51 protein-coding genes, 3 tRNA genes and 3 pseudogenes (2 of these 57 running past the window's edge) are annotated in these 57,405 nt (G+C 69.2%); 26 read left to right on the forward strand and 31 right to left on the reverse strand.

The genetic code is table 11. The features are described 5' to 3' along the window. On the reverse strand, positions 1-99 hold the 5' portion of the coding sequence (locus G6N26_RS13820; RefSeq protein WP_067166209.1) for an ABC transporter ATP-binding protein. 912 nt of this gene lie to the left of the window's left edge; the window shows 99 of its 1,011 coding nt (coding positions 1-99); its start codon is at positions 97-99; the stop codon falls past the left edge of the window. 171 nt (positions 100-270) lie between these two features. Further along, positions 271-1,773 (reverse strand): carotenoid oxygenase family protein, encoded by a 1,503-nt coding sequence (locus G6N26_RS13825; protein ID WP_083018529.1) that lies wholly within the window; start codon positions 1,771-1,773, stop codon positions 271-273. 62 nt (positions 1,774-1,835) lie between these two features. Here G6N26_RS13825 and G6N26_RS13830 point away from each other — a divergent pair, with 62 nt between their 5' ends. Further along, on the forward strand, positions 1,836-2,522 hold the full coding sequence (locus G6N26_RS13830; RefSeq protein ID WP_139799156.1) for a TetR/AcrR family transcriptional regulator: 687 nt from the start codon (positions 1,836-1,838) through the stop codon (positions 2,520-2,522). Between the two features lie 48 nt (positions 2,523-2,570). Here the strand turns inward: G6N26_RS13830 and rplL are convergent, their stop codons facing one another. The 3 genes from rplL to G6N26_RS13845 all read right to left on the reverse strand — a co-directional run bounded on the left by rplL (position 2,571) and on the right by G6N26_RS13845 (position 4,334). After that, positions 2,571-2,963, reverse strand: a complete 393-nt coding sequence (rplL, locus tag G6N26_RS13835) for a 50S ribosomal protein L7/L12 (protein WP_008260886.1) — start codon at positions 2,961-2,963, stop codon at positions 2,571-2,573. Positions 2,964-3,007: 44 nt separating this feature from the next. Continuing rightward, on the reverse strand, positions 3,008-3,634 hold the full coding sequence (gene rplJ / locus G6N26_RS13840; RefSeq protein WP_083018533.1) for a 50S ribosomal protein L10: 627 nt from the start codon (positions 3,632-3,634) through the stop codon (positions 3,008-3,010). 259 nt (positions 3,635-3,893) lie between these two features. Beyond that, a complete protein-coding gene (locus G6N26_RS13845; RefSeq protein WP_083018535.1) occupies positions 3,894-4,334 on the reverse strand; it encodes an anthrone oxygenase family protein in 441 nt (146 codons plus the stop codon). Between the two features lie 71 nt (positions 4,335-4,405). Here G6N26_RS13845 and G6N26_RS13850 point away from each other — a divergent pair, with 71 nt between their 5' ends. Next, a complete protein-coding gene (locus tag G6N26_RS13850; RefSeq protein WP_067171701.1) occupies positions 4,406-4,735 on the forward strand; it encodes a winged helix-turn-helix transcriptional regulator in 330 nt (109 codons plus the stop codon). On the opposite strand, the gene G6N26_RS13855 is transcribed toward G6N26_RS13850, so the two are convergent. The 3 genes from G6N26_RS13855 to G6N26_RS13865 are packed head-to-tail and all read right to left on the reverse strand — an operon-like array spanning position 4,728 to position 10,476. Continuing rightward, complete coding sequence (locus tag G6N26_RS13855; RefSeq protein ID WP_083018537.1) at positions 4,728-5,648, reverse strand: ROK family protein; 921 nt, start codon at positions 5,646-5,648, stop codon at positions 4,728-4,730. The genes G6N26_RS13850 and G6N26_RS13855 overlap by 8 nt on opposite strands. 5 nt (positions 5,649-5,653) lie before the next feature. Next, entirely contained in the window at positions 5,654-6,271 is a 618-nt protein-coding gene (locus G6N26_RS13860) for a DUF7158 domain-containing protein (protein WP_083018539.1), read from the reverse strand. Continuing rightward, entirely contained in the window at positions 6,268-10,476 is a 4,209-nt protein-coding gene (locus G6N26_RS13865; RefSeq protein ID WP_083018541.1) for a glycoside hydrolase family 38 N-terminal domain-containing protein, read from the reverse strand. The genes G6N26_RS13860 and G6N26_RS13865 overlap by 4 nt, the downstream gene beginning before the upstream one ends. 61 nt (positions 10,477-10,537) lie before the next feature. Between G6N26_RS13865 and G6N26_RS13870 the strand changes: the two genes are divergently transcribed. The 7 genes from G6N26_RS13870 (at position 10,538) to G6N26_RS13900 (ending at position 17,447) form a co-directional block, all read left to right on the forward strand. Then, positions 10,538-11,122: a DinB family protein gene (locus G6N26_RS13870; RefSeq protein WP_067174821.1), complete on the forward strand. Its 585-nt coding sequence runs from the start codon at positions 10,538-10,540 to the stop codon at positions 11,120-11,122. A 40-nt stretch (positions 11,123-11,162) separates the two neighbouring features. After that, complete coding sequence (locus G6N26_RS13875; RefSeq protein WP_067174809.1) at positions 11,163-12,509, forward strand: ABC1 kinase family protein; 1,347 nt, start codon at positions 11,163-11,165, stop codon at positions 12,507-12,509. A 61-nt stretch (positions 12,510-12,570) separates the two neighbouring features. Next, on the forward strand, positions 12,571-13,419 hold the full coding sequence (locus G6N26_RS13880; protein ID WP_263644567.1) for an alpha/beta fold hydrolase: 849 nt from the start codon (positions 12,571-12,573) through the stop codon (positions 13,417-13,419). A gap of 88 nt (positions 13,420-13,507) precedes the next feature. Next, positions 13,508-14,368, forward strand: a complete 861-nt coding sequence (locus G6N26_RS13885; protein WP_067174792.1) for a cyclopropane mycolic acid synthase family methyltransferase — start codon at positions 13,508-13,510, stop codon at positions 14,366-14,368. A gap of 165 nt (positions 14,369-14,533) precedes the next feature. Continuing rightward, a complete protein-coding gene (gene mmaA4, locus G6N26_RS13890) occupies positions 14,534-15,430 on the forward strand; it encodes a hydroxymycolate synthase MmaA4 (RefSeq protein ID WP_067174787.1) in 897 nt (298 codons plus the stop codon). A 95-nt stretch (positions 15,431-15,525) separates the two neighbouring features. Continuing rightward, complete coding sequence (locus G6N26_RS13895) at positions 15,526-16,224, forward strand: YciI family protein (protein WP_083018572.1); 699 nt, start codon at positions 15,526-15,528, stop codon at positions 16,222-16,224. Positions 16,225-16,229: 5 nt separating this feature from the next. Beyond that, positions 16,230-17,447, forward strand: a complete 1,218-nt coding sequence (locus G6N26_RS13900) for an RNA polymerase sigma factor (RefSeq protein WP_083018543.1) — start codon at positions 16,230-16,232, stop codon at positions 17,445-17,447. Positions 17,448-17,522: 75 nt separating this feature from the next. Here the strand turns inward: G6N26_RS13900 and rplA are convergent, their stop codons facing one another. The 12 genes from rplA to G6N26_RS13960 form a co-directional block, all read right to left on the reverse strand. Further along, on the reverse strand, positions 17,523-18,230 hold the full coding sequence (rplA, locus tag G6N26_RS13905) for a 50S ribosomal protein L1 (protein ID WP_067170016.1): 708 nt from the start codon (positions 18,228-18,230) through the stop codon (positions 17,523-17,525). Positions 18,231-18,301: 71 nt separating this feature from the next. Continuing rightward, positions 18,302-18,730 (reverse strand): 50S ribosomal protein L11, encoded by a 429-nt coding sequence (gene rplK, locus G6N26_RS13910; RefSeq protein WP_007767860.1) that lies wholly within the window; start codon positions 18,728-18,730, stop codon positions 18,302-18,304. A gap of 48 nt (positions 18,731-18,778) precedes the next feature. Further along, positions 18,779-19,582: a transcription termination/antitermination protein NusG gene (nusG, locus tag G6N26_RS13915; RefSeq protein WP_083018545.1), complete on the reverse strand. Its 804-nt coding sequence runs from the start codon at positions 19,580-19,582 to the stop codon at positions 18,779-18,781. Positions 19,583-19,640: 58 nt separating this feature from the next. Continuing rightward, positions 19,641-20,096, reverse strand: coding sequence for a preprotein translocase subunit SecE (gene secE, locus G6N26_RS13920; protein WP_067170023.1), 456 nt, complete (start codon positions 20,094-20,096; stop codon positions 19,641-19,643). Positions 20,097-20,260: 164 nt separating this feature from the next. Beyond that, positions 20,261-20,333: transfer RNA gene (locus G6N26_RS13925), tRNA-Trp, on the reverse strand. 144 nt (positions 20,334-20,477) lie between these two features. After that, positions 20,478-20,978, reverse strand: coding sequence for a (3R)-hydroxyacyl-ACP dehydratase subunit HadC (hadC, locus tag G6N26_RS13930; protein ID WP_067170028.1), 501 nt, complete (start codon positions 20,976-20,978; stop codon positions 20,478-20,480). 3 nt (positions 20,979-20,981) lie between these two features. Further along, on the reverse strand, positions 20,982-21,410 hold the full coding sequence (gene hadB, locus G6N26_RS13935) for a (3R)-hydroxyacyl-ACP dehydratase subunit HadB (protein WP_067170032.1): 429 nt from the start codon (positions 21,408-21,410) through the stop codon (positions 20,982-20,984). Next, positions 21,397-21,849: a (3R)-hydroxyacyl-ACP dehydratase subunit HadA gene (hadA, locus tag G6N26_RS13940; RefSeq protein ID WP_263644565.1), complete on the reverse strand. Its 453-nt coding sequence runs from the start codon at positions 21,847-21,849 to the stop codon at positions 21,397-21,399. The genes hadB and hadA overlap by 14 nt, the downstream gene beginning before the upstream one ends. Before the next feature lie 76 nt (positions 21,850-21,925). After that, positions 21,926-22,093 (reverse strand): 50S ribosomal protein L33, encoded by a 168-nt coding sequence (rpmG, locus tag G6N26_RS13945; RefSeq protein ID WP_003898538.1) that lies wholly within the window; start codon positions 22,091-22,093, stop codon positions 21,926-21,928. A 45-nt stretch (positions 22,094-22,138) separates the two neighbouring features. Then, positions 22,139-22,212 (reverse strand) — tRNA-Met (locus G6N26_RS13950). Positions 22,213-22,264: 52 nt separating this feature from the next. After that, positions 22,265-22,337 (reverse strand) — tRNA-Thr (locus G6N26_RS13955). Positions 22,338-22,488: 151 nt separating this feature from the next. Next, positions 22,489-22,695 carry a type II toxin-antitoxin system VapB family antitoxin gene (locus G6N26_RS13960; protein ID WP_067170038.1) on the reverse strand — a complete coding sequence of 69 codons (207 nt, stop codon included), beginning with the start codon at positions 22,693-22,695 and terminating at the stop codon, positions 22,489-22,491. 133 nt (positions 22,696-22,828) lie between these two features. Between G6N26_RS13960 and G6N26_RS13965 the strand changes: the two genes are divergently transcribed. From G6N26_RS13965 to G6N26_RS13985, 5 genes and pseudogenes are all read left to right on the forward strand, one after another. Next, the gene (locus tag G6N26_RS13965; RefSeq protein ID WP_083018548.1) at positions 22,829-23,542 is read left to right on the forward strand and encodes an MBL fold metallo-hydrolase; all 714 of its coding nucleotides are present in this window, start codon (positions 22,829-22,831) and stop codon (positions 23,540-23,542) included. A gap of 69 nt (positions 23,543-23,611) precedes the next feature. Continuing rightward, a pseudogene (locus G6N26_RS13970) lies at positions 23,612-24,450 on the forward strand (hypothetical protein); the annotation flags it as partial. Positions 24,451-24,466: 16 nt separating this feature from the next. Further along, positions 24,467-25,162, forward strand: coding sequence for a crotonase/enoyl-CoA hydratase family protein (locus tag G6N26_RS13975; protein WP_083018550.1), 696 nt, complete (start codon positions 24,467-24,469; stop codon positions 25,160-25,162). Between the two features lie 60 nt (positions 25,163-25,222). Then, the gene (locus G6N26_RS13980; protein WP_083018552.1) at positions 25,223-27,643 is read left to right on the forward strand and encodes a molybdopterin oxidoreductase family protein; all 2,421 of its coding nucleotides are present in this window, start codon (positions 25,223-25,225) and stop codon (positions 27,641-27,643) included. Continuing rightward, a complete protein-coding gene (locus G6N26_RS13985) occupies positions 27,640-28,119 on the forward strand; it encodes a hypothetical protein (RefSeq protein WP_083018553.1) in 480 nt (159 codons plus the stop codon). The genes G6N26_RS13980 and G6N26_RS13985 overlap by 4 nt, the downstream gene beginning before the upstream one ends. 109 nt (positions 28,120-28,228) lie before the next feature. Here the strand turns inward: G6N26_RS13985 and G6N26_RS13990 are convergent, their stop codons facing one another. From G6N26_RS13990 to G6N26_RS14005, 4 genes are read right to left on the reverse strand one after another with little or no spacing between them, the layout of a single operon-like run. Next, the gene (locus tag G6N26_RS13990; protein ID WP_083018555.1) at positions 28,229-29,233 is read right to left on the reverse strand and encodes a patatin-like phospholipase family protein; all 1,005 of its coding nucleotides are present in this window, start codon (positions 29,231-29,233) and stop codon (positions 28,229-28,231) included. Continuing rightward, the gene (gene cynS / locus G6N26_RS13995) at positions 29,234-29,689 is read right to left on the reverse strand and encodes a cyanase (protein ID WP_443677761.1); all 456 of its coding nucleotides are present in this window, start codon (positions 29,687-29,689) and stop codon (positions 29,234-29,236) included. Positions 29,690-29,726: 37 nt separating this feature from the next. Further along, complete coding sequence (locus G6N26_RS14000) at positions 29,727-30,476, reverse strand: class I SAM-dependent methyltransferase (RefSeq protein ID WP_083018559.1); 750 nt, start codon at positions 30,474-30,476, stop codon at positions 29,727-29,729. A gap of 49 nt (positions 30,477-30,525) precedes the next feature. Next, positions 30,526-31,041, reverse strand: coding sequence for a nitroreductase family protein (locus G6N26_RS14005; RefSeq protein ID WP_067170071.1), 516 nt, complete (start codon positions 31,039-31,041; stop codon positions 30,526-30,528). Between the two features lie 162 nt (positions 31,042-31,203). Here G6N26_RS14005 and G6N26_RS14010 point away from each other — a divergent pair, with 162 nt between their 5' ends. The 6 genes and pseudogenes from G6N26_RS14010 to G6N26_RS14035 form a co-directional block, all read left to right on the forward strand. Beyond that, positions 31,204-32,070: a cyclopropane mycolic acid synthase family methyltransferase gene (locus G6N26_RS14010; RefSeq protein ID WP_067170074.1), complete on the forward strand. Its 867-nt coding sequence runs from the start codon at positions 31,204-31,206 to the stop codon at positions 32,068-32,070. A 40-nt stretch (positions 32,071-32,110) separates the two neighbouring features. Next, a complete protein-coding gene (recC, locus tag G6N26_RS14015) occupies positions 32,111-35,407 on the forward strand; it encodes an exodeoxyribonuclease V subunit gamma (protein WP_083018562.1) in 3,297 nt (1,098 codons plus the stop codon). Continuing rightward, the gene (recB, locus tag G6N26_RS14020) at positions 35,407-38,709 is read left to right on the forward strand and encodes an exodeoxyribonuclease V subunit beta (RefSeq protein ID WP_083018564.1); all 3,303 of its coding nucleotides are present in this window, start codon (positions 35,407-35,409) and stop codon (positions 38,707-38,709) included. The genes recC and recB overlap by 1 nt, the downstream gene beginning before the upstream one ends. A gap of 8 nt (positions 38,710-38,717) precedes the next feature. Then, the gene (recD, locus tag G6N26_RS14025) at positions 38,718-40,439 is read left to right on the forward strand and encodes an exodeoxyribonuclease V subunit alpha (protein ID WP_083018566.1); all 1,722 of its coding nucleotides are present in this window, start codon (positions 38,718-38,720) and stop codon (positions 40,437-40,439) included. Further along, positions 40,436-41,191, forward strand: a complete 756-nt coding sequence (locus G6N26_RS14030) for a TVP38/TMEM64 family protein (RefSeq protein ID WP_067169090.1) — start codon at positions 40,436-40,438, stop codon at positions 41,189-41,191. Before recD ends, G6N26_RS14030 begins: the two co-directional genes overlap by 4 nt. A gap of 86 nt (positions 41,192-41,277) precedes the next feature. After that, a pseudogene (locus tag G6N26_RS14035) lies at positions 41,278-42,525 on the forward strand (HNH endonuclease signature motif containing protein); the annotation flags it as partial. 264 nt (positions 42,526-42,789) lie between these two features. On the opposite strand, the gene G6N26_RS14040 reads toward G6N26_RS14035, so the two are convergent. Then, the gene (locus G6N26_RS14040; RefSeq protein ID WP_083018309.1) at positions 42,790-43,737 is read right to left on the reverse strand and encodes a class I SAM-dependent methyltransferase; all 948 of its coding nucleotides are present in this window, start codon (positions 43,735-43,737) and stop codon (positions 42,790-42,792) included. Between the two features lie 145 nt (positions 43,738-43,882). Between G6N26_RS14040 and G6N26_RS14045 the strand changes: the two genes are divergently transcribed. Next, positions 43,883-46,258 (forward strand): lysylphosphatidylglycerol synthase transmembrane domain-containing protein, encoded by a 2,376-nt coding sequence (locus tag G6N26_RS14045; RefSeq protein ID WP_083018311.1) that lies wholly within the window; start codon positions 43,883-43,885, stop codon positions 46,256-46,258. A gap of 10 nt (positions 46,259-46,268) precedes the next feature. Here G6N26_RS14045 and G6N26_RS14050 read toward each other — a convergent pair whose 3' ends face one another. Continuing rightward, positions 46,269-48,908, reverse strand: a complete 2,640-nt coding sequence (locus G6N26_RS14050) for a GH92 family glycosyl hydrolase (protein ID WP_083018313.1) — start codon at positions 48,906-48,908, stop codon at positions 46,269-46,271. Here G6N26_RS14050 and G6N26_RS26345 point away from each other — a divergent pair. Continuing rightward, entirely contained in the window at positions 48,856-49,146 is a 291-nt protein-coding gene (locus G6N26_RS26345) for a hypothetical protein (RefSeq protein ID WP_163648685.1), read from the forward strand. The two genes, G6N26_RS14050 and G6N26_RS26345, sit on opposite strands and share 53 nt — an antisense overlap. A 32-nt stretch (positions 49,147-49,178) precedes the next feature. Further along, entirely contained in the window at positions 49,179-49,664 is a 486-nt protein-coding gene (locus G6N26_RS14060; protein ID WP_067166996.1) for a hypothetical protein, read from the forward strand. 4 nt (positions 49,665-49,668) lie between these two features. On the opposite strand, the gene G6N26_RS14065 is transcribed toward G6N26_RS14060, so the two are convergent. The 4 genes and pseudogenes from G6N26_RS14065 to G6N26_RS26150 form a co-directional block, all read right to left on the reverse strand. Beyond that, positions 49,669-50,370 carry a PAS and ANTAR domain-containing protein gene (locus G6N26_RS14065; RefSeq protein WP_083018315.1) on the reverse strand — a complete coding sequence of 234 codons (702 nt, stop codon included), beginning with the start codon at positions 50,368-50,370 and terminating at the stop codon, positions 49,669-49,671. A gap of 196 nt (positions 50,371-50,566) precedes the next feature. After that, positions 50,567-51,658, reverse strand: coding sequence for a galactokinase (locus tag G6N26_RS14070; protein ID WP_083018317.1), 1,092 nt, complete (start codon positions 51,656-51,658; stop codon positions 50,567-50,569). Beyond that, on the reverse strand, positions 51,655-52,695 hold the full coding sequence (galT, locus tag G6N26_RS14075) for a galactose-1-phosphate uridylyltransferase (RefSeq protein ID WP_372509314.1): 1,041 nt from the start codon (positions 52,693-52,695) through the stop codon (positions 51,655-51,657). The genes G6N26_RS14070 and galT overlap by 4 nt, the downstream gene beginning before the upstream one ends. Then, a pseudogene (locus G6N26_RS26150) lies at positions 52,669-52,740 on the reverse strand (galactose-1-phosphate uridylyltransferase); the annotation flags it as partial. The gene galT and the pseudogene G6N26_RS26150, both read right to left, overlap by 27 nt. A 112-nt stretch (positions 52,741-52,852) precedes the next feature. Here G6N26_RS26150 and G6N26_RS14080 point away from each other — a divergent pair. Continuing rightward, positions 52,853-55,090: an FUSC family protein gene (locus G6N26_RS14080; RefSeq protein WP_083018320.1), complete on the forward strand. Its 2,238-nt coding sequence runs from the start codon at positions 52,853-52,855 to the stop codon at positions 55,088-55,090. 87 nt (positions 55,091-55,177) lie between these two features. Further along, positions 55,178-56,431, forward strand: coding sequence for a cytochrome P450 (locus tag G6N26_RS14085; RefSeq protein WP_083018322.1), 1,254 nt, complete (start codon positions 55,178-55,180; stop codon positions 56,429-56,431). Positions 56,432-56,658: 227 nt separating this feature from the next. On the opposite strand, the gene G6N26_RS14090 is transcribed toward G6N26_RS14085, so the two are convergent. Beyond that, the gene (locus tag G6N26_RS14090) at positions 56,659-57,081 is read right to left on the reverse strand and encodes a MerR family transcriptional regulator (protein WP_083018324.1); all 423 of its coding nucleotides are present in this window, start codon (positions 57,079-57,081) and stop codon (positions 56,659-56,661) included. A 58-nt stretch (positions 57,082-57,139) separates the two neighbouring features. Between G6N26_RS14090 and G6N26_RS14095 the strand changes: the two genes are divergently transcribed. Continuing rightward, on the forward strand, positions 57,140-57,405 hold the 5' portion of the coding sequence (locus G6N26_RS14095) for a hypothetical protein (RefSeq protein WP_083018326.1). Its footprint extends 55 nt past the window's final position; 266 of the gene's 321 nt are visible here — the first part of the coding sequence; the start codon lies at positions 57,140-57,142; its stop codon lies beyond the right edge, outside the window.

Here is a 57,405-nt window from a genome sequence, read left to right on the forward strand (position 1 = left end):
GCTGACCTCCCCGGCGGGGATTTCCAACGTCACGTCTTCCCAGATTCTCGAGGAGCCGAAGGACTTGGTAAGTCCATTCACCTCGATTGCGACGCCCATGGGAAATCCTTCCGTCGAGACTTGTGCCCGCCACCTGCCCTTTTGTGTGGCATGAGTCACTGTAGCGCACGCCTGCCACACGGCATCAGGGTTGCGGAACACAGCGGGGAAAAATTGGCCGTCCTGAGATCAGCCGGAAGCCCCGATGGCACAACTTATTTGACGCACGTGTTAGCCAGCGGGCGCCCAGTTGCCGTGGAATCCCATCGGCACCCGCTGGGGCAGATGCACGGTGGCGACGCGCTCGAGCGTCTGCGCGTCCAGTAACACCAGTTGCCCTTCGGCGGACTCGCGGTGATAGCCGAATCCCATGAGGACGCCGTCATCTTCGGCGCGCGCCGTGGGGTTGGGCACAAAGGACATCTCGCCGAGCAAAAGGCCCGCATCGAGATCGGCGGCGACGCTGGATCCGCTCGCGTAGTCGTGCTTGTACACGGCGGTGGACATCTCGGATTGGCCGCCGGACAGGTAGCCGCCCTCGGTGCCGATGGTGTAGCCGAACCGGTGCCGTCCGCCGAGCAGACTCTCGTTGATGCGCGGGAATTCCTGTGGGCGATCGTCGCGGCGTTCGCTGCTCACCGCTCCCGTGGTCAGGTTGACGGTCCAGCGGTCCAGCGTCGGCCGGCTGTCGCCGGGGCCGCGCAGGTCACGGTCGAACATCCGCGAGTAGCGCACCACGTCGAGCACCAAAACCTCTGCCCCGTCGCGCATTTCGGAATATGCGTTCAGCGGGTGGTAGACGTAGCAGGGCTCGATGTCGAACCAGCGAATGTCTTCGTTGTTGCCCTCGCGCGGCATGACCCCGATGCGCGCCTGATAGTCAGGGTTCCAGCGATACGGCATCCGATTGATCGGCTCACGATTGCGGTTCAGTGCCGTGGTCATCGGAGAGGGTAGCCGCACCCGCCCGATGAGCGACTGCATCACCAGCCGGGCCGGCAGGCTCAGCCACCGGGGCACGGTCGTCGGCATCACCTGAACGGCGTCGAACGTGACCGGCAGGTCGTAGATGACCACGTACTTGTCGGTCAGCGAGAAGTCGTGCATCATCGGCGACCCGCCGACCTCGATGTCGACCGTGCGCCGGGCGCGGCCGGCGGTGTCGATGACCGAGTACTGGACGGTCCGGCCGCGGGTGAACGAGTAGGACACCGCGTGCAATTCGCCGGTCCTCGGGTCGGCGTGCGGATGGGCGGTGTACCCCCCGAACAGGGTTCCATCGAAGTCGCAGGACCCCTCGGTGTCGAGCTCGTCGGTCAGGCGGTAGTTCGCCCCGCCCCCCTCGACGAGCGCCAGCGTCTGGCCGGCGTGGCTGAGCACGTTGGTGTTGGGGCCGACCGAGAGCATGCCGGCCCGCGGGTCCAGCCCGCCGGGTTCGGACTCGCCGAGTTCGGCGCAGACGTGGGCGGTGCGCACCCAGCGGTTGCGATACCAGCGGGCCTGCCCGTCGCGCAGCGCTACCCCGTGCACCATGCCGTCGCCGCTGAACCAGTGGTAGACCGCCGGGTCCACCTCGGCGACGGGATTGGGCCCGTTGCGCAGGTAGCGCCCGTCGAGGTGGTCGGGGATGCGCCCGGTGACCGTGAGGTCGGTGGCGGTGACCTCCGCACTCACCGGCGCCAGGAAGTCCTCGAGGTAGGGGTTGCCGGGTTTGGCGGTTGTCGTGGTCGCCATGGCTGAACTCCTATAACATCGTTATTTCAGCGTTATTGGCACGCTACGCCCCCGATGGGAAGATGGCAACGATGACTTCAGACGTTCGGCACGGTGTTCGCCAGGACATGCTGTCCGCGGCGGTCGACCTGCTGCACGAGCACGGCCCCGACGCGCTGCAGACCCGCAAGGTGGCCGGTGCCGCGGGCACCTCGACGATGGCGCTCTACACCCACTTCGGCGGGATGGGTGGGCTGATCGCAGAGGTGGCCGAGGAGGGCCTGCGGCAGTTCGACGCCGCCCTGGCCGCGCCCGAGACCGGCGATCCGGTCGCCGACCTGTTCGTCATCGGCGCCGCCTACCGGCGCTACGCGATCAAGCGCCCGCACATGTACCGGCTGATGTTCGGCAGCACCAGCGCGCACGGCATCAACGCGCCCGCCCACAACGTCCTGACGCTGACGATCGGCGAGATCGAGCGGGGTTACCCCAGCTTCGCGCACGTCGTGCGCGCGGTGCACCGATGCGTGCAGGCCGGGCGTATCGGCGCCGGCGCGGCCGACGACGACGCGGCGGTGGTGGCGATAGCGGCGCAGTTCTGGGCGTCGATCCACGGCTTCGTCATGCTGGAACTGGCCGGCTATTACGGCCAGGACAGCTCGGCCGTCGTCCCGGTGCTGGGTTCGATGACGTCGAACCTGCTTGTGGCCCTGGGGGATTCACCCGAGCGGGTGGCGCGGTCGCTGCAAGCGGCGATGCACGCCCACTGAGCGCACGTAACCCCCGGGATCTGCCTCCCGGGGGTTACGCGCAGTGACTTACTTGACGGTGACGGTGGCGCCGGCGGCCTCGAGCTTGGTCTTGGCCTCGTCGGCGGCCTCCTTGGCGACCTTCTCCAGCAGCGGCTTGGGCGCGCCGTCGACCAGGTCCTTGGCCTCCTTGAGGCCCAGGCCGGAGACGATCTCGCGGACCACCTTGATGACGCCGATCTTCTTGTCGCCGGCGGACTCGAGGATCACGTCGAATTCCGACTGCTCCTCGGCGGCCTCGGCGGGCGCACCACCGGCGGCCGGACCGGCCGCGGCGACGGCGACCGGGGCGGCCGCGGTGACCTCGAAGGTCTCCTCGAACTTCTTGACGAAGTCGGAGAGCTCCAGCAGCGTCATTTCCTTGAACGCGTCAAGCAGGTCGTCAGTAGACATCTTTGCCATGGGTGTGGGTCCTTCCTTGTTTTTCCAGGTTCCGGGTTGGGTTGTTATTCGGCTTCGGCTGGGGTTTCCGCAGCCTCAGTGGGTGCTTCCGACGCTGGTTCCGGGGCGGGTTCGGCGGCGGCAGGCGCTTCGGAAGCTGCCGGCCCCGCTGGTCCCTCCGCGGCCTTCTTCTCTTGCAACGCGGCCGCGAGCCGGGCCACCTGCGACGCCGGGGCGTTGAACAGCCCGGCGGCCTTGGCGAGGTTGCCCTTCATCGCGCCGGCCAGCTTGGCCAGCAGCACCTCGCGCGACTCGAGGTCGGCGATGCGCTCGACCTCGGCGACCGTCAGCGCGCGGCCGTCCATGTAGCCGCCCTTGATGACCAGCGCCTTATGCTCCTTGGCGAAGGTCTTGATGGCCTTGGCGGCATCGACCGGCTCGCCGGTGACGAACGCGATGGCCGTCGGACCGGCGAAGAGTTCGTCGAGGCCGTCGACCCCGGCTTCCGATGCAGCCCGCTTGACCAGCGTGTTCTTGGCCACCGAGTAGGTGGCCGATGCACCCAGCGAGCGGCGCAGCTCGGCCAGGTTGGCGACCGTCAGACCGCGGTACTCGGTGACCAGGGCCGCGGTCGATTCCTTGAACTGCTCGGCGATGTCCGCAACGGCGGTGGCCTTGTCAGCCCTGGCCATGCCTACCTCCTGAAGTGAAGTCATGCGACGTGTCGTCTCGATTCCCCCGAAAAACGACGGACGCCCCGGCGCAGGATGCGGCCGGGGCGTACAAACTCGCCGGCGCGAGCCGGCGTTGGTGCCTCGTCCTCCTGCGTGGGCCGCCGAGATACTCCCGGACCTTCAACCGATTGCTCGGTGACCGACGGTCTTCGGTGGAACGGCTAACACAATAGCGTGGCCTGCGCGTTCCACCAAAACGGCGACCTCAGCTGATGGCTCAGATGACGGCGAGGGTCAGCAGGACGAACACCGCCAGCAGCATGATCACCCGCACCCGGTGCCGCCGATCCCACCGGGCCGCGAGTTCGCGGGAGAGCTCACCGGTGGCCGGCCATTTGGCGATGCGATTGTTGATCGGCACCAGCGTGGTGACCGTCAGCAGGACGACCACCGCCAGCAGGCCGGCGGCGACGCCGTACAGCCAGTCGTCCGGCGTACCCCGCTCCTTGATGGCGAGCGCCACCAGGAGCAACAGGCTCAACGCGTACCAGAACGGCATTGTCGTGCCCAGCGCTCGGGCGGCGCCGCCGCGGGCCGCACGGAAGGCGTCGTCGGGCAGTCGCGCGATGAGCGGGTGGAAGAACACCGCCACCGCCAGTTCCACGCCCACCATCAGTCCCGTGATCACGACCGCGAGCGCGTCGATGCTGTGGTTCATGTCAATGACTGTGGCGGTTATGCTGACAAATATCAAGGTACTGACAAATTAGTCAGCGTAGGGAGCGTCCGATGGCCGTATCCAAGAAGGAAACCGGCGACTGCCCGATCGACGCGGCGCTGTCGGTGATCGACGGCCGCTGGAAGGGCACGATCCTCTGGCGACTGTGCGACGGGCCGATGCGGACCGCCGAACTGCGGCGCAGCATCCCGGGCATCACCGAGCGCATGCTGATCCGGCACCTGCACGAACTGGTCGACGCCGGGATCATCGAACGCCACGACGCCCGGACCGTGCCACCGTGCGTGCACTATTCGATTTCCGAGTACGGCATGACGCTGGGCCCGGTGCTGGAGAGCCTGTGCGACTGGGGCCGAAAACACCTGCAGCGGGTCAGCTGAGGGCCGCGAGCCGGGCCGCGCCGATCAGGCCGGCGGCACCGCCGAGCTCGCCGGGCACCACCCGCAGCCCGGACAAGAAGTCCAGCCCCGCGTAGGCGGACAGTTTGGCCCGCAGGGGGTCGAAGAGCAGCGGCCCGGATTTGGCCACCCCTCCCCCGATCACGACGAGGTCCAGATCGCAGACCGCGCCGACCGAGGCGATCATCGCGGCGAGCGCGTTCGCCGATCGATGAAACGCCCGCTGGGCCAACGGGTCTCCGGCCACCGCCGCGAGGGCCAGGTCGCTGGCGCCCGCGCCGGGCGGCGCCGACCACCCATTGTTTCGCGCCCAGCGCACCATCCACGGCCCGGACGCCACCGTCTCCACACAGCCGTGGCCGCCGCAGGTGCACGGCGACCCGTCCAGCTCGACCACGACGTGCCCGACGTGTCCGGCGTTGCCGGTGCGCCCGGCGTAGGGGACGCCGTCGAGCACCAAACCGCCGCCCACCCCGGTGGAGACCACCATGCCCAACAGGAACCGGGCGTCGGGTCCCACGCTGCGTCCCGCCCCGATCCAGTGCTCGCCCAACGCCATGCACACACCGTCGCCGCCCAGCACCACCGGCAGCCCCGGCACCGCGGCGGCGACCTTGTCGCGCAACGGGAAACGGTCCCAGCTCGCGATGTTGATCGGGCTGACCGATCCGGTGCGCAGATCGATCGGTCCGGCTGAGGCGATGCCGACCGCGGCGATCGGAACCTCCGCTGCCCGCACCGCGTCGGCGATCATCGCTGCGACGACGGCCCACACGTCGCCGGCGACGCTGGTGGCCGGGGTGGGGCGGATCGCGGTGTACACCAGCGCGCCCGCCGAATCGACCAGCGCGGCGGCGATTTTGGTGCCGCCGATGTCCAGGCAGAGGGTGACCATGGCACTCAATGTCGGTGGGTGTTGTCGGGTTGACGGGGATCGCCGGGATGCTCGTAGCCCGGCGCGAGCCGCACCAGCTCGGCGCGGCGCGCCTGCAGCCACAGTCGGAAGGCGCGGCGGCGCGCCGCGGCGCGCAGATGTTCGGCGATCACCGGCCGCACCTGCGCCAGCGGCGGGCCGGCCAACGCCGTTGTACGCCAGCCGTTTTGATCCTGCCGGGCCGCGGCGAACCGCAGCGGGTTGCGGGCGTGATAGGCGGCCACCTCGTCGTCGGTGACCCGCACGGCGGCGGTGACGTCGGCAAACAGCGCCCGGGCGCGCGGATCGGCCAGCACGGCCGCGGCGACACTGCCGATCTCGAGCCGCGCGGTCACGTCGGGCAACAGCTCCGCCTCGGCCGGCGCCCCGCGCGGGCCCAGCCCGCGCGCGTCCGCCTCGGCCGCGACCACCCGTTGGGTCACGACGAGTTGGGTCAGCCAGCGTCGCAGTTGGCGGCCCTCGCTGGTGCCGGCGGCCGGCAGCGCGCCCGCTCCCCGCGCGGCGCGCAACCGCCTTTCGGCCGCGTCGATCTCGGCGCGCGGCACGGGGATGCCGGCGACGGTCGCGACCGCGTGGCCGCTCATGTCACCGTCACCCGGACCGCGGGCGAGTAGACCAGCCGCCCCGCGCAGCCGATGCGCACCAGCGCCCACCACTGGCCGGGTTCCAGCCAGGCCGGCGGGGTCACGCGGAACCGAACGTCGACGGTGCCGCGGGCGGGCAGGACCGCGCCGAGCGCGGCGGGGCCCATCCACTCCCACGTGCCCCAGGGGCTGATCAGATGCGCCTCGAGCGACAGGTCGGCGCGGCCGTGGGTGCCGACGGTGACGGTCAGGTCGCCCGCTTCGCCGGGCCGCAGCGTGACCTCGCCGGGCCCATCGGCGAGGTAGACCAGCTCGCCCGGGTCGACCGGTCCCCCGCCCACCGCGACGACGCACACGTCCTCGACGCCCTGGCGCCAGGGAGCGGGGATTCCCTCCCCGGTGAGGCGCAGCTCGGCCCGGACGGGGTAGAGACCCGGTTCGGCGCTCGGCGGGATCGACACCACCACGTCGGCCTCCAGGTGGTCGCCGCTGCACAGCGTGACGGGCAGCTCGGCGGGCGCGGCCGACCAGCCTTCGGGGCATGCGAGGGCGACCCGGCCGCGCAGCGTGGCGTCGCTGCAGTCGCTGGCCGCGGTGAGGCGCAGCGTCAACGCGGCGCGGGGCTGCGCGCTGATCAGCTGCGGGTGCAGGTGGGCGACCGCCGGCAGCCCACCGAGCGGCGCCGGGCCGCGGTTGTGCAGCCAATAGCGCGCGTAGAGCGGCTGGGCGGCCTCGGCGTGCGGCGCCAGGGCGACGGCGTCGCACAGCGTCGCGGGCATGTCGAATCGGGCCCGCACGGTCGCCACCTGGTACCCGTGCAGGTCGACCACGTCCAGGCGCCCGGTGGGCGTCTCCAGGAGGTCGGCGCTCCGCAGGTCGCTGATCGCCGCGAAGTCCGAACCGAGGGCCACCCGCGCGCCCGCCCCGGTCGTCTCCACCAACCGCAGGGCGACCGCGTTCGGGTCGAGCGGCGCGGCGCTGCCCGCGGTCAGTGGCTCGCCGGCCGCCTTGAGGGCCGCCAGCTGCACCGAATCGGCCGGCTCCACGCGCAGCAGCGCACCGGCCGTCGGCAGCGCACCGGGCCGCCGGCCGCCGGCGACGGCGAGCAGCGGCTGCGCGAAGTGCGCGCTGCGGGTGGGGATGTCCGCGCGCCGCCAGTCACCGTCGCCACTGACCAACGCGTAGTCGAAATCGTGGGTCCAGTGCTGCAGCGCGAAGTTGGAGCCGTCCGGCGCGGTGCGGCGCGGGTCGTCGATCCAGATGCCCGACGGCCAGCCGGTGCAGGAGCGCATCAGCGCGGTGTGCAGGGTGCCCTCGGCATCGACGGCGAAGCTGGGCACCCCCCGATTGAGCAGGGCGACGGTGCGGTCGTCGAACGCGTCCGTCCCCGACGCGGGCTGCTGCGCGACGGCGATCTCGGCGTCGCCGAGGTCCTCGGCCAGCGCGGCGATCTCCGCCCGCAGGTCGTCGTCGTCGCGGCCGTCGATCACCAGCACCGGCAGCGCCCGCACCGGACGCAGGTCGGCGCCCGGCACCCACACCGCGGCCAGCGGCGTCTCGGCCGGCACCCACACCCGGGCCCGGCCGGTCGCCGCCAGCTGGCGGTCAACTTCCTCGGCGTACACCGGATCGGCGTGTGCCAGCACCGCGTCGGTGAAGGCGTTGCGGGCCGGCCCGCCCAGCGCAATCCGCACGTCGGGCAGGTTGGAATCCACCTCGAGGTGGCCGTAGCGCGGCTTGTCCGCCGCGCTGCAGGTGGCCGTGACTCCGGCGCGGACCAGCGCCACCATCAGCTCGCGTGCCAGCGGCCCGGACACCGTCTCGGCCGGCGACACCACCTCGGCGACCGAGATCGCCCGCACGCCCGCCCCCGAGACCCGGACCCGGGCCGCCGAGGACAGGCCGAACCAGCCGTACGCCGGGTTGTCCAGCGCCCAGAGGTGCCGGGCGGCGTCCACCGAGCGGGCGCCACCGGGGGCGTCGTGCAGCAGCGCGAAACCCCGGCCGACGACGGCGTCGCCCACTTCGCTGACCGGCATGGCGCCCGGCACCGGGCATGGCCAGCGCAGCCGCACCAGCTGATCGGCGCCGGTGAAGTCGTCGAGGGTGGTGCGACAGTCCACCCGCGCGACGCCTCGCCACAGCGTCAGGGTCTGGGTGTAGCGCAGCAGCGTGCCGATCCGGCCGCGGACCACCACCCGCTCGCCGACGGGCCCGCGGAAGGCCTGCACCCGCGCCGGGGACTCCGTCGAGCACACCACCGGCCCCTTGGGCAGCAGATGCCACGGGCCCTCGCCCTGCGTTGGGTGCGACGGGTATTCCTCGTAGACGGCGAGCTCGTTGCCGACGCGGCCGTCGGCGATCAGCTCGCGGCCGCCCTGGCCAGAGAAGTCGACCAGCGACGCGACCGCCCCGCCGCGGGCCGCGTCGACCTCGAGCCGGTAGTGCTCGTTGGCGATCACCGATCCCGGCATCGGCTCCCAGCCGGTCGCGCGGCCCGCTTTGTCCGCGGGAGCCAGCCGGTAGGCCCGCCAGCCCAACGACGGGACGTCGCGGGCCAGCCAGGTGACCGAGCTCCCGTCGTGCTCGACCAGCGCGGGCAGTTCGGCGCCGTCGGCGTCCAGCACCCGCACGCCCGCGCGCAGCCGCGGATCGACCCGGGCGGTGACGAGGTCGGTGCGCGGGTGGGCCAACGGGTTCCACACGATCACGTCACCGTCGATGGCCCCGGACAGCAGGGCCAGCGAGGAGTCGCGGGTCGCGCGGCCCAGCTCCCACGCGTCGCGCCAGCCGGTCAGCAGGTCGAGGTAGACCTGATCGGATTCCGAGCCGGTGATCGCGTCGTGGTGCGCGCCGTAGGCCAGCTGCACCCACGCCTTGGCCAGGGCCGCATGCGGGTAGTCGGCGCCGGTCATCAGCGCGGCGAACACCGCGAACCGCTCGGCCTCCAGGACGGCGTTCTCGGCGGCCCGGTTGGCCTGTTTGGTGTCGATGTAGGAGACGTCCTTGCCCGTGTAGATAGGGTTCATGTCGCGGGTCTGCGGCGAGGGTTCTCGAGGCGCGCCGCGCCCATGCGCCAGCTCGGCGCGCACCGCCGCGAAGAACTCGCGCGGCAGCGCGCACACGAACCGCGGCCAGGTGTAGCGGGCCGCCCAGTCGCGATGGATCGCGGTGACCCAGGCGTTGGGCGGCGTGTAGTCGGTGCCGACGGGCAGCAGCACGTTGCGGGTCAGCGCCACCTTTTTGAGCTGATCGAACAGCTCGTAGGTGGCGTCCTCGGCCTCGCCCAGTGACGCCGCGGAATCCATCCACCAGCCGGCCGAGTAATGCGCGGGCATGTAGTGGGTGAGCAGGCCGCGACCCGACGGCGAGATCCACTCGAACTCGCTGCAGAACTGCATGCCCCCCAGGCCGCCGTCGCTGTGCGTCGGGCCCCACTGGTGGTGCGGTCCCCGGGCCCACGAGCTGGACGTCAGGCCGGCGTCGGCGGCCAACCCCGGGAACTGCGGATCGTGGCCGAAGACGTCGAGCTGCCACGCGGTCGCCGGGTCAGCACCCAGGACGTGGCGCTGAAAGCCCATGCCGTGCACCAGGTTTCGGATGGTGGTTTCCGGGCTGGTGAGGTTGGTGTTGGGTTCGTTGTAGGTGCCGCCCATCACCTCGACGCGGCCCTGCGCGATGAACCGGCGCAGGTCGGCGCGGTCCTCGGGTCGGGTGTCCCAGTACGGCTTGAGGTAATCCACCTCGGCGAGCACGAACTTGTACTCGGGCTCGCGGCGCGCCACCTCCAGGTGTGCGTGCACGAGCTCGAAGGCGTTGGCCTGCCGGGCCCGCCCGGGCGGATCCTCGGTCCATTCGCTGGTGTAGGCGCCTTGGGTGTTCCACCACACCGGGTCGTAGTGGAAGTGGCTGACCATGAACATGGTCCAGCCCGGCTCGGCGACGGTGAACTCGAACGTCTTGCGGGTGCGGCCGACGTGCACCCGCGCGGACCGGCGCTCGCCGACCACCGGGCGCCGGACGTCGACCGGGACCTCGATCACTTCCCGGCCCGCCTCGGCGACGATCTGTCCGCTCAATCCGTCGCCGTCGATGCGGACCGGCGTCGGCTCGGCGCAACCCGAGACCGTGACCCGAACCAGCTGCAGCGGTGCGTCCGGCGGCCCCACGAAAAGCTCGGTCGCCTGCGCCGAAACCAGCTGCATCCCCGCACTTTACGGCGTCGGGGCGAACTACGATCGGACAATGCCCGCCCTCGCCCGGCCGGTGGCCGACGAACGCAGTGCCCTGCGCGAATTCCTCGCGTTCCACCAGAGCGCGTATTTCGCCGCTGCGTACGGCCTCACCGACGAACAAGCCCGGTCCACGCCCTCGGTCAGCGCGCTGTCGATCGGCGGGCTGGTCAAGCACGCCACCGGGATGCAGCGCAGCTGGATGGCGCGCGTCGCCGCCGCGCCGGACGCGCCGCCCAAAGACACCCGCCCGTTCGAGCAGATCAGCAAGGAATTCGCCGACCAGCACGTGATGGGCCCCGACGAGACGCTGGACGGGCTGCTGCGGGCGTTCGAGGCGCAGAACGCGGAGTCGCTGCGGCTCGTCGAGACGGCGGACCTCGACGCGGCGGTGCCCGTGCCCCGCGACATCCCCTGGTTCCCCGAGGACCAGCAGGCGTGGTCGGTGCGCTGGGTGATCCTGCACGTGATCAACGAGCTGGCGCGGCACGCCGGGCATGCCGACATCATCCGCGAGACGATCGACGGCGCCACGATGTTCGAGCTGATCGCCGGGGTCGAAGGCTGGGCGATCCCGGGGTGGGTGCAGCCGTGGCGAGGCGGGGAGCGGCCCCGGTAGAGATTGGGACTTGCCAGTACCGATTTGGCAGACTGCTGGAATGAGTTCTACCAAGCATCGAGAGGTGGCCAAGCTCGACCGGGTGCCGTTGCCGGTCGAAGCGGCCCGGGTAGCGGTGACCGGTTGGCAGGTCACCCGCTCCGCCGCTCGCATCCTCACCAAGCTGCCGGGCCGGGGTCCGTGGCAGCAGAAGGTGATCAAGCAGCTCCCCCAGACCTTCGCCGACCTGGGACCGACGTACGTCAAGTTCGGGCAGATCATCGCGTCGAGCCCGGGAGCGTTCGGCGAATCGCTGTCCCGGGAGTTCCGCGGCCTGCTGGACCGGGTGCCGCCCGCCGACTCCGGCGAGGTGCACAAGCTGTTCATCGAGGAACTCGGCGCCGACCCGTCCGAACTCTTCGCGAGCTGGGACGAGGAGCCGTTCGCCTCGGCGTCCATCGCCCAGGTGCACTACGCGACCCTGCACAGCGGCGAGGAGGTCGTCGTCAAGATCCAGCGGCCGGGCATCCGCCGCCGGGTCGCCGCCGACCTGCAAATCCTCCAGCGCTTCGCCCAGGCCGTCGAGGTGGCCAAGCTGGGCCGCCGGCTGTCCGCACAGGACGTCGTCGCCGACTTCTCCGACAACCTGGCCGAGGAGCTCAACTTCCGACTGGAGGCGCAGTCGATGGAGGCGTGGGTGGCGCACCTGCACGCCTCCCCGCTGGGCCGCAACATCCGGGTGCCGCAGGTGTATTGGGACTTCACCAGCGACCGGGTGCTGACGATGGAGCGGGTGTCCGGCATCCGCATCGACGACGTCGCCGCCATCCGCAAGGCCGGGTTCGACGGCGTCGAGCTGGTGAAGGCGCTGCTGTTCTCGCTTTTCGAGGGCGGGCTGCGGCACGGGTTGTTCCACGGCGACCTGCACGCGGGCAACCTCTATGTCGACGATCAGGGGCGCATCGTCTTCTTCGACTTCGGCATCATGGGCCGCATCGATCCCCGCACCCGGTGGCTGCTGCGCGAATTGGTGTACGCGCTGCTGGTCAAGAAGGACCACGCCGCGGCCGGCAAGATCGTGGTGCTGATGGGCGCCGTCGGCACGATGAAGCCCGAGGCCGAGGCGGCCAAGGACCTGGAGCGCTTCGCCACCCCGCTGACGATGCAGACGCTGGGCGACATGTCGTACGCCGACATCGGCCGGCAGTTGTCGGCGCTGGCCGACGCCTACGACGTCAAACTGCCCCGCGAGCTGGTGCTGATCGGCAAGCAGTTCCTCTACGTCGAGCGCTACATGAAGCTGCTGGCGCCCAAGTGGCAGATGATGTCGGATCCGCAATTGACGGGGTATTTCGCGAACTTCATGGTCGAAGTCAGCCGCGAGCACTCCTCCGACGTCGAGGTATAGGGGCGTGCAGGTCCGCACGGGACACGCCCTATCGGGCGAGCTGAAGCTGTACTACGAGGACATGGGCGACGTCGACGACCCGCCCGTCCTGTTGATCATGGGACTGGGAGCCCAGCTGCTGCTGTGGCGGACCGCGTTCTGCGAGAAGCTGGTCGATCGGGGCCTGCGCGTCATCCGGTACGACAACCGCGACGTCGGCCTGTCCAGCAAGACCGGGCAGGGCAGCTCGGGGCAGCCGCTGGCGACGCGGTTGGTGCGGTCCTGGCTGGGCCTGCCCAGCCAGGCGGTGTACAAGCTCGAGGACATGGCCGACGACGCCGCGGCCGTGCTCGATCATCTGGGCATCGACCGCGCCCACATCGTCGGCGCGTCGATGGGCGGCATGATCGCCCAGATTTTCGCGGGCCGATTCCGCGAGCGGACCCAATCCCTGGCGGTCATCTTCTCCAGCAACAACGCGGCCCTGCTGCCGCCGCCGGCGCCGCGCGCGTTGCTGGCGCTGCTGAAGGGGCCACCGCCGAACTCGCCGCGCGAGGTGATCGTCGACAACGCGGTGCGGGTCGGCAAGATCATCGGCAGCCCGCGCTACCGGGTGCCCGACGAGCAGGCCCGCGCCGAGGCCGCCGAGGGATACGACCGCAACTACTACCCGCAGGGCGTGGCGCGGCACTTCGCGGCGGTGCTGGGCAGCGGCAGCCTGCGGCGCTACAACCGCGGCACCGTCGCTCCCACCGTGGTGATCCACGGCCGGGCGGACAAGCTGATGCGGCCCTTCGGCGGCCGCGCGGTGGCACGGGCCATCGATGACGCCCGATTGGTGTTATTCGACGGGATGGGTCATGATCTGCCACAGCAGTTGTGGGATCAGGTGGTCGGCGTCCTGACAAACAATTTCGGCAAGGCGCGCTGAGCCAAAAAGCATTCTGCAGAAACATTTCCCCGCATTTTCAGTCCAAGGCGGCGGGTTGTACGGTTGTCAAAGGAGGGTGGGTGTAGCGATGGTCAAGCTGGAGCCGTATTACGAAGAGTCGCAGGCGACCTACGACATTTCGGACGACTTCTTCGCGTTGTTCCTCGACCCCAACATGGTGTACACCTGCGCCTATTTCAAAGACGACGACATGACGCTGGAACAGGCACAGCTGGCCAAGCTGGATCTGGGACTGGACAAGCTGAACCTGGAGCCGGGAATGACGGTCCTCGACGTCGGGTGCGGCTGGGGCGGGGCGGTCGTCCGTGCGCTGGAGAAATACGACGTCAACGTCATCGGCATCACGCTGAGCCGCAACCACTACGCGTGCACCAAGGCGAAGCTGGCCGCGATCCCGACGACCCGGCGGGCCGAGGCCCGGCTGCAGGGCTGGGAGGAATTCGACGAGCACGTCGACCGGATCATCAGCTTCGAGGCCTTCGACGCGTTCAAAAAGGAACGCTGGCCCGCATTCTGGGATTGGGCCTACGAAACCCTGCCCAACGACAGCCGGATGCTGATGCACAGCATCTTCACCTACCCGCAATCGCACTGGAAGGAAGTCGGCATCAAAATCACGATGACCGACCTGCGTTTCCTGCACTTCCTGGGCAAGGAAATCTTTCCCGGCGGGCAGATGTGCGGCGAACCCGACATCGTCGACCTTTCGCGAGCCAGCGGTTTCTCGCTCGAGCAGACGCAATACCTGCAGCCGCACTACGCCCGGACGCTGGACACCTGGGCGGCCAACCTGGAGGCCAATCGCGAACGCGCGATCGCCCTGCAGTCCGAAGAGGTCTACGACCGCTTCATGCGCTACCTCACGGGCTGCGCGGGATTGTTCCGCAAAGGCATCTCCAACGTGGCCCAGTACACGCTGACCAAGTAGCGTCTGCGGAAAAGTAGAGTTCGCCTACGCGGTCGGGCCCGCGACGCGCACTCGCACCCTTAGGAAGCGATGCCTCGACGTTGGGTATCGTTGCTGCTCACACCGGACCCCTGCATGCGCGTGTGAGCACAGGCACCCAACGTCATTCAGGAGAACAGGACGAAAATGGCTGAGCAACCGACTGGCCCGACGAAGACGCGGACGCGCTCGGAAGACATCCAGGCGCACTACGACGTCTCCGACGAATTCTTCGGCCTGTTCCAGGACCCGTCACGGATCTACAGCTGCGCCTACTTCGAGCGCGACGACATGTCCCTGGAAGAGGCCCAGTACGCGAAGATCGACCTCAACCTCGACAAGCTCGACCTGAAGCCGGGCATGACCCTGCTGGACATCGGCTGCGGGTGGGGCACCACCATGAAGCGCGCCGTCGAGCGGTTCGACGTCAATGTCATCGGCCTGACGCTGTCCAAGAACCAGCACGCGCGCGCCGAGGCGCTGCTCGGTTCCGTCGACACCGGCCGCTCGCGGGAGGTGCGCCTGCAGAACTGGGAGGACTTCGCCGAGCCGGTCGACCGGATCGTCTCGATCGAGGCCTTCGAGCACTTCGGCCACGAGAACTACGACGACTTCTTCAAGCGGACCTTCGACATCATGCCCGACGACGGCCGGATGACCGTCCAGAGCAGCGTCAGCTACCACCCCTACGACCTGGCCGCGCGCGGCAAGAAGCTGAGCTTCGAGACCGCGCGGTTCATCAAGTTCATCGTCACCGAGATCTTCCCCGGCGGCCGGCTGCCCTCCACCCAGATGATGGTCGATCACGGCGAGAAGGCCGGTTTCGTTGTGCCCGAACCGCTTTCGTTGCGGCCGCACTACATCAAGACCCTGCGCATCTGGGGTGACACACTCGAGTCGAACCGGGACAAGGCCATCGAGGTCACCTCCGAAGAGGTCTACAACCGCTACATCAAGTACCTGCGCGGCTGCGAGCACTACTTCGGCGACGAGATGCTCGACGTCAGCCTGGTGACCTACCTCAAGCCGGGCGCGGCCGCCTGAATTTCGGCGGTGCCCGTCGGATTGGCGCTGCGCGGTTCGTCGAGTAGGTAGAGAGTGGAGCAGACGGCTTCGCTCACTACCTGGAGGTGACGACCATGCAGTACTTCGCCTTGTTGATCAGCAAGGAGCAAGACCGTACGCCCGACGATGCCGCCGGCGCGATGGCGGCATTCGAAAGCTTTCACGCCAAGGCCGGACCGGCGATCAAAGCCGGTGACGCCCTGGCGCCCGCCGCGGTCGCCGTCGCCATCACCGGCGGTCCGGACGCGCCGACGGTCACCGACGGCCCGTTCGCGGAGGCCGCCGAGGTGGCGTGCGGCTATTACCTCTTCGAAGCCGAGAACCTCGACGAGGCGCTGGCACTGGCGCGTGACGTCCCGGTGGCCGCGTTCGGGGCGGTGGAGCTGTGGCCGGTGGTCCACGCCGTCGAACCGTCCCGCGCGCTGACCGGCAACGACTGGCTCGCGCTGCTGGCCGAGCCCGCCGAATCCGCGCACACACCGGGCACGCCGGAGTGGGAGGCGGTGGCGGCCAAGCACGTCGAGCTGCACGCCGCGGCCGGCGATCACGTCATCGGCGGCGCCGCCCTGCACGACCGGTCCACGGCGACGACCGTGCGGGTGCGCGACGGCGAGGTCCTCATCACCGACGGGCCGTACGCGGAGGGCGCCGAAATCGCCACCGGGATCTACCTCTTGAGCGCGACCGACCGCGACGAGGCTGTCAAGATCGCCTCGATGATTCCCGCCTCGTCCGTGCAGCTGCGCCAGTTGGCGGGCGTCTCCGGCCGGTAGGGCAAGTGGCCGACCTGGACGGCGTCTTCCGCCGGGAGTGGGGCCCGGCCGTGGCCGCGCTCGCGCGGTGGTCGGGTGACCTCACCGTCGCCGAGGACGCCGTCCAGGAGGCCTGCGCCGAAGCGCTGCGCACCTGGCCGCGCGACGGGGTGCCCGCCAGCCCGGGCGGATGGCTGGTGACCGTCGGCCGTAACCGCGCCCGTGATCGCCTGCGCCGCGAATCCGTGCGCCCCGGAAAGGAATTGGCGGCCGTGCTGGACGACATCAGGGCACGCACCGAGCACACCGACCCGCAGCCGGTTCGCGACGACGAGTTGCGGATGATGTTCACCTGCGCGCACCCGGCGCTGGACCGCCAATCGCAACTGGCGCTGACGCTGCGGCTGGTCTCCGGCCTGACCGTCGGGGAGATCGCCCGCGCGCTGCTGCAGACCGAGACCGCGATCGGCCAGCGCATCACGCGCGCCAAGAACAAGGTTCGGCACGCCAACATCCCGCTGCGCGTCCCGCCCGCCGAGCTGCTGGCCGAGCGCACACCGCACGTATTGAGTTGCGTCTATTCGGTATTCACCGAGGGCTACTGGTCGACCGCGGGCCCGTCGGCCATCCGCGACGACCTGTGCGACGAGGGGATCCGGCTGGGCGGCGAGCTGTGCGCGTTGCTGCCCGCCGAGCCGGAGGCGCACGCGCTGTCCGCCCTGATGCTGCTGCACGATTCGCGACGCGCGACCCGCGTGGACGAGTTCGGGATGCTGGTGCCGCTCGAGGATCAGGACCGCCGCCGGTGGGACCGCGCGCGCATCGCCCGCGGGCTCGCGCGGTTGCGTCGTGCCCGGGGCTCGACGGGGGCGTACCTGCCCCAGGCGGTGATCGCCGCGCTGCACGCCACCGCCCCGTCCTGGGAGCGGACCGACTGGGTCGCCATCTGCTCGGCCTATGACCGGCTGTGGCAGCTCACCGGGTCCCCGGTGGTGGCCACCAATCGCGCGCTGGCGATCGGCTTTCGCGACGGTCCCGGCGCCGGTTTGGCGGCACTGGACGAGGTGGCGGGCGATCCACGGCTCGCCCGCTCGAACCTGGTCGCGCCCGTGCGCGCCGACCTGCTGCGCCGCGCGGGCCGACCGGGCGACGCGCTCACGTGGTATCGAGCGGCGTTGGAGTCCAACGGATCTGAGCCGGGCCGGGAGTTTCTGCGGCGCCGCATCGCCGAGTGCGGCGGCTGAAGTTCGCCGAGCGTCGACTTGTTGGGCCGATTACCTGCGAGATCGCACCACAAGTCGCCGGTCGGCCAGGAGAGATCAGGCCTCGGAGAAGTTGCGGGTGACCGACGGGTCCACCGGAATGCCCGGGCCCGTCGTCGTCGACACGGTGATCTTCTTCAGGTAGCGCCCCTTCGACGCCGACGGCTTGAGCCGCAGCACCTCGTCGAGCGCGGCGCCGTAGTTCTCGGCCAGGGACTTCTCGTCGAAGGAGGCCTTGCCGATGACGAAGTGCAGGTTGGCCTGCTTGTCGATGCGGAAGTTGATCTTGCCGCCCTTGATGTCGGCCACGGCCTTGGCGACGTCGGGGGTGACGGTGCCGGTCTTGGGGTTCGGCATCAGGCCGCGCGGGCCGAGCACCCGCGCGATGCGACCGACCTTGGCCATCTGGTCCGGGGTCGCGATCGCGGCGTCGAATTCCAGCCAGCCGCCCTGGATCTTCTCGATCAGGTCGTCGCTGCCGACGACGTCGGCACCCGCGGCCTGCGCCTGCTCGGCCTTGTCGCCGACCGCGAACACCGCCACCCGGGCGGTCTTGCCGGTGCCGTGCGGCAGGTTCACCGTGCCGCGGACCATCTGGTCCGCCTTGCGCGGGTCGACGCCGAGGCGGATCGCCACCTCGACGGTGGCGTCCTGCTTGCTCGACGACGTTTCCTTGGCGAGCTTGGCCGCCTCCAGCGGGGAGTACAGGCTGTTGCGGTCCACCTTCTCGGCGGCGGCGCGGTATACCTTGCTGTTCTTGCTCATTGATTCATCCAATCTGATGTTGGGTCGTGGTCCGCGGGCCGCAGCTGGCCCTCCCACGCTTTCTTGTACTGCTATTCGACGGTGATGCCCATCGACCGGGCGGTGCCGGCGATGATCTTGGCGGCCGCGTCGATGTCGTTGGCGTTCAGGTCGGCCTTCTTGGTCTCGGCGATCTCCTTGACCTGGTCCCAGCTGACCTTGGCGACCTTGGTCTTGTGCGGCTCGGCCGAGCCCTTGCCGACGCCGGCGGCCTTGAGCAACAGCTTGGCGGCGGGCGGGGTCTTGAGCGCGAACGTGAAGCTGCGGTCCTCGTAAACCGTGATCTCGACCGGGATGACCTGGCCGCGCTGGTTCTCCGTGGCGGCGTTGTACGCCTTGCAGAACTCCATGATGTTGACGCCGTGCTGACCGAGCGCGGGCCCGACCGGCGGCGCCGGGTTGGCCTGCCCCGCCTGGATCTGAAGCTTGATCAGCCCGACGACTTTCTTCTTCGGGGCCATGAGATGTTGTTCGTTCCTTCCTGGTTTGTGCCCGGCGGGTGCGCCGGTTTAGAGCTTGGAGACTTGGCTGAAGGTCAGTTCGACCGGGGTTTCGCGGCCGAAGATCGACACCAGCACCTTGAGTTTCTGCTGCTCGCCATTGACCTCGCTGATCGTGGCCGGCAGCGTCGCGAACGGCCCGTCCATGACCGTCACCGATTCGCCGACCTCGTAGTCGACCTCGATGGCCGGGCGTTCCAGCCCGCCGGCCTCGGCGGCGGTGGCGGTGGTCGCCGCACCCTTGGCGGCCTTCTTCGTCGCGCCGCGCGGCAGCAGGAACTTCACCACGTCGTCGAGCGTCAGGGCCGACGGGCGCGAGGTCGCCCCGACGAACCCGGTGACGCCGGGGGTGTTGCGCACCGCGGCCCAGGAGTCGTCGGTCAGGTCCATGCGCACCAGGATGTAGCCCGGCAGCACCTTGCGATTGACCTGCTTGCGCTGGCCGTTCTTGATCTCGGTGACCTCTTCGGTGGGCACCTCGACCTGGAAGATGTAGTCGCCGACGTCGAGGTTCTGCACACGCGTTTCGAGGTTGGCTTTGACCTTGTTCTCGTATCCCGCGTAGGAGTGGATGACGTACCAGTCGCCGGGCTTGCTGCGCAGTTCCGCCTTGAGCGCGACGGCCGGGTCGACATCTTCGGCCGGCTCGTCGGCGTCGTCCGCGCTCGCCTCGGTGGCCTCAGAATCCGCGGAGGTCGCCGTGTCGTCCGAAGCCTCCAAAGCCTCGGAAGCCTCCGAAACCTCGGGGGCCTCCGCGGTCTCTTTCAGGTCGACCGCGTCACCCGCGGACGGGTCACCGTCGAAGGTAGTCACGGTGTGAATCCTCTCTGTCACTTTTACAGCGCGTCACTTCGAAAGCGGCGTCGCTCGCTCAGCCGAACACCAACAGCACCAGCTTGGTCAGGCCGAAATCCGCCAGGCCGACCAGCGCCACCATGAAGGCCAGGAAGGCCAGCACGACGGAGGTGTACGTGAGCATCTGCTTGCGGTTGGGCCAGATGACCTTCCGCATCTCGGCAACGACCTGCTTGAGGTAGTTGTAGACGAACACGAACGGGTTGGCCCGGCTGTCCGCGGATTTCTTCGGCTTGGCGGCCTTCTTGGCTTTGGCGCCCTTTTTGGCCTTGTCCTTGCCGGAGGCCTCGATTTCGTCCGGCGACTCGGCGTCGGCGTCCTCGCCGGCGTCGGCCGCCTTCTGGCGGGACCGCTTACCGGTCGGGCGCTGTGGCCGCGTCACCACCGCCGTCCGGACACCGCTCGCGCGGCCGTCCGTCGTGTCAGTGCCGTCGCTTGCGGCGTCGTTGGCAACGTCGCCTTCGTCGCTCACCGCGCGCTCCTTTGTTTGCTGGTACCCCGAGAGCCGTCTCACCTCGGTGGCGGCGCACCTTCCAGTGTCCACCATGGCACATTCTTAGTGTCCGGTTCCTCCTCAGGCCCTCGGGCCCGCATCGTCACCAGACGCTCGTCGGCCGGTGTCCCGTCCGTCTTCAGCAGGGGCGACAGGACTTGAACCTGCAACCTGCGGTTTTGGAGACCGCTGCTCTGCCAGTTGAGCTACGCCCCTTCGCGGTTGGCAGGCCAACCTGCGCTTACCTACCGGGGCTTACATGACACGCGCGCCTTCCGATCGCTCGACTCACGGAAAGCGCGCTGGTGCTGGGAAAACCCCGAGGTCCGAGTGTACATCGCGGCGCGAGTCAGATACTAATTACGCCGTTCTGACGACCTGGCCGGAGTCCGGGTCCCAGCGCAGGTTCGCGGAGTTGTCGGCGTACTGGCCCATCAGCGTCGTGTAAGCCTCCAGGACGACCTCGTCCTGCTCGTTGGTGCAGATGTTCTTGGTGACGACGATGTCGGCGCCGAAACGCTCGTCCACCGACATGATGTCCATGCGGGCCCACAGCTTGTCGCCGGCCTTGATCGGTTTGGAGAACACGAACCGCTGGTCGACCTGGACGATCACCAGCGTCTCCATGCCGATGTCGACGTGCCGGAAGAAATCCAGCTGCACCAGCTTGGCGAAGATGGTCCCGAACGTGAGCGGCGCGATGATCGCTTCGTGGCCGAGTTCGGCGGCAGCGTCTTCCTCGAAGTGGGCCGGGTGCCGGTTCTTGATGGCCAGGGCGAACTGGCGCAGTTGTTCCCGGCCGACGACGAAGTAGTCCGGGTAGCGCCAGATCATCCCCCTGATGTCTGTCTTGAGCGCCACGGGCTACGCCAGGGTTGCGGACGCGATGGCCCTGCCGAAGATCTTCTTGCCGCCGGTGGTGGCCGTGAGCGCGATGGTCACGGACTTGGTCTCGGGATCGGCGGACTTGACCCGGCCGCTGAAGACCAGCTCGGCGCCCTTCCCGTCGTTGGGCACCGGCACGACGGCGGTGAACCGCACGTTGTACTCGGTCACCGCGCCGGGGTCGCCGATCCATGCCGTGACGTAGCCGCCGCCGATGCCCATGGTCAGCATGCCGTGCGCGATCGCGGTGTCGAGGCCGACGACCTTGGCCATCTCGTCGTCCCAGTGGATCGGGTTCAGGTCGCCCGAGACGCCCGCGTAGTTCACCAGATCCTGGCGGGTCAGCGGGTAGGTCTTCTCGGGAAGTTGGTCGCCCACCTTCACGGAGCTGAACTCACGCAGTGGCATCAGAAAATCCCTCTTCTCCATCCTCGCCGGCACGGCCCGCCAGGGTCGTGTAGGTCTCTTGCACGACGTCACCGGCTTCGTTGGTGATGACATTCTTGGTGACGATGATCTGGGTGCCGTGCGACACACGCACCGACTCCACATAAACGTCGCAGTAGAGCTTGTCCCCGGCCACAAGCGGGGCGAAGTACTTCAGCACCTGGTCGACCTGCACGACCTGTGCGTCCTGGACGGCGACGTTGGCGTACTTGAAGAAGGCCGTCTGCGCGGTGTAACCGAAGACGGAGACGAAGGTGAGGGGCGCCGGCAGCCCCGGGTAGCCGAGGTCGGCGGCCGCCTTCTCCTCGAAGTACGCCGGGTCGTCGTGTTTGACGGCGACCGCGTACTCGCGGATCTTCTCCCGCTCCACCTCGTAATGATCGGGGTAGCGGTAGTGCATCCCGACGATGCTCTCGGTTAACGGCACGATTCTTAAACTACCTAGTCAATCGGAATAAACGCTGGCGGGCCGGCCGCTAGCGTGTCTCCCGATGCGCCTGGTGCTTACCGCAGTTGGGGCAGAACTTCTTCAGCTCCAGTCGGTCCGGGTCGTTCCGGCGGTTTTTCTTGGTGATGTAGTTGCGGTGCTTGCACACCTCGCATGCCAAGGTGATCTTCGGCCGTACGTCGGTACTGGACGCCATGACGGTTCTCTCTCGATTCTTGAAAAGATCTGTGCTGTTCTGTTGTAGCGATGGCCGGACTCGAACCGGCGACCTAACGATTATGAGTCGTTCGCTCTAACCGACTGAGCTACATCGCCTCTGCCCACCCCTTGCGGGGTCGGGGCCGCCACGCCTGCTCGGCGTCCGCCGAGCCCCCTAACGGAATCGAACCGTTGACCTTTTCCTTACCATGGAAACGCTCTACCGACTGAGCTAAGGGGGCCGTTCACCCGAAGCGATCAGTCGCGCGGGCCTAAAAGAGGGTACAACCTGGCTCGCAGCGGCACCAAACCACGAGTACCGATGGACAACCGCGCGCGGTGGTTACGCGAAATGCCAGGCTGATCCGCGGGTTGACGTAACCGCCGCGCGGCTCACCCGGTCTCGCTGGAGTGCCGAGGTCGCCACGCGTTGAGGTCGCTGAACTCGTCGTACTCGTCGTCCTCTTCGGCGGAAGCGCCCTCACGAAGCAGGGTGCGCAGTCCGAGATTGACTGCCTCGCGCGCGTCGGCGACATGGAAGCGCCGGATCGCCTCGTCGACCAGATCGAGGTCGACCTCGATTTCGACCTTCTTCCTCATGCGCCAACCATACCCACTGGAAACGGCCCTAACCCGGTGCTCAGACGGGGTGTCGCGCCGTTGTTGGACGCCGCAATCTCAGTGGTGGCGGACTACCCGCGGCCCGCCGCGATCGGAGTCCTAGTCTGATCACGTGTCCGATGATCGGCTCTACTTTCGTCAACTGCTCTCCGGTCGCGATTTCGCCGCCGACGACATGTTGGCGTCGCAGATGCGCAACTTCGCGTACCTGATCGGCGACCGGCAAACCGGTGATTGCGTGGTCGTCGACCCGGCCTACGCCGCCGGCGATCTCCTGGACGCCCTCGAGGCCGACGGCATGCACCTGTCCGGGGTGCTGGTGACCCACCACCACCCCGACCACGTGGGCGGATCGATGATGGGCTTCTCGCTGCAGGGCCTGGCCGAACTGCTGGAACGGGCCCCGGTGCCGGTGCACGTCAATACCCATGAGGCGCTGTGGGTTTCGCGGGTCACCGGGATCGGCCTCGGCGACCTGACGGCGCACGAGAACCACGACAAGGTCAGCATCGGCGACATCGAGATCGAGTTGCTGCACACCCCCGGTCACACCCCGGGCAGCCAGTGCTTTCTGCTCGACGGCCGCCTCGTCGCGGGTGACACGTTGTTCTTGGAGGGTTGCGGTCGCACCGACTTCCCCGGTGGCGATTCCGACGAGATGTACCGCAGCCTGCAGCGGCTCGCCACCCTGCCCGGCGACCCGACGGTGTTTCCGGGGCATTGGTATTCGGCCGAGCCCAGCGCCTCGCTGTCGGACGTCAAGCGGTCCAACTATGTGTACCGCGCCGCAGACCTTGACCAATGGCGAATGCTGATGGGTGGCTGAGCGTCGGGCGATCGCTCGATGGTGACCATTCGGCGCCCGGCCCTGTGATATAAGCGGAGGGTGGATTCCATGGGTTGGATCCAGGACAGCTGGCATGGGGTCACGCACGTCGGGTCCAGCACCTGGATTGCGTGGGCGGCGTGGGCGGCGATCGCCCTCGCGGTCGTCACACTGGCCTTCACCAACAGCCAGATCACCCGCAATCGCCGCGCGGCGGCCGAGCAAACCCGCCCCCATGTCGGGGTGTTCATGGAGCCGCACTCCGCCGACTGGCACGTGATCGAGCTCGTGGTCCGCAATTTCGGCCAGACCGCGGCCTACGACATCGAGTTCTCGTTCGTCAATCCGCCGACGGTGGCCGAATACGAAAGCGCCACCGACGGCTACGCCGACGTCGTCGAGCTGCGGCTGCCCCGGGAGCTGCCGGTGCTGGCGCCCGGTCAGGAATGGCGGCTGGTGTGGGACTCCGCGCTCGACCGCGCCGAGATCGGCAGCGGCATCGAATCGCGCTTCACCGGGACCGTCAGCTACTACGATCGCCCCGATCGGCCGCGCGGCCGGCGGTTCTGGCAGCGCGAGCGTTCTCCCCTGCGCACCGACGTGGTGCTGGACTGGGATGCGCTGCCGCCCGTCCAGCGCATCGAGTTGATGACCACGCACGACCTGGCGAAGCGGGAAAAGGAGAAGCTGGAGCTGCTGCGCGGCCTGCTGACCTATTTCCACTACGCCAGCAAGGAGACCCGGCCCGAGGTTTTCCGCAGCGAGATCGAACGGATCAACGCCGCGGTGCGGGAGACCCAAGACCGCTGGCGCACCCGCCAACTCGACGAACCGACCGATGTCAGCCTGCGCTGGAGCAACGCCGAAGACGATCTGGGCAGACACCACAACCAGTCCGCCTGACGGCGAGGAGCAGGAGCACCCATGACCGCCCCGGTCCACTACAGCACCAAGGGCTCCGTCGCCGTCATCAAGATGGACGACGGCAAGGTCAACGCGCTGGGCCCGATCATGCAGCAGGCCTTGGGCGACGCGATCGACCAGGCCGAGCGCGACAACGCCGGCGCGCTGGTGATCACCGGCAATGAGCGGGTGTTCAGCGGCGGCTTCGACCTGAAGATCCTCACCTCCGGCGAGGTGCAGCCCGCGATCGACATGCTGCGAGGCGGGTTCGAGCTGGCCTACCGGCTCCTGTCGTTCCCGAAGCCGGTGGTGATGGCGTGCACGGGGCATGCCATCGCGATGGGGGCGTTCCTGCTGTCGTCGGGCGATCACCGGGTGGCCGCCCACGCCTACAACATCCAGGCCAACGAGGTCGCGATCGGCATGGTCATCCCCTACGCCGCGCTGGAGATCATGAAGCTGCGCCTGACGCCGTCGGGGTATCAGCAGGCCGCGGGGCTGGCGAAGACGTTCTTCGGTGAAACCGCCCTTGCCGCAGGCTTTATCGACGAGATCGTGCTGCCGGAGATGGTGCTGGACCGCGCGGAGGAAGCCGCCACCGAATTCGCCGGCCTGAATCAGCGCGCGCATGCCGCCACCAAACTGCGCGCCCGCGCCGACGCCCTGGCCGCCATCCGCGCCGGAATCGACGGGATCGAAGCCGAATTCGGCGTGTAGCCCGCGGAGGGCGCCTGGCCGAGGTGGTTTCGGGGCCCGCTGCCGGGGAAGTCCTCGCTTGTGACCACAGATCGCATCGCGGATCCCTGGGGGACGCGCACCCCGTATGAACCCGGCACCGGTTGGCCGGAGCGAGTCGACACCTACCTGGCCGATGGCATCACCGCCGAGTCGGTGGATCGCTGGGTGCAATCGGCGGCGGTGCTGCACTCCAACGGCGACGGTTTGGACATCGCCGTCAAGGACGGCCGGATCGTGGGCGTGCGCGGGCGCGCCGTCGACCGGGTCAACCACGGGCGCCTCGACCCCAAGGATCTGTTCGGCTGGCAGGCCAACGCCTCCGCGGACCGGCTCACCACCCCGATGATCAGGGAGCACGGCACGTTGAAGCCGTGCGACTGGGACACCGCCATGGGGCGGATCGTCGACCGCAGCAAGCAACTGCTCGACAGCTACGGCCCCAGCTCGATCGGCTTCTACACGTCCGGACAGTTGTTTCTGGAGGCCTACTACACGCAGGGCGCCATCGCGCACGGGGCGATCGGCACCAACCACGTCGACGGCAACACCCGGCTGTGCACCGCGACGGCGGCCGAGGCGCTGAAGGAATCGTTCGGCTGCGACGGGCAGCCCGGGTCCTACACCGACGTCGACCATGCCGACGTCATCGCGTTGTTCGGGCACAACGTCGCCGAGACGCAGACGGTGCTGTGGGCGCGGATGCTGGACCGGCTGGACGGCGGCTCGCCGCCGGCCATCGTCTGCGTCGACCCGCGGCTGACACCCGTCGCCCGCCGCGCCACCGTCCACCTGGCGCCGGTGCCGGGCACCAACGTCGCGTTGATGAACGGCCTGCTGCACGAGATCATCGCCAACGGCTGGATCGATGAGGACTACATCGATTCGCACACAGTCGGTTTCGACGAGCTGCGCAGTCGGGTCGCCGAATTCGGACCCGAGCGGGTCGCCGAGATCTGCGGCGTGGCGGCCGAGGACATCCGCCACGCCGCGCGGCTGCTGGGCACGGCGGAGCGGTTGCTGTCCACCGTGCTGCAGGGCTTCTACCAGTCGCACCAGGCCACCGCGGCGGCCGTGCAGGTCAACAACATTCACCTGGTGCGCGGCATGCTGGGCAAGCCCGGCTGCGGTGTGCTGCAGATGAACGGGCAGCCGACCGCGGAGAACACCCGCGAATGCGGTGCCGACGGGGATCTGGCCGGTTTCCGCAACTGGTCCAACGATTCCCACGTCACCGAGTTGGCGGAATTGTGGAACCTCGAGCCCCTGCAGATCCCCCACTACGGCCCGCCCACGCACGCCATGCAGATGTTCCGCTTCGCCGAGGAGGGGACTCTGCGGATGTTGTGGGTCACCGCCACCAACCCTCTGGTGTCGCTGCCGGAGTTGGCCCGCATCCGCGACATCTTCTCCCAGGAGCGGCTGTTCCTGGTCGTCCAGGACATCTTCCTGACCGAAACCGCCGCCTTGGCCGACGTGGTGTTGCCCGCCGCGGCGTGGGCCGAGAAGACCGGCACCTTCACCAATGCCGACCGCACCGTGCACCTGTCCGAAAAGGCGGTCGAGCCACCGGGTTCCGCACGCTCGGACCTCGACATCTTCCTGGACTACGCGCGCCGGATGGACTTCCGTGACAAGGACGGCCAACCGTTCCCGCCCTGGACCGATGCCGAGTCGGCGTTCGAGGCGTGGAAGAAATGCAGCGCGGGGAGGCCGTGCGACTACACCGGTCTGAGCTACGAGAAGCTGCGCGGCGGCAGCGGCATCCAATGGCCCTGCAACACAGAACATCCCGACGGCACCGAACGCCTCTACGCCGACGCGAAGTTCTGGGCGAAACCCGACTACTGCGAGGCATACGGCAAAGACCTGATCACGGGCGCCCCGCTGCAGCCCGATGAATACCGCTCGATGAACCCCTACGGCAGGGCGATCATCAAGGCGGCCGAATACGTTCCTCCGCACGAGCGGACCAGCCCGGATTTCCCGTTCGCGCTGATCACCGGGCGCACCGTCTACCACTTCCACACCCGCACGAAAACAGCACGGGCACAGCAACTCCAGCAGGCCGCGCCCGAGGTGTGGGTCGAGGTCTCGGCCGGCGATGCGCGCCGGCTGGGCATCGCCGACGGCGAGATGGTCGAGGTGCGCACGCCGCGCGGCTGCATCAGGTGCGCGGCGCGCGTCTGCGGCATCCGCGATGGCGTGTTGTTCGTGCCCTTCCACTACGGCTACTGGGACGTCGGGGAGCAGGGGGCGGGCACCGGCCATCACCGGGCCGGCAACGAACTCACGCTGACCGATTGGGACCCGGTGTCCAAGCAGCCGATCTACAAGACGGCCGCCGCCCGGCTGCGCAAGGCTCACGCCAGGCACGCGGAGCGAAACGGGTCGGTGCCCGCGGGCGCGGCGCCGGCGACGACCGGTGTGACCGAAGCGCTTTCGGCGGGGAGCCGGCCATGAAACTCAAGCTGGCGATCCGCGAACTCCACCGCTCCGAACGCAAGCTGGCCCACGAACTCAATGTGGTCGCCGCGCGACACCACAGCGACCAGGACATCAGCCACCTGGCGCAGGACCTGGCCGGCTGGTCACGCCATCACCTCGCCGAACTGGCACGCCACGGCCGCCACTACGGCCTGCGCCTGTCCTCCGACCCCCGCACCGGCGCGGTCACCGGTTTCCTGCAATCGCGGCTCGGCGGCCTGCTGCGGCACCGGCCCGAGCCGGGGTTGATGCTGCTCGCCGACCTGCGCCGGATTCACCGGCTGGCGGCGGGGGTGTCGCTGGATTGGGAGCTGTTGGCCCAGGGTGCGCAGGCGGCCAAGGATGCCGAACTGCTGAGCCTGGCCTCGCGCTGCCATCCCGAGACGCTGCGCCAGATGCGCTGGGCCAACGCGATGCTCAAAGAGCTTTCGCCGCAGGTGTTGATGAACTGAAACGGCGAACGCGGTGGCCGCCATCAGCGGTCACCGCGTTCTCTCGCCTCCTCGTCGCCAGTCTGGCACGTGCGCGACGAGCCGTCACTTCACCTGGCGGGACGGCGGCTTACCGGAACCGGTCCAGATAAGCCGGCCAGTCCCACGTCGACAGGAACGCCTGCGCCGCGGCATAGCCGCTCTCGTACAGCTCTTCGAGGCGGCCCTTGGAGACGTCGAAATCGAGCACCCCGACGTCGGTGGATTCGACCGCGATGGCGCGGGCCGCGACCCACGGCCGGCTGAGATGGGTCTGGTCGTGGCCGGCCAGCATGGTGGTGACCAGGCTTTCCAGCAGTGCGGTCTGGTCGAGGAAGCGCAAGGGTTTCAGGGCCGGCATCACCGCCCCGATGCCCTCGGTGAGCCTGGGCAGGACGGTGACCCCGAACGTGGGCCAGCGCGGCGCCCTGCCGTCGGGCCGGTCGAAGGTGTCGATGGGGAAATTCGACAGCACGCCGCCGTCGACGAGGGTGGACGTCGTGCCGTCGGCGCCGGTCAGCTTGACGGGGCGATAGAAGAACGGGATCGCCATCGAGGCGCGCACCGCGTCGGCCACCGGCTGCTCGTCGGGATCCAGTCCGTAGAGCCGCCGATAGTCCCACGGGAACCGCACCAGCTGGGCCGCGGTCAGATCGGCGACGGTCACCACCAGCTTGTCGCGCCGCCCCTCGAGCAGGCGGTCGTCGTCGAGGTGCAGATCGCCGAAGCGGGTGACCCCGAAGTTCTTCAGCTCGCTGCGAATCCACTCATACGCCACGTCGCCGCGGTACATGCTCGAATCGGTGACCAGCCCCCAGGCCGCGCCGAGATAGGGCACGGGCCCGGCGTCGCGCCACTTACGCAGGGGGACCGAGAAGGCGAGCTCCTTGACCTGCGCGCCGGTCAGCTGCCCGTCGCTGGATCCGGCCGCCAGGATCGCCGCGACCACCGAACCGGCCGAGACCCCGGACACCCGCTTGATCGAATACCCGGCATCCATCAGCGCGACGATGGCGCCCACCAGACCGATGAACTTGACGCCTCCGCCGGAGAGCACCAGATCGACGGCCTTCGGCTGGCGTGTCTGAGCTGCCATCTACTGCTCCGACGAAACCCATTGGTAGGGAAGGAATTTCCCGTCGAAGGTGACCACGACGCGGTCACCCGAGGGGTGGGGCTTCTTCTGCAGAGCGACGCTGAAGTTGATCGCGCTCATGATCCCGTCGCCGAACTGTTCGGCGATCAGCTCCTTGAGGGCGCCCCCGTACACCTGCAGGGCTTCGTAGAAGCGGTAGACGGTCGGGTCGGTGGGCACCGCGCTGGGCAGGCCTCCCCGCATGGGCGCGGCGGCCAGCACCGGCACCGCCGACTCGTCGAGGCCGAGCATCCCGGCCAGGATCGCGGCCTGCTCGACCGGAATCGGGTGCTGCCCGAGCAACGCCGCCGTGGTCCACACCACCGGCCTGTCGATGGCGTCGGCCAGCTGTTGCCACGTCAGCCCCTTGGCCAGGCGCGCGACGACGATCTGTTCGGTGAGTTCGGTTCTCGTCATGGGTCCCAGCATGCACGCCGGCCGCCGGGGCCGCGCCTCAGCCCGGTTTGGTCGCGGTGACCAGCCGCGTGGCGAACCACGGGCCGCCGTACCACATCCGCCAGCCGAGGTTGCGCCGCCGCACGCTGCGCCAGCCCAGTTCGCGCAGCCGCTCGGCGTGCTGACGCGTCTCCCAGAGGTCCGCGATCGCGAGCCGGCCGCCCGGCCGCAGCACGCGTGCGGCTTCGTCGAGCGCCTGCCGTCGGCCCGCGTGGCCGCCGATGTTGTGGATGGCCAGGTTGCTCACGATCACGTCGACGCTCTCGTCGGGCAGCGGGAGCGCGGTCATGTCGGCGGTGTGCACCTCGATGCGGTCTGCGACGCCTTCGGCGACCGCGTTGGCCAGCGTGGCCTGCTGCGAGTTGTCCGTCTGGTCCGCCTGCCACAGGTCGACACCGATCGCACGGCCTCGCGGCAACCGCTTGGCCGCCGCCAGCAGCACCGCGCCCCGCCCACAGCCGAGGTCGAGCACCGTCTCGTCGCCGGTGAGCCGCAGATCGCTCAGAACGCGGTCCCACACAACGAATTTCCCGGACCGCGTCGCGTAGATGTACAGCAGTGCGTTTCCCGCGATGCCGGCGCTCGACACCGCGGCCAGGGCCGCCCTGAGCCGCTTGCCGCGCGCCCAGCCGATGCCCGCCCACACGGCCAGGGCGGCGGCTTGCGCGCCGATGCCTATCGCCTGGGTTCGTGCCGAGAATCTATGAAAAGAGCCGTCGACTCCGTAATCGCCCTGATGGTCATGCACGCCCCACAGCTTACGACTCAGCAAGTCGCCGAAGGTTTTTCATGCCCCCTCACCACCGGCCGTGATGCACCACCTCGGAGAACGGCCGGCGATTCGGCGTGCGGATCGGGCGCAGCGGACGGTCGGCGGGGTAGCCCACCCCGAGCAGGAAGGCCACCAGGTGATCGTCGGGCACGCCCAGGATGGCGCGCGCTTTCTCCTGGTCGCCCACCGACGAGTGGCCGGTCCCGATTCCCAGGTCGGTGGCCGCGATCATCATCGCCATGGTGGCCTGGCCGATGTCGTAGTTGTCGGTGACCACCCGGCGTTCATCGGGCGGCACCGGCGCCACGATCGCGATCGCGGCCGGCGCCGCGGCGATGTGGCCGGCACCCCGCCAGACCGTGGCCAGCTCCTGCAGCTGGGTGCGGTCGGTGACGATGACGAAGTCCCAGGGCTGGCGGTTTTTGGCCGACGGCGCCCGCCAGCCGGCTTCGGCGATCCGGTTGAGGTCCTCCTCGGCGATCTCGCGCGCCTGGTACTCGCGCACGTTGCGCCGCGCGCAGATCGCGTCCCACGCATCCATCACGTTCCCTCCCGCTAGCCGTTTCCCCAAGTATCGACGAAGCTCTCCGCCTCGGCCGCCGAAGTTTGCGTGCGGGGAAATCGGGAAGGCCGTGGTGAACCAACCGGGCGGGCCGCTCGTGAACAACTGAATGCCCCCAAGTCAGAAAGGCGGGTAGCCGCCGTGGCAGAGAACCTGACGCCGCATTTCGAAGAGGTACAGGCCCACTACGACCTGTCAGATGACTTCTTCCGGTTGTTCCTCGACCCCACCATGACCTACAGCTGCGCGTACTGGGACCGCGGCCGAGATATCACCCTGGAAGAGGCGCAGCTGCGCAAGATGGATCTCTCGCTGGGCAAGCTGGGCCTGCGCCCGGGGATGACGCTGCTGGACGTGGGCTGCGGCTGGGGCGGCACGGCGCTGCGCGCGATCGAGAAGTACGACGTCAACGTCATCGGGCTGACCCTGTCGGAACACCAGGCCACGCACGTCCAGAAGCTTTTCGACGCGCTCGACACCCAACGCAGCCGGCGGGTCCTACTGCACGGCTGGGAGGAGTTCGACGAGCCGGTGGACCGGATCGTCTCCATCGGCGCCTTCGAGCACTTCGGGTACGACCGCTATGACGATTTCTTCGCGATGGCTCACCGCGTCCTGCCCGACGACGGGGTGATGTTGCTGCACACGATCACCATGCTGCCCCCGCAGCAGATCGTCGAGCGCGGACTGCCGATGACCGAGGAGCAGACGAGCTTCAACGAATTCATCGCCACCGAGATCTTCCCCGGCGGCCAGTTGCCGGCCATCGAGATCGTCGAGTTCCACGCGTCGAAGATGGGTTTCAACCTCAAACGCCGGCAGTCGCTGCAGCTGCACTACGCCCGGACCCTCGACCACTGGGCCGAGGCGCTGCAGGCCCACCACAGCGAGGCCGTCGCGATCCAGTCCGAAGAGGTCTATCAGCGCTACATGCGCTACCTGACCGGCTGCGCCGACGCGTTCCGCACCGGCTACATCGACATCAACCAGTTCACGCTGGCGAAGTAGGCGCCCCGTCCCGGGCGCCGGGGTTTATCGTGACAGCGCAATGCCGCTTCATCTGCACCGCGCCGAGCGCACCGATCTGTTGGCCGACGGTCTCGGCGCTCTGCTGGCCGATCCGCCGGCCGACCCGTTCGCCACCGACCTCGTCGTCGTCCCGGCGCGCGGGGTGGAGCGCTGGCTCAGCCAGCGGCTGTCGCACGTGCTCGGTCGCGCCGGCGGCGGCGGTGACGGGGTCTGCGCGGGGGTGGCCTTCCGCAGCCCCGGCTCGCTGATCGCCGAAATCGCCGGCACCGCCGACGACGATCCGTGGTCGCCCGACGCCATGGCGTGGCCGCTCCTGGAGGCGATCGACTGCTCGCTGGACGAACCGTGGTGCCGCACGCTGGCGACCCATGTCGGTCACTTCCACACCGGCGCGGAGGCCGAGCTGCGCCGGGGCCGTCGGTACGAGGTGGCGCGCCGGCTGGCCGGTCTGTTCGCCTCCTACGCCCGGCAGCGTCCGCAACTGCTGATCGACTGGCTGGACGGCGAATTGGGCGACCTCGACGAGGACCTGCGCTGGCAACCGGAGCTGTGGCGGGCGCTGGTCTCGCGGGTCGCGGCCGATCCACCGCACGTCCGCCACGGCAAGACCCTCGCGCGGCTGGCCGAGGCGCCCAGCGACCTACCCGCGCGGCTGTCGCTGTTCGGGCACACCCGGTTGTCGTGCACCGACTCCGAACTGCTGGCCGCGCTGGCCCTCCACCACGAGTTGCACCTGTGGCTGCCGCACCCCAGCGACCGGCTCTGGCGCGCGCTGGCCGGCACGCGCGGGGCGATCCCGCGCCGCGAGGACATCAGCCATCGCGCCGTGGGCCACCCGCTGCTCGCCACCCTGGGACGGGACCTGCGCGAGCTGCAGCGTGGCCTGCCGGCGGATCCGCAGACCGACGAGTACCTGCCCTCCGGGGCGCCCCCGGACACGCTGCTCGGCTGGGTGCAGTCCGACATCGCCGCCAACGCGGTCCGGCCGCAGGGCCGCGCGCTGGCCGACGACGACCGGTCGGTGCAGATCCACAACTGCCACGGCCCCGCCCGCCAGGTCGATGTGTTGCGCGAGGTGTTGCTCGGCCTGTTGGCCGACGACCCGACGCTCGAACCGCGCGACATCCTGGTGATGTGCCCGGACATCGAAACCTACGCACCGCTGATCGTGGCCGACTTCGGCCTCGGCGACGTGGTGCAGGGCGCGCACCCCGCACACCAGCTCCGGGTGCGGCTGGCGGATCGGTCACTGATCCAGACCAACCCGCTGCTGCAGGTGGCCGCCCAACTCCTGGGGCTCGCCGGCGGCAGGGTGACGGCCACCGAGGTGCTCAACCTGGCCCAGGCCGCGCCGGTGCGCGCCCGGTTCGGCTTCACCGACGACGATTTGGAGGCGCTCACCCGCTGGGTGCGCCAAGCCAACATCCGGTGGGGATTGGACCAGGAGCATCGGCGGCCCTACCACGTCGACTTCGTGCACAACACATGGCGTTTCGGCATCGACCGGATACTGGCCGGCATCGCGATGTCCGACGACTCGAACGCGTGGATCGACACCACGCTGCCGCTCGACGACGTGAGCAGCAATCGCGTCCCGCTGGCCGGCCAGTTCGCCGAATTCGTGGAGCGGCTGCGGCACGTGGTCGACTCCCTCAGTGGCACACGGACATTGACCGAGTGGCTGGACACCCTCGCCGGCGCCATCACGCTGTTGACGCGGGTGCAGGATGCCGAGGAGTGGCAGACCGGTCAGGTGCAGCGGGAGTTCGCCGCGGTCCTGGCGCAGGCCGGGTCAGGGGGCGACACGGTGCTGCGGCTGCCCGACATTCGCGCGCTGCTGAGCCGGCACCTCGCCGGGCGCCCGACGCGGGCCAACTTCCGCACCGGCACGCTGACGGTCTGCACGATGGTCCCGATGCGCTCGGTCCCCCACCGGGTGGTGTGCCTGGTCGGCCTCGACGACGGGTTGTTCCCGCGTCTCGGTGTCGTCGACGGGGACGACGCGCTGGCCCGGCGCCCGATGACCGGGGAACGCGACATCCGTTCCGAGGACCGGCAATTGCTGCTCGACGCGATCGGCGCCGCCACCGAGAAACTGGTGATCACCTACACCGGCGCCAACGAGTATTCGGGGCAGCCGCGGCCGCCCGCGGTGCCGCTGGCCGAGTTGCTGGACACCCTCGACATGACCACGCCGACCACGGTGCGCCACCGGATCGTCGTCGAGCATCCGTTGCAGCCGTTCGACATTCGCAACGTCATCCCCGGCGAACTGGTGCCGGGGGCGCCGTTCAGTTTCGACCCCACGGTGCTGCGCGCGGCGCGCGCGGCGAGCGGCGAACACACCGAACAACCCACGTTCATCGCGGCGCCGCTGCCGCCCCCGCCGGCCGACGACGTCAACCTCGCCGACCTCGTCGGCTTCTTCAAAGACCCGGTGAAGGGCTTCTTCCGCGCCCTGGACTTCACGCTGCCCTACGACGTCGACGGCGTCCAGGACGCCATGCCGGTCGACATCAACAGCCTCGAGGAGTGGACCGTCGGCGACCGGATGCTGGGCGACATCCTGCGCGGGATGAGCCCCGATGACGCGCGGCAGGCCGAGTGGCGCCGCGGCACACTGCCCCCGGGCCAACTGGGCTGGCGCAAGGTCACGGAGATTCGCGACCAGGCCGCGGCGCTGGCGCTCGAGGCGCTTCGGCATCGCCGCGACCACCAACTGGCCGCCGCCTATGACGTCGACATCGACCTGGGCGCCGGGCGCCGGCTCACCGGGACGGTGTCCCCCGTCTATGCCGACGCCCTGGTGTCGGTCACCTATTCGAGGCTGGACGGCAAGCACCTGCTCGAATCGTGGATTCCGTTGCTGGCGTTGATCGCTCACGACCCCGGCCGCGACTGGTCGGCGGCGTGCATCGGCCGCATGCGCCGGGGCACCAGCATCCGGGCCGAAGGGCTGGGACCGCCGGCTGGTGATCCCGTCGAGGTGCTGCGCGAGCTGGTGACGATCTACGACGCGGGTCGCCGGGAGCCGATTCCGTTGCCCATCAAGACGTCCTACGCGTGGGCAGCCGCCCGGTACGGCGGCGACGACCCGGCGGCCGAGGCGCGGCGCCGGTGGAAGTCCGGCGACCGCTTCCCCGGCGAGGACCAGGCGCCGGCGCACGTGCGGGCGTGGGGGCGCGGCGCGCCGCTGGACGACCTGATGCAACCGGTGCGGCCCGGCGAGGAATGCGACGGCGAGGACAACCGGCTCGGCGCGTATGCGTCCCGGCTATGGCTGCCCATGCTGCGCGCCGAGCGGAAGCTCACCTGATGGAACGTTTCGACCTGTTGGGCCCGCTGCCGGCCGAGCGCTCCACGACCGTGCTGGAGGCCAGCGCGGGCACCGGCAAGACGTTCGCGCTGGCCGGCCTGGTGACGCGGTATCTCGCCGACGGCGCGGCGAGCCTGGAACAGATGTTGCTCATCACGTTCGGCCGCGCCGCCAGCCAGGAGCTGCGCGAGCGTGTCCGCTGCCAAATCGTCGACGCCGTACGCGCTTTCGCCGACCCGTCGACGGTCGGCGACAACCAGTTGGTGGCCTACCTGCTGGACGGCACCGACGAGCAGCGCGCGGCGCGCCAACAGCGCCTGCGCGACGCGCTGGCCGGCTTCGACGCGGCGACCATCGCCACCACCCACCAGTTCTGCCAGCTGGTGCTGCGTTCACTCGGCGTGGCCGGCGACACGGCCGCGAGCGTAACCCTGCTCGACAGCCTCGACGACCTGGTGACCGAGATCGTCGACGACCTGTACCTGGCGCACTTCGGGCAGGAACGCGACGACCCGGCGCTGCACTACTCCGAGGCGCTGCGGCTGGCCCGCGAGGTGGTCAACAACCCGTCGACCCAGCTACGGCCGCGCGACCCGGACCCGGATTCGCGGGCCGCCATCTGCCTGCGGTTCGCCAATGACGTTCTGGCCGAGCTGGATACGCGCAAACGCCGGCTGGGCGTGCTCGGCTACGACGACCTGCTGACCCGGCTGGCCGACGCGCTGGCCACCGACAACTCCCCCGCCCGGCTGCGCATGCATCAGCGCTGGCCGATCGTCATGGTCGACGAATTCCAGGACACCGACCCGGTGCAATGGCAGGTGATCGACCGCGCGTTCAGCGGACGCTCCACGGTGATCCTGATCGGCGACCCCAAACAGGCGATCTACGCGTTCCGCGGGGGCGACATCGTGACCTACCTGCGGGCGGCCGAGACGGCGGGCCGGCGCAAGACGCTGGACACCAACTGGCGCAGCGATTCCGCGCTGGTGGCGCGGCTGCAGGTGGTGCTGCGCGGCGCCCAGCTCGGTGACCCCGCGATCGTGGTGAACGACGTCGACGCGCATCACCGCGGCCATCGGCTCGCCGGCGCGCCCCACAACGACCCGTTCCGGCTGCGCGTCGTGGCGCGAACCACCCTGGGGCGCCGCGGCATTCAGAACCTGCCCATCGACGAGCTGCGCGAGCACATCGGCGCCGATCTCGCCGCCGACATCCGCGCCCTGCTCGCCGCCGGCGCCACCTTCGACGGTAAACCGCTGCAGGCCCGCGACATCGCCGTCATCGTGGAACGGCACCGGGACGCGCACGCTTGCTTTTCGGCGCTGTGCGCCGCGGGCGTTCCGGCGGTCTACACCGGCAACACCGACGTGTTCACCTCCGAGGCAGCCGAGGATTGGTTGTGCCTGCTGGAGGCCTTCGACCAACCGCACCGGCCCGGCATGGTGCGCGCCGCCGCGGCGACGATGTTCTTCGGTGAGACCGCCCAAACGCTGGCGGCCGGTGGCGACGCGCTGACGGATCGGATCGCGAAAACGCTGCGCGAGTGGGCCGGTCACGCCCGCGAACGTGGCGTCGCCGCCATCTTCGAGGCCGCCCAGCTGCTCGGGATGCGGGACCGCGTGCTCGGCTGGCAGGGCGGCGAGCGACACATGACCGACCTGGCGCACGTCACTCAGCTGCTGCAGGACGTCGCGCACCGCGAGCACTACAGCCTGCCGGCGCTGCGTGACTGGCTGCGCCGGCAACGCGACGAGCGCAGCGGCGCGCCCGAACGCAACCGCCGCCTCGACAGCGACGCCGCCGCCGTCCAGATCATGACCGTGTTTGTCAGCAAGGGACTGCAATACCCGATCGTGTACCTGCCGTTCGCCTTCAACCGCAACACCCAGGACAGCGACGTGGTGCTGTTCCACGACGAGGACGGCGCGCGTTGTCTGCACGTCGGCGGCAGGGACAGCCCCGACTTCAAAACCGTTGAGCGGCTGGGCCGTAAAGAGGATGCCAGCGACGACAGCAGGCTGACCTACGTCGCGTTGACCAGGGCGCAGACCCAGGTGGTGGCGTGGTGGTCACCGGCGTACTACGAGCCCAACGGCGGCCTGTCGCGGCTGCTGCGCGGTCGCCGGCCCGGCGATCCCGTCGTTCCGGACCGCTGCGAGCCCGCGAAGGTCTCCGACGACGACGCCCTGGCCCGGTTGCGCGAGTGGGAGGCCGCCGGCGGGCCGGTCATCGAGGACGCGGTGGTGGCGCCCGCCCCGGCGCTGCCGCCCGCGCCGGTGCCCCGGAACCTGGACAGCCGCCACTTCCACCGCGCCATCGACACCACTTGGCGGCGCACCTCCTATTCGGGCCTGATCAGGGTGGCCCAGGCCGACGGCGTCAGCAGCGAACCCGACGTCGCCGGGATCGACGACGAGGTCGGCGACATCCCGTTGGCCTCACTGGTCGCCGGGCCGGACGTGCCCTCGCCGATGGCGGACCTTCCGGCGGGCGCGACCTTCGGCTCCCTGGTCCATGCCGTGCTGGAGACCGCCGACCCGTTCGCCGCGGATCTGGCCGCCGAGCTGGAGGCACACATCCGGGAGCATTCGGGGTGGTGGCCGGTCGACGTCGCCCCCGCGGAGCTGGCCGCGGCCATGGTGCCGATGCACGACACGCCGCTGGGCGCCCTGGCGGGCGGGCTGACGCTGCGCCACATCGGGCTCTCGGATCGGTTGCGGGAACTGGACTTCGAGCTTCCGCTGGCCGGCGGTGATCGCCCGGCGGCGGGACCGGAAGCCCGCCTGGCAGATCTGGCGCCGCTGCTGCGCGAGCACCTGCCAGCCGACGATCCGCTGGCGTCGTATGCCGACCGGCTGTCGGACCGGGCGCTCGGTGATCAATCGTTGCGCGGGTACCTCACCGGGTCGATCGACGCGGTGCTGCGCATTCCCGACGGTCCCGGACACCGCTACGTCGTGGTGGACTACAAGACCAACCGGCTCGGGGATCCGGAACGGCCGCTGACGGCCGCCGACTACGACCGCCCGCGGATGGCGGAGGCGATGCTGCACTCGGACTATCCGCTGCAGGCGTTGCTGTACTGCGCGGTGCTGCACCGGTTCTTACGGTGGCGGGTAGGCGATTACGACCCGGCCCGCCACCTCGGCGGCGTCCTCTACCTGTTCGTGCGCGGCATGTGCGGCGCGGACACCCCGGTGCTCGACGGGCACCCGTGCGGCGTCTTCAGTTGGCGCCCGCCGCCAGCGTTGATCACCGACCTGTCGGACCTGCTCGACGCCCGGGGGGTGCCGGTATGAGGGGGGAGATGACGGCTGGGGTCGCGTTCGCGACCGGATTGCTGCGCACCTTCAGTGAGGCCGGTGTCTTCGAGGCCGCGGATATCCATGTGGCGCAACGACTCACCACGCTCACCGGTGAGTCCGACGAGCGGGTGGCCCTGGCGGTCGCGCTGGTCGTGCGCGCGCTGCGGAGTGGTTCGGTGTGCGTCGATCTCCGCACCGCACCCGCGCAGGTCGGCGAGGCCGTCCTGCCGTGGCCCGGCGCCGACGACTGGCTGGCGGCGGTGCGGGCGAGCACCCTGCTCGGGCCGCCATCGGTGCTGCGGTTCTTCGGGGATCTGCTGTACTTCGACCGGTACTGGCTCGAGGAGGAGCAGGTGTGCACCGACCTGCTCGCCCTGTCGGCTCCGCCGATCGTCGTCGAACCATCCAGCTACGAAAGGCTTTTCGAGCCCGGATACGAAGAGCAGCGCGCGGCCGCCGAAATCGCGGTATCGCAGGCGGTGACGGTGCTGACCGGCGGCCCCGGCACCGGCAAGACCACCACGATCGCGCGGCTGCTAGCCCTGCTCGTCGAGCACACCGAGCTGGCCGGGCTGCCGCCGCCCCGGATCGCCCTGGCGGCACCGACCGGCAAGGCGGCGGCGCGGCTGGCCGAGGCGGTGGCCACGGGAGCCCAGCGGCTCGACGCGGTGGACCGGGCCCGGCTGGCCGGGCTGCCGGGCACCACCCTGCACCGGCTGCTGGGTCCGCGGCCGGATACGTCGGTGCGGTTCAAGCACAATCGCACCAACCGGCTGCCGCACGACGTCGTCGTGGTCGACGAGACGTCGATGGTGTCGTTGACCATGATGGCCCGTCTTGCCGAGGCGGTCAGGCCGGACTCCCGGCTGATTCTGGTCGGCGACCCGGACCAGTTGGCGTCGGTGGAGGCGGGCGCCGTGCTGGCCGACCTGGTGGACGGCCTGGCCGACCGCGACGACGTGCGGGTCGCCGCCCTGCGCACCCCGCACCGATACGGCACGTCGATCGGCGCACTGGCCGCCGCGATCCGGGACGGCGACGCGGACCGCGTGGTGGAGTTGCTGGCGGCCGGCGGGGAGCACATCGAATGGGTGGACTCCGGGCGCCCGGCCGACCGGCTGCGCGAGGTACTCGTCGCGCACGCGCTGCGGCTGCGGTCGGCGGCGCTGCTGGGCGCGGCCGACGAGGCGTTGGCGACCCTGGACGAACACCGGCTGCTGTGCGCGCACCGCGCGGGTCCGTACGGGGCGACGCACTGGAACACGCTGGTGCAGAAGTGGATTGCCGAAGCGACGGGGCAGCCCGCCTGGTCGCAGTGGTACGCCGGGCGTCCGCTGCTGGTGACGGCCAACGACTACGGGCTGCGGCTCTACAACGGTGACACCGGCGTGGCGGTGGCCGGCGTGGACGGGCTGCGAGCGGTCATCGCCGGCGCGAGCGGACCGCTAGACTTCGCGACCAGCCGCCTCGGCGAGGTGGAAACGATGCACGCCATGACCATCCACAAAAGTCAGGGCAGCCAGGCCGACGAGGTGACCGTGTTGATACCGCCGGAGGATTCGCGACTGCTGACGCGGGAGCTGTTCTACACGGCCGTGACCCGGGCGCAGACCAGGGTGCGGGTGGTCGGTCCCGAGGCCTCGGTGCGCGCGGCGATCGAGCGACGGGCGATGCGGGCCACCGGATTGCGGCAGCGGCTGCGGGCCGACGCCGCCGCGACGTGACGGCCGACGGGGACGGCACCGACGGTCCCGGCCCGACATCCCAACCCGTCTCGCGGCGGGGCCCGGTCGTGCGGCTCGCCGTGTTCGCCGCCTTTCTCGCGGTGGTGTTCTATCTGGTGGCCGTCGCACACGTCATCGACATCGAGGAGATCCGGCGGGTGGTGTCGGCCACCGGGCCGGCGGCACCGCTGACGTACGTCGTGGTCTCGGCGGTGGCCGGGTCGCTGTTCGTGCCGGGCTCGATTCTGGCCGCGGGCAGCGGGTTGCTGTTCGGGCCGCTACTGGGCGTGTTTGTGACGCTGGGCGCGACGGTGGGCACCGCGATCGTGGCGAGTTTCGTCGGCCGCCGGGCCGGCCGCGACAGCGCCCGGGCGCTGCTGGGCGCGCAGCGCGCCGACCGCATCGATGCCCTGATCGGGCGGCGGGGCCTGTGGGCGGTGGTCGGGCAGCGGTTCGTCCCCGGCATCTCGGATGCGCTGGCCTCGTACGCGTTCGGTGCGTTCGGAGTCCCGTTGTGGCAGATGGCCGTTGGCGCGTTCATCGGTTCGGTGCCGCGGGCCTTCGTCTACACCGCGCTGGGCGCCTCGATCGGCAACCGGTCATCGCCGCTGGCCTACGCGGCGATCGCGGTGTGGTGCGTGAGCGCCATCGTCGGCGCATTCGCCGCGCACCGGGGGTACCGGAAATGGCGCGGGCACGCCGGGCAAGGCGCGGAAAACTCTTCGCCCGAGTCGGGTTTCGAAGCGCACTAGTGAATCTTGGTCGCTGGTAGGCACAAGATTCGAAAGCGGGCTTCGGGCGGCCGAAACTTGTCGGTGGCGGCTGCGATGATGACGTCATGTCTTCGATCGCATCTGCTGACGCCGAGGTGGTGACTGCGAGCGACCGCCTTGAGGTGTTGTTCGAGGAGTTGGCGGAGTTGGCCGGTCAGCGCAATGCGATTGATGGGCGCATCGTGCAGATCGTCGCCGAGATCGATCGCGACCAATTGTGCGGTGTGACGGGTGCGCGGTCGGTGCCGGCGTTGGTGGCCTGGAAGTTGGGCTGCTCGTCGGGCAATGCCCACACGATCAGCACCATCGCTGGCCGGCTGGAGGAGTTTCCCCGCTGCGCGGCAGGCATGCGCGAGGGTCGGCTGTCGGCCGATCAGGTCGGGGTGATCGCCGCACACGCGGGCCAGGGATCTGATGACCATTACGCCCAGCTGGCCGCGGTCGCCACGGTCAATCAGCTGCGCACCGCGGTCAAGCTGGAACCGCGTCCTGACCCCGAACCCCGGCCCGAGCGTGAGCGTTCGTTCACCACGACCACCACCGAGGCGGGCAGCTGTTATCGGATCACACTTCCGCACCACGATGCGGCGAAATTCGACGCCGCGTTGGCCTCGCATCGTGATGCGCTGATCGCCGAGTGGAAGCACGATCACGACCGGGGCCAGGGCGCTTCAGACCAGGTGCCGCCGTTGCCTGGCACGGCCGAGGCGTTCATGCGCCTGATCGAGGCGGGCTGGGATGCCGAGGCCACCCGCCGCCCCCACGGGCAGCACACCACCGTGGTGGCCCACCTCGACATCGAGCGGCGCGTTGCCGCCCTGCATCTGGGTCCGCTGCTGCCCGACGCCGAACGCCGCTACCTGACCTGTGATGCCACCTGTGAAGTCTGGTTCGAGCGCCACGGCGAGCCCATCGGCGCCGGCCGGGCAACCCGGGTGATCAGCCGGCGGCTGCGCCGCGCCCTCGAGCACCGCGACCGCATGTGCGCGATACCCGGGTGTGGCGCCACCCGCGGTCTGCACGCCCACCACATCCGGCACTGGGAAGACGGCGGCCCCACCGAGTTGGCCAACCTGGTCCTGGTCTGCCCCTATCACCACCGGCTGCACCACCGGGGCGAGATCACCATCACCGGACCCGCTGACGCTCTGGTGGTCACCGACGAGGACGGCCGAATCCTGAGCCCGGGATCACTGGCACGCCCACCCACGGGGCCCCCGCCCGCGGTGGCGCCCTGCCCCGGCCCGACCGGCGAACGCGCCCACTGGTGGTGGTATGACCCCTTCCAACCCCAACCACCACCGACAACCAACTGGCCCCGGCGTCCGGGGCGCTCACTATCGCCACCGCGTCAAATCTCAAATATCTTGGGACATAACACAGTTCGTTCAAGCTACCCGGCTGCCCACCGCGTTGTGGACATCGGGGCCGACGGCCAATCACGCACCAGTTAGTTCACGCGACCGGTTGATCTGTGGCGTCAAGAAGGACGTCACCCGGCAATAATTGACTGACCAACGGCTAAAAGCCAAGTACCACAAGGGATTTAACGTTGCCAGCTTGATGGCGACCGGTCGCTAGCCCGCGGTCCGCTGCGCCGCCACGAACAGGTTCCCCGGCACGTTGTCCTGGACCTCCTTGGCCGCCGCGCGCCCATAGCCGGCCATCAACTCGTCGGACGGTGTCACCGTCACATCCCAGCCATGACGGCCGAACCACGCGCCGACGTCCTCGCGCTCCTCGAAGTACCACAGCTCGTCGGTCCTGGGCACCTGCCGGTCGGGATCGACCTCGGCCATCAGCGCCTGGATCCGGTCCATCCGCTCCCGTCGCCTCGCGCGAAGCTGCGGGTCGAGGAACTTGGGCCCCAGCGCCTCCACGGCCACCCGGCTGCCGGGGACGGTAAGCCCCTGCACCCGCTCGAAGAGCAACTCCTGCGCCGCGGCCGGCAGATACGGCATCAACCCCTCGGCCGACCACACACTGGGCGCGCCGGCATCAAAACCCGCCTGCCGCAACGCTTCCGGCCAATCCTGGCGCAGGTCCACCGCGACGGGGACGCGGTGACAGGCGGGCTGCGCGCCGTGTTCGGCGAGCGTCGACGCCTTGAAGTCCAGCACCCGGGGCTGGTCGAGCTCGTAGACCGTTGTCCCCGCCGGCCAGCGCAACCGCCACGACCGCGCGTCCAGGCCGGCCGCCAGGATGACCGCCTGCCGGATGTCGGCGCCGGCCGCGTCGAGGAAGAACTTGTCGAAAAACGCCGTGCGCGAGGCCATGTAACCCACCATCGCCTGCATCTGCAGCGGCAAACTCGGCTCGGCTTCGACGACGGCGTCAGGTAGTTGCCCCGCCGAATGCCAGTTCCACACGCCGTCACCGGCGGCATCGAGGAAGACCTGCGCGAACGGATCGCTGATCAACGGGTTCTCGCCGCGGGTCTCCGCGGCGCGGGCGGCGGCCACGCCCAGCGCGGTCGCCCCCACGCTCTCGGTGATCTCCCAGCTGTCGTTGTCGGTCCTGGCCACGCGCCCGTCCTTCCCACTTCGCTAGCACGGCTACCTACCCGACCCTACGCGCGGCGGATGAGTGGGAGCTGTCCCCGAGCCGGGTATTGAAGTTAACTTGTCGGCGAGCCCATCGGCAGGGGCGAATCCGAAGGATCGTTGATACATGCGAGTTGACGGGCGCGACATCCCCGTTTCCGGCAGCCTGCTGCAGCCATTGACCCGGCGGACCAACGACGTCTTGCGGCTGTTCTTGGCCTCGCTCTTTTTGGCGCTGGTGATCACGGGATCGGTGATCACCCGCCCGCAGTGGATCGCGCTGGAGAAGTCGGTCTCGCAGATCGTCGGCGTCCTGTCGCCCACCCAATCCGATGTGGTGTACCTGGTGTACGGGCTGGCGATCGTGGCGCTGCCGTTCATGATCCTGATCGGCCTGATCGTGGCCGGGCAGTGGAAACTGCTGGGCGCTTACGCGACCGCGGGCCTGAGCGCGATCGTGCTCTTGTCGATCAGCGGCACCGGCCTATCGGCGCCCCGGTGGCACTTCGACTTCCACGACCGGCTGAGCACGCTGCCGGCGCAGTTGCTCGACGACCCACGGTGGATCGGGATGCTCGCGGCGGTGCTGACGGTTTCGGGTCCCTGGCTGCCGGCGCGCTGGCGGCACTGGTGGTGGGCGTTGCTGCTGGCCTTCGTGCCCATCCACCTCGTCATCAGCGCGATCGTTCCGGCGCGTTCGCTGGTGGGTCTGGCGGTCGGGTGGGTCATCGGCGCGCTGGTGGTGCTGGTCGTGGGCACCCCCGCGCTCGAGGTGCCGCTGGACGCCGCGGTGCGCGCGCTGGGCAAGGCCGGCTTCGTCGTCTCGCGGCTCACCGTGGTTCGCCCGGCCGGGCGTGGCCCGCTCATTCTTTCGGCCGATGGCGACGATCCCGGCCGGACGGCGCTGGTCGAGTTGTACGGCCCGCATCAACGCAGCGGCGGCGCGCTGCGCCAGCTGTGGGGAAAGCTGAAGCTGCGCGACACCGAGACCGCTCCCCTGGTGACATCCATGCGCCGCGCGGTGGAGCATCGCGCGTTGATGGCGATCGCCATCGGTGACGCCGGCCTGGCCAACACCGCGACGGTCGCCCTTGCACCCCTGGACCGGGGATGGATGCTGCACTCGCACAATCCCGCTCGCGGCACTCCCATCGACCGCTGCGCGACGGCGACGCCCGTTGTCCGGCTGTGGGAAGCGCTGCGGATCCTCAACGACCGCCAGATCGCCCACGGCGACCTGCGCAGCCAGCACATCACGGTCGACGACGGCGCGGTGTTGTTCGGCAGCTTCGGCAGCGCCGAGTACGGCGCAACCGACGCCCAGCTTCAGTCCGACATCGCGCAGCTGCTGGTGACCACGTCGGCGTTGTATGACCCGAAGTCCGCGGTGCGCGCCGCGATCGACGTGTTCGGCGCGGACACCATTTTGTCGGCATCCCGCCGGCTCACCAAAGTCGCTGTGCCGAGGTTCATTCGGCGCTCCGTGCCGGACTCCGGCACCGTCATCTCCGGCGCGCGGGCTGAGGTGAAGCGCCAGACCGGCGCCGATCAGATCAAGCCGCAAACCATCACGCGATTCACCCGCAGCCAGATGATCCAGCTGGTGCTCTTCGGTGCGCTGGTCTATGTCGCATACCCGTTCATCAGCACGGCGCCGACGTTCTTCTCGGAGCTGAAGACGGCGAACTGGTCGTGGGCGCTGGTGGGGTTGCTGGTGTCTGCGCTGACCTACGTCGGTGCGGCCGCGGCGCTATGGGCCTGCGCCGACGGCATGGTGAACTTCTGGACGCTGTCAATCGCGCAGGTGGCCAACACTTTTGCCGCGACCACCACACCCGCCGGGGTCGGCGGCCTGGCGTTGTCGACGCGGTTTTTGCAGAAGAGCGGCCTATCGGCGATGCGGGCGACCGCGGCGGTGGCGCTGCAGCAGTCGGTACAGGTGATCGCGCACCTCGCGCTGCTGGTCGTGTTCAGCGCCGCCGCGGGCGCCTCGATGAACCTCTCGCATTTCGTGCCGAGCGCGACCTTGCTTTACCTGATCGCGGGTGTGGCGCTGGGCATCGTCGGCACCTTCCTGTTCGTGCCCACGCTGCGCCGGTGGCTGTCCACCGAGGTGCGTCCGAAGCTGAACGAGGTCATCGGCGACCTGGTGAAGCTCGCCCGCGAGCCGCGGCGCCTGGCCCTGATCCTGCTGGGGTGTGCGGGCACCACGCTCGGCGCGGCGCTCGCGCTGTGGGCCAGCATCGAAGCCTTCGGCGGGGGCACGACGTTCGTTGCGGTCACCGTGGTCACGATGGTCGGTGGCACGCTGGCCTCCGCCGCCCCGACCCCCGGCGGCGTTGGTGCCGTCGAGGCGGCGCTGATCGGTGGCCTGGCCGCCTTCGGCGTGCCGGCCGCAATCGGTGTGCCATCGGTGCTGCTGTACCGGATGCTCACCTGCTGGCTGCCGGTCTTCGTCGGATGGCCGGTGATGCGCTGGTTGACCAGCAACGAGATGATCTGAGGTGTCCCGCTCAGGAGTTGTTGGCGGATTCGGCCTGCGTGACTACGAGAACGGTTGACCTGCACACACTTTGGCCGGCCGTGGTGGTCAGATACACCAGGTGGTAGTCCTCGGGCACCGACTGCGCCACCGTGATCAGGACGGCCGCCGCGGCCGAGCCCCCGTCGCCGAATCGGCCGGGTGTGGGCGCCACGGTGATCCCGGCATCGGAGGACGTGCCGGAGATCGTGTAGCCGTCGGGGCCGTCGGTCATGCGTTGCGCGTCGAGGGTAACCGTGCCCGTGTGCCCGGGCGCGATCGTCACGACGGGTTGAGCAACATTGGCGGTCAACCCCGAACTGCCCGCCCCAAACGACGGCGGCGCGTCAGTTTCGGCTGTGCCCCAACGCTTGTCGGGGTAGGCGGCGAGGGAGAACGCCAGCGTTCCGCCGGTGGTGATGATCGACTCCGGCAGTGACGTGTGCTCGGTGGGCCGGCCGTCGATCTTCAGGCCGCTGATGTAGCTGAGGTGGTGCGGCCCCGACGCGCCGGGGGCGGAGATCCGGAGGGACTTGTCGGCGGGCAGTGCGATGTCGACGCGATCGAAAAGCGGTGCGCCCACGGTGAGGATCGGCGTGCCCGGGGTGGCCGGGTACAGGCCCAGCGCCGCCCACACGTACCAGGCGGCCAGGGCGCCCAGGTCGTCGTTGCCCGGTTCTCCATCGGCCGTCGGCGCGAAGAGTCCCCGCACCCGATCGACCGTGCGCTGGGTCTTCCACGGCTGGCCGATGTAGTTGTACAGCCACGGCACACCGAAACTCGGCTCGTTGCCCGCCCACAGGTAGGGCTGGTTGGGGCCGACGTTGAGCTTCTCGGTGAAGCGATCGAGCCGGCCGGCCACGGCCGCGCGGCCGCCCAGCGCGGTCACCAGGCCCGCCACGTTGTGCGGCACCGACCAGACGTACTGCTCGGCATTGCCCTCGTCGTACCCGACTTGGCCGAAGTTGTCCGGGGACACCACGACCGCGGGGCCGGGGCGAAAGAACCCGCTCCAGCTGCGGGGCACCACGGATCGGGTGCTGGGATTGAACAGGTTCTGCCAATACTGCGACCGATTTTGGAAATCGGCGGCGGTCGCGGCGTCCCCGAGGGAGTCGGCGAATCGGGAGATGGCGAAGTCATCGATCGACCACTCCAGCGTGATCGAGGCGTCGGCGATCCAGCCGTTGCGGCCGAATTCCAGGGTGAAGGGCGCGTAACCGAACCGCAGGTAGGTCTCGATGCCCGGCCGCTCCACGTAACCGGCCAGTCCCACCCCACCCTTGGTCGCCCCGTCCACCATGTAGCGCAACGCGGCGCGCACGTCGAAGTCCTTGGCGCCGAACGTGTTCAGGCCGACGATGAACGGCACCACGCTGTCCCCGGTCATCTCGCCGGTCGCGGCGTTGGCGAACGCCCAGCGCGGCAGCGAACCACTCTGCTCCGCGTCGTTCACCAGCGATTGGGCCATGTCGCTGGCCCGGTCCGGAAACAGCAACGCCTGCAATGCCGCCACGCACCGGTAGGTGTCCCAGTCGGAGAAGTTGGCGTACTGGGTGTGGCCCGCGGCCACGGTGCGGATAGCGCCGTCGAATCCGACGTAGCGCCCGTCGGCATCGTTGAACGTGTTGGGGTGCAACAGGGATCGGTACAGCGCGGTGTAGAAGGTCGTCAGATCATCGCCATTCCTGCCGGCCACCGTGATACGGGACAGAGCGGCGTTCCACTCCCTCGAGGCCGCAGCGCGCACCTCGTCGAAGCCCGCCCCGTCCTCGGCCGCCAGGTTCGCCCGCGCCCCCTCGATGCCGACGTAGGAGATCGCGGTCCGCACCTCGAGCACCGCGCCGGCCGGAAACTCCACGTAGCCGCCGCTGTAGGGCGCGTTCGCGCTGCGGGCCCCGGCGTAGACCGTGGCGCCGTCCCACGTCCCGTACGCGGTGAAGGGCCGGCTGAACTTCATGGCGAAATACACGGTGTAGGCGTTCGGCTTGTCGCAGAACCCACCGCTGGTGGCCCACCCGGTGATGGTGCTGTTGTCCTCCCCGATCTGGATGGTCGCGCGGGAGTTGCCCGCCAGCGACGAGCCCGAGCGCACCTGCAGCAGGGCGGGGCGGCCGTTGTGCGGGTAGCTGAAACGCCCGACGCCCGTGTGCGCGGTGGCGGTCAGCTCCGCCTTCACCCCGGTCTCGGGAAACCGCACGGTGTAATAACCGGGCACACCCTGCTCGGTGTCGTCGTGGGCGATCGTCTCCCAGGCGTTCCAGGGTTGCGGGCCGACGCCGCCGGTGACCGGCAGCATCGAGATGTCGCCGAACGCAGCGCATCCCACCGAGGCGTGGGTCATGCTGAAGCCGGTCGAGCGCGGGTTGTCGTAGTTGTACCCGGCGTAGTTGCCGACGGTGTCCGGCGAGTACTGCACCATCCCGAACGGCACGGTGGCGCCGGGGAAGTTGTTGATCTCGCCGACCGTCTCACCGCCCGTCCCGGTGCCGATGAGTGTCGCGACGTGATCGACCGGATTCGCCACGAAAACGGGCGGGCCGTCATACCCCTTCGGCGGGGCCGCGGCGATAAAGGTCATGAACACGGCCGACGCCGCGATGACCGCAATCAGCGCCCTTCGTGACCGCATAGAAGTCTCTTACTCCGATAACGGCCGCGTAGCGGTGCATTGCGGGGGCGTTTTCGCCAGGAAATTGGATAACGATCGCCGGCCGGCCGGGATGACAGCAAAAAGCCAGCAGATTCCTCAGCCAGGGGCGGTCTCTGTGCCGCAGCTCAACGCCGATGGTCTGGACGGCGACCAGGGTCCGTTGATGGACGCCACCAGCGTCATCGACGACCGGACCACCATCACGGCGGAACGGTAGGCCCCGGCGCCGTGGGGCCCTACGGTAAACGCATGACAGAGCAGTCCTATGCGGTCGACGCCGGGCATCCACCGTCGGCGCTGTTGCGTCTCATCAACCCGGTGATGGGGTTGTTGCTCCGCAGTCCCTTCGCCGGTGCCGCGCGCAAGCAATTCATGGTGTTGAGATTCACCGGGCGCAAGACGGGCCGACCCTATTCAATTCCGTTGAGCGCGCACCTGATTGACGATCAACTCTACGCGCTGACCGGCGCGCCGTGGAAGCAGAACTTCCGCGACGGCGGTCCCGTCGACGTGGTGTACGACGGTACGACGACCGCGATGCGCGGCGAGCTCATCCGCGACCGGGCCGTCGTGTCCGAACTCTTGGTGCGCGCCGCGGAGTCTTATGGCGTGGCGCGCGCGCAGCGCGTGATCGGCCTGAAGTTCCGCGATCACCGCATACCGACCCGCGACGAGTTCGCCGAAGCGGTCGACCGCCTGCACCTGGGGGCGGTCCGGCTCAGTCCGGCCGGCTAACCGCTCAGACGGCGGGTCCGTCGGGCCGACCATCGCCGCCGGGCCCACGCAGGTGCGCCCCGCGCAGGCGCTGGTCGAATCGCGAACGCGCCGTGATGACTTCCTTGCCCAGCGCCGTGAAGTCCTCGGCGATGCGTTGGGCGAGCACCCCGAGTTTCGTATTTCCCGTTTGGGACAGCGTCTTGAGCATGGTGAACGCGGCGTCCTCGTCGATGCCGTAGATCAGCATCAGCATCCCCTTGGTGCGGTCGATGACGCCGCGGCGCCCGGCGATCTCGGCGACCTTGGCGCTGATGGAATCCTCGCGGGCGCGGGTGGGCGCCGGTGTGACTTCGATGTAGAAGCCGTGCGTCCCGATGACCTTGTCGTTGTCGTCGCAGAATCGATCGCCCACCACGATGACGTGGTGGATGAGGCCGCGGGTATCCACGATGCGATGCCGCGTGCTGAACGCCTGGCGACGCCTGATCATGTCGTTGATGCCGTCCGCCACCTGGGGGCGGTCGGCCGGATGTTTGTGCGACAGCACCAGCTCGGTCGTGGGGGTCACGGTGCCGGGCTCATAGCCGTGCATGCGCTGGACCTGCTCGGACCATACCCAGCGCTGGCCCTCGAAGTAGAAGCGGAACCAGCCCGCGCACTGCGGGACGGCGCCGGCCAAACCGCGCTCGATCGCTGCGGCCTGGCTGTCTAATTCCCAAGCCACGGTGAGTGTTTCGCGTCGAGAGCCATCGGGCTGGGGGCGGCCTGCAGCGGCGATCTCCAGTGGATCGCTGATGCCCGGGCGGGAAGGCTGGCACTGCGCACGCAGGAGTGAGGTACCCCCATGGCCGTGAGGTTACAGTTTCTGACCGGTGGTCACCGCGGAATCAGAAAATTTCCGGAAGAGTAAGTTTCGGCGCTCACTCGGATGATCCCGCGCCGGCGGCCGCCCGGGTCCGGATGACGGCGGGTTGTTCGAAGCCGGCGTCGACCACGGCGCGCCGCACCGCCTCGCCGACCGGCCCCGTGCGCTCGATCGGCACCAGCGCGATCACACAACCGCCGAATCCGCCGCCGGTCATCCGCGCCCCCAACGCCCCCGCGCGCACCGCGGCATCGGCGATCAGGTCGATGCGTTCGGTGGTGATGTCGAAGTCCTCGCGCATGGAGGCGTGCGAGGCGGTGAAGATCCGCCCGGCCTCGACGTAGTTCGAACCATCCAGTGCCGTAACGCAATCGAGGACCCGCTGGTTTTCGGTGAGCACGTGGCGGGCGCGGCGGGCGTCGACGGGGTCCCGCACGGCGGCCAGGTTGGCGGGGCCGCGGTCGCCGACCTCGCGCAGCGACGACGCCCCAAGATCGGCGGCGGCGCGCTCGCATGACAGGCGCCGCGCCGCATAGTCGCCGCCGGCGTGGCTGTGGCGCTCCCGGGAGTCGATCAGCAGCAGGGCGACGCCGGCCGCCTCAGGGTCGAAAGCCACCGGCGTGACGGCCAGGTCGGCGAAGTCGATCAGCACCGCGCTGCGCGGCCGGCCATACAGCGAGGCGAGCTGGTCGAGCAAACCCGTTGGGGCACCGACGTATTCGTTTTCGGCCCGCTGGGCGAGCCGGGCCTGTTCCGTGCGGTCGATGTGCACGCCCGTGGCCGCGGCGATCGCCCCCAGGGCCGCGCATTCCAGAGCCGCCGAGGACGACAGGCCCGAGCCCATTTCCAGGTCGCTGGTGATCGACATGGTGCCGCCGGGCACCGGGTGGGCGGCCTGGCGCAGCGCCCACATGACCCCGGCCACATACGCCGCCCAGCCGGTCACCTCCCCCGGAGCGGTGCCGATCGCGATGCGCGCCGGGGCGTCCGCGCGGTCGCTGGTCACGGTGATCGCGTCGCCGGGACCGGGCGTGAAGGTCGCCACCGTGCGCTGCGGCAAGGCGATCGGCAGCGAGAAACCCAGGTTGTAGTCGGTGTGCTCGCCGATCAGGTTGATCCGCCCCGGTGCGGCGTAGCGCACCGTCACTGCAGCTCCCGTAACCGCTGGGCCACGCTTTCGGGGGTGACGTCGCCGATGAAGGCGTCCATTGCCGATTCGGAGGCCGCCAGGTACTTGAGCTTGGTGGCGCTGCGCCGGATGGACATCAACTCGACGTGGAAGTACCCGTCCGCCTGGATTCCGGCCCCGGAATACTGGTGCAGCGCCGAAATGTAGGGCAACGGTGTGGAATACATCCGGTCGAAGCGCCGCAGCACGTCGAGGTAGACGGCGACGAATCCGTCCAGCTCGTCCTCGTCGAGGCCGACCACGTTGGGCACGAACCGGTTCGGGTAGATGTGCACCTCGACCGGCCAGCGCGCCGCGAACGGCACGAACGCGGTGAAGGACTCGTTGCGTGCGACGATACGGCCACCGTCGGCGACCTCGCGCTCCAGCAGATCGGCGAACAGGTTGCTGTCGTGCTTGTTTCGGTGTGCGCGTGCCTGCTCCAGCATGGCGGCCGTCCGCGGCGTCAGATAGGGGTAGCCGTAGATCTGACCGTGCGGATGGGTCAGGGTGACCCCGATCTCCTCACCGCGGTTCTCGAAGCAGAACACCTGCTCGATGCCCGGCGCGGCCATCAGGTCGGCCGTGCGGTGCCGCCACGCGTCGACCACCAGCCGCGCGTGTGCCGGCGTCAACTCGGCGAAGGAGCCGGTGTGGTCGGCGGAAAAGCAGATCACCTCGCAGCGGCCGGGCGCCGGGGCGGACACGAAGCCGTCGGTGTCGTCGAGGTCGGGAAGAGGCGTCGCGGCGCCGGACAGGCTGGGAAAGCGGTTCTCGAACACGACGACGTCGTAGTCGGGGGCGGGCACCTCGCTGGTCAACCCGGTCGGTCCCGGGCACAAAGGGCAGGCCTCCGGCGGCGGTTTGTAGGTGCGGTCCTGGCGCAGCGCCGCGATGATCACCCACTGCCCGGTGGTGCGGTCGAACCGCAATTGCGACTGTTCGGTCGTGCGCGGCGGCAGCGGCCGGCGGTCCTCGACGGGTGCCGGACGATGCCCGGGCAGCGAGAAGAACAGCAGGTCACGGCCGTCAGCCAGCTTCGCTCGCGTCGGCGCGGTCACGATGTCGAACACTAGCTTGGTCGCCGCCACCCAGTTCGGGTAACCATGGGGGGTACGCGCAAGAGAGGCGGTCACCGGAATAAGCGTCCTGTACGAACGCGCCCGCAACTGGGTGATCGGCTCCGATCCTGGCTTGCTGCGGCTGCGGATGGCGACTCGGACAACGGCCGCGCTGGGCCTTTCGCTGCTGGTCTTGTTCGTCCTCACCAGGGCGACGGGGCAACCCCTGACGGTCGCGCTGCTGGGTGTCGTCATCACCATGGTCGCGTCGCGGTCCGTCAATGAGCCCGACCCGCGCCAGCAGCGAATCACCATGGCGCTGTTGCCCGTCCCGGCCGCGGTGGCCATCACCGCCGCCGCGCTGCTGGCCCCCCACGTGATCGCCAGCGATGCCGTCTTCGTGGTGATCGTGTTCACCGCGGCCTACATCCGCCGCTTCGGGGCGCGCGGCAGGGCGCTGGGGATGGTCGCGTTCATGTCGTACTTCTTCACGCTGTATCTGCGGGCCCGGGTCGCGGAACTGCCCTGGATGATCGGCGCGGTCGCGGTGGGCACGGTGTGCACGTACGTAATGACCACCTACGTGCTGCCGGACCGGCCCGAGCGGGTGCTGCGCGCCACCATCCGGGCGCTGCGGGCGCGGATGGCGATCGTCATCGACACCACCGCCGAAGCGGTGCAAACGGGCCGCCTCGACGAACGGCGGCGCCGCCGGATGCGCGCGCGCACCACCCGGCTCAACGAGACCGCCCTGCTGGTCCAGAGCCAGATCGAGGACAAAGCCGATCCTGGCGCGTTGTGGCCCGGCGTCACCGCACACCAGCTGGTCCCGTGGTTGCTGGACGCCGAGTTGGCCATCGAATGGGTTGCCACCGCCGGCCGGCGGGCGGCCGCGGTCGCCGGTGCGGCCCCGGAATCCCTGCCCATCGCCACCCGGGTCGCGCTCGTCGACGCACTCTCCGAGCTGGCGCGCGCGATCCGCCTGCCCGAACCCGAGGGGTTACGCAGGGCCGCCGACCGCGCGCAGCGGCTGCTGGACGAGCGGGCCGGCGCGGCCGCGGCCGACGATGACCCCGGCGCCACCGCGGTCCGCCGCCTCGCGCTGGCCATCATCAACGCCGCGGGGGCGACGGCCGACGTGCGCGCGATCGTCGACCGGATGGCCGCCGGCGCCCCCCTCGACGACACCGACAGCGAGCGCCCACCGGCGGCCGAGCGCGCGGTACCGGACGAGACCGCACCGGAGGAGACCGCCGACGAAGGCCACCCCGCCGGGTTGCTGCCGACCACCCGGCAAGCCATCCAGGTCTGTATCGCGGCCTCGCTGGCCATTGTCACCGGGGAGCTGGTCTCGCCGGCCCGCTGGTACTGGGCGGTGATCGCGGCGTTCGTGATCTTCGCCGGCACCAACTCCTGGGGCGAAACCTTGACCAAGGGCTGGCAGCGCCTGCTCGGCACCCTGCTCGGCGTGCCCGCCGGCGTGCTGGTGGCAACGCTGTTGACCGGCCACGAATTCGCCGCGCTCGCCGGCATTTTCGTGTGCCTGTTCTGCGCCTTCTACTTCATGACGGTGACCTACAGCCTGATGACGTTCTGGATCACCACGATGCTGGCGCTGCTGTACGGCTTGCTCGGCCAGTTCTCCTTCGCCGTGTTGATGCTGCGGATCGAGGAGACCGCGATCGGCGCCGTCATCGGGGCGACGGTCGCGGTCGTGGTGTTGCCGACGAACACCAGAACCGCGATCCGGACCGACACCCGCGCCTTCCTGACGAGCCTGTCGGCGCTGATCGACGCCAGCGCCGCGGCCATGCTCGGCGACGACGAGGAGGGCACCAGCCCGTCCGAGCAGGCGCGTCAGGTCGATCGGGATCTGCAGCAGTTCCGGGTCACCGCCAAGCCGCTCCTGGCGGGTGTCTCCGGGCTCGCCGGCCGGCGCAGCATTCGCCGCGCCCTGGGGATCTTCGCCGCCTGCGACCAATACGGCCGCAGCCTGGCGCGCAGCAGCGAGCAGTATCAGGACCCGGCCGGGTCACCGCCGCCCGCCGCGCAGCGGGCCGAGGCGTTTTCGGCGGCCGCCGCCCAGACGCGACGCAACATCGAGGCGTTGCAGGAGGCCATCGAGGGTGGTCACGCGCCGAGGCTGGTCTCGGCGGCCGATCAACTCGACGCCGCGGAAACCCTGGCGCGCCAACAGGACAGCGACGGCCACGGCGACGAGTCACAACACGACATCCGCCAATTCCTCACCGCGGTGCACGCCCTTCGCCAGATCGAGCGGGCCGTGATCACCGCGGCCACCAACCTCGGTGGACGCGAAAGCGTCCCGACGGCCGCGACGCCCGGCTGACACCTCGCTTTGCTACCGATCACGCAAGCACCCGGCTACCATCGTGCTAACCGCCGCGGTCCGTAGCCACAGCCGAGGAGAAATCCCATGGCCACACCGAACCTTCCGCCGGGCTTTGATTTCACCGATCCCGACATCTACGCCCACCGGTTGCCGGTGCAGGAGTTCGCCGAACTGCGCGCCACCGAACCGATCTGGTGGAACGAACAGGCGCCGGATCAGGGCGGGTTCGGCGACGGCGGCTACTGGGTGGTGACCAAGCACCGCGACATTCGCGACGTCTCGCTGCGCAGCGACGTGTTCTCGTCGGCCACCAAGTCGATCGTGCCGCGTTACCGGGAAGACTTGGCGGCCGGGCAGATTGAGGCGGGCCGGGCGTCGATGATCATGATGGACGACCCCGAGCACAGCCGGTTGCGCAAGATCGTGTCGCGGGCCTTCACGCCCCGCGCGGTCGAGCGGCTGCGCGCCGAACTGTCCGAGCGGGCCCGCCGCATCGTCACCGAGGCCGCGGCGGCGGGCTCGGGCGACTTCGTCCGCCAGGTCGCCTGCGAGTTGCCGTTGCAGGCAATCTCCGCGCTGCTCGGGGTCCCGCACGAGGACTACGACAAGCTGTTCGACTGGACCAACAACATGATCGGCAGCGACGACCCGGAGTTCGCCGGCAACGACGCGCTGACCTCGGCGGGCGAATTGATGTGGTACGCCATGCAATTGGCGGCGCACAAGGCCGAGGAGCCCTCCGACGACATCGTCACCACGCTGATCCAGGCCGATGCGGAAGGACAGCGCCTGTCGGAGGCCGAGTTCGGCATGTTCGTGGTCACGCTGGCCGTCGCGGGAAACGAGACCACACGCAACTCGATCACGCAGGGAATGATGGCCTTCACCGACTATCCGGGCCAATGGGAGTTGTTCAAGGCACGGCGACCCAATACCGCGGCCGACGAGATAATCCGTTGGGCCACACCGATCACCGCGTTTCAGCGCACCGCGCGCGAGGACACCGAGATCGGCGGTGTGGCCATCGCCGAGGGCCAGCGGGTGGTGCTGTTCTACCGCTCGGCCAACTTCGACGAAGAGGTCTTCGACGACCCGTTCACCTTCGACGTCCTGCGCAGCCCCAACCCGCACCTCGGTTTCGGCGGCACCGGAGCGCACTACTGCATCGGCGCCAATCTGGCCCGCATGACGATCGATTTGATGTTCAACGCGCTCGCCGATCGGCTGCCCGACCTCGCCCCGGTGGGAAACCCGGAGCGCCTGCGGTCATCGTTCATCAACGGCATCAAGCACTGGCACGTCGATTACCAAGGCGACCGCGCTCCGCAGGCCCACTAGCCGGCGGCTTGCATGCGGCACGGGCGCCCATGTGACCTGGAGCGTCGAGCCGCTCGACGCGACCTCCACTCGCGTCGTGCACGGGTTTGGGCACGCTTCCCACGCCACCCGGTGGGGCGCATCGTCGCCTTCGCGTTCGTGCACCTACTCAGTGGTGCGGAAAAGGATCGGAAGCACACTAGAACCGAGCTGCGTTATCTCAAACGGCTCATTGAAGACCCACGCAGCTAGGGCCGAGGCAGCTGAGCAGGCCCCGATAGCCTGTCCAGCACAACGCAGTCCGCAGCGCGCGCGCCACCGCAATCCAACTCAGAGGTCGCGATCAGTTCGACGATGCGACTTTCGAGCGTCCGCAATTGCGCGAGTTTTGCGCGCACCGCGGTCAGATGGAGGAGCGCCAAGTCACGGGCCTCGAAGCAGGAACGGTCACGATCGTGGGTGAGTTCGACGAGACTGCGGACATGCTCGACCGAGAAATCAAGGTCGCGGCAGCGTCGAATGAACGTCACCCGCCGCACATCGTCCTCTTCATAGCGACGCTGACCTCCAACCCGTCGTGGGTTGGGCAGAAGACCGATCTGTTCGTAATAGCGAATTGTCGGTGCCGTCGTCCCGGTTGCCTCGGCAAGCTCGCCAATCCTGAGAGCCATGCATTCATGGTCTCGCGTGCGGCCTTGACCCTCAACCCACTTGAAGTCCGATCCTTGAATGGTGTCCGAACACTACGTCGCCTGCACACTGACCGCGTCCGGTCGCGCGGCCCGGATTGCGTGGATAGGACTGCTCAACGCGACAGCGCTGGACACCTATCAGCGCGACGGTCGCCGCATCCGGCTCAAATACCGGCCGACCGCAGCCGCCCAGGCACGGGAGCTGGTTCGCCACGAGCGGGAGTGCTGCCCGTCTCTCCAGTTCAGCATCGAGGAGGACGACGACGCGGTCGTTGTGATCATCGACGCCCCAGCCGATTTCGG

This window comes from Mycobacterium marseillense, assembly GCF_010731675.1.
Taxonomy (GTDB): domain Bacteria; phylum Actinomycetota; class Actinomycetes; order Mycobacteriales; family Mycobacteriaceae; genus Mycobacterium; species Mycobacterium marseillense.

Bases quoted from the DNA above. Each gene is read 5' to 3' on its own strand.
- G6N26_RS13825 (WP_083018529.1), bottom strand. From the start codon at position 1,773: ATGGCGACCACGACAACCGCCAAACCCGGCAACCCCTACCTCGAGGAC.
- G6N26_RS13830 (WP_139799156.1), top strand. From the start codon at position 1,836: ATGGCAACGATGACTTCAGACGTTCGGCACGGTGTTCGCCAGGACATG.
- rplL (WP_008260886.1), bottom strand. From the start codon at position 2,963: ATGGCAAAGATGTCTACTGACGACCTGCTTGACGCGTTCAAGGAAATG.
- rplJ (WP_083018533.1), bottom strand. From the start codon at position 3,634: ATGGCCAGGGCTGACAAGGCCACCGCCGTTGCGGACATCGCCGAGCAG.
- G6N26_RS13845 (WP_083018535.1), bottom strand. From the start codon at position 4,334: ATGAACCACAGCATCGACGCGCTCGCGGTCGTGATCACGGGACTGATG.
- G6N26_RS13850 (WP_067171701.1), top strand. From the start codon at position 4,406: ATGGCCGTATCCAAGAAGGAAACCGGCGACTGCCCGATCGACGCGGCG.
- G6N26_RS13855 (WP_083018537.1), bottom strand. From the start codon at position 5,648: ATGGTCACCCTCTGCCTGGACATCGGCGGCACCAAAATCGCCGCCGCG.
- G6N26_RS13860 (WP_083018539.1), bottom strand. From the start codon at position 6,271: ATGAGCGGCCACGCGGTCGCGACCGTCGCCGGCATCCCCGTGCCGCGC.
- G6N26_RS13865 (WP_083018541.1), bottom strand. From the start codon at position 10,476: ATGCAGCTGGTTTCGGCGCAGGCGACCGAGCTTTTCGTGGGGCCGCCG.
- G6N26_RS13875 (WP_067174809.1), top strand. From the start codon at position 11,163: ATGAGTTCTACCAAGCATCGAGAGGTGGCCAAGCTCGACCGGGTGCCG.
- G6N26_RS13880 (WP_263644567.1), top strand. From the start codon at position 12,571: ATGGGCGACGTCGACGACCCGCCCGTCCTGTTGATCATGGGACTGGGA.
- G6N26_RS13885 (WP_067174792.1), top strand. From the start codon at position 13,508: ATGGTCAAGCTGGAGCCGTATTACGAAGAGTCGCAGGCGACCTACGAC.
- mmaA4 (WP_067174787.1), top strand. From the start codon at position 14,534: ATGGCTGAGCAACCGACTGGCCCGACGAAGACGCGGACGCGCTCGGAA.
- G6N26_RS13895 (WP_083018572.1), top strand. From the start codon at position 15,526: ATGCAGTACTTCGCCTTGTTGATCAGCAAGGAGCAAGACCGTACGCCC.
- rplA (WP_067170016.1), bottom strand. From the start codon at position 18,230: ATGAGCAAGAACAGCAAGGTATACCGCGCCGCCGCCGAGAAGGTGGAC.
- rplK (WP_007767860.1), bottom strand. From the start codon at position 18,730: ATGGCCCCGAAGAAGAAAGTCGTCGGGCTGATCAAGCTTCAGATCCAG.
- hadB (WP_067170032.1), bottom strand. From the start codon at position 21,410: ATGCCACTGCGTGAGTTCAGCTCCGTGAAGGTGGGCGACCAACTTCCC.
- hadA (WP_263644565.1), bottom strand. From the start codon at position 21,849: ATGCACTACCGCTACCCCGATCATTACGAGGTGGAGCGGGAGAAGATC.
- rpmG (WP_003898538.1), bottom strand. From the start codon at position 22,093: ATGGCGTCCAGTACCGACGTACGGCCGAAGATCACCTTGGCATGCGAG.
- G6N26_RS13960 (WP_067170038.1), bottom strand. From the start codon at position 22,695: ATGAGGAAGAAGGTCGAAATCGAGGTCGACCTCGATCTGGTCGACGAG.
- G6N26_RS13975 (WP_083018550.1), top strand. From the start codon at position 24,467: ATGACCGCCCCGGTCCACTACAGCACCAAGGGCTCCGTCGCCGTCATC.
- G6N26_RS13985 (WP_083018553.1), top strand. From the start codon at position 27,640: ATGAAACTCAAGCTGGCGATCCGCGAACTCCACCGCTCCGAACGCAAG.
- G6N26_RS13990 (WP_083018555.1), bottom strand. From the start codon at position 29,233: ATGGCAGCTCAGACACGCCAGCCGAAGGCCGTCGATCTGGTGCTCTCC.
- cynS (WP_443677761.1), bottom strand. From the start codon at position 29,689: ATGACGAGAACCGAACTCACCGAACAGATCGTCGTCGCGCGCCTGGCC.
- G6N26_RS14005 (WP_067170071.1), bottom strand. From the start codon at position 31,041: ATGGATGCGTGGGACGCGATCTGCGCGCGGCGCAACGTGCGCGAGTAC.
- recC (WP_083018562.1), top strand. From the start codon at position 32,111: ATGCCGCTTCATCTGCACCGCGCCGAGCGCACCGATCTGTTGGCCGAC.
- recB (WP_083018564.1), top strand. From the start codon at position 35,407: ATGGAACGTTTCGACCTGTTGGGCCCGCTGCCGGCCGAGCGCTCCACG.
- recD (WP_083018566.1), top strand. From the start codon at position 38,718: ATGACGGCTGGGGTCGCGTTCGCGACCGGATTGCTGCGCACCTTCAGT.
- G6N26_RS14045 (WP_083018311.1), top strand. From the start codon at position 43,883: ATGCGAGTTGACGGGCGCGACATCCCCGTTTCCGGCAGCCTGCTGCAG.
- G6N26_RS26345 (WP_163648685.1), top strand. From the start codon at position 48,856: ATGAACACGGCCGACGCCGCGATGACCGCAATCAGCGCCCTTCGTGAC.
- G6N26_RS14050 (WP_083018313.1), bottom strand. From the start codon at position 48,908: ATGCGGTCACGAAGGGCGCTGATTGCGGTCATCGCGGCGTCGGCCGTG.
- G6N26_RS14060 (WP_067166996.1), top strand. From the start codon at position 49,179: ATGACAGAGCAGTCCTATGCGGTCGACGCCGGGCATCCACCGTCGGCG.
- G6N26_RS14085 (WP_083018322.1), top strand. From the start codon at position 55,178: ATGGCCACACCGAACCTTCCGCCGGGCTTTGATTTCACCGATCCCGAC.
- G6N26_RS14090 (WP_083018324.1), bottom strand. From the start codon at position 57,081: ATGGCTCTCAGGATTGGCGAGCTTGCCGAGGCAACCGGGACGACGGCA.